Origin of the sequence: Methanobacterium bryantii, assembly GCF_002287175.1 — an archaeon.
GTDB lineage: Archaea > Methanobacteriota > Methanobacteria > Methanobacteriales > Methanobacteriaceae > Methanobacterium_D > Methanobacterium_D bryantii.
Map to the genome: position 1 here is coordinate 1 of NZ_LMVM01000001.1, position 57,671 is coordinate 57,671.

The 57,671-nt window shown below is 33.4% G+C and carries 54 protein-coding genes (1 of these 54 running past the window's edge); 34 read left to right on the forward strand and 20 right to left on the reverse strand.

Annotation, left to right across the window (positions count from 1 at the left end; all coding sequences use genetic code 11):
• Positions 1-1,227: 1,227 nt before the first annotated feature.
• Complete coding sequence (locus tag ASJ80_RS00005) at positions 1,228-2,742, forward strand: Mur ligase family protein (RefSeq protein ID WP_069581966.1); 1,515 nt, start codon at positions 1,228-1,230, stop codon at positions 2,740-2,742.
• 344 nt (positions 2,743-3,086) lie between these two features.
• Here ASJ80_RS00005 and ASJ80_RS00010 read toward each other — a convergent pair whose 3' ends face one another.
• A complete protein-coding gene (locus ASJ80_RS00010; RefSeq protein WP_069581964.1) occupies positions 3,087-3,338 on the reverse strand; it encodes an MTH865 family protein in 252 nt (83 codons plus the stop codon).
• 394 nt (positions 3,339-3,732) lie between these two features.
• On the opposite strand from ASJ80_RS00010, the gene ASJ80_RS00015 reads away from it, so the two are divergent.
• Positions 3,733-6,069, forward strand: coding sequence for a response regulator (locus tag ASJ80_RS00015; RefSeq protein ID WP_176720166.1), 2,337 nt, complete (start codon positions 3,733-3,735; stop codon positions 6,067-6,069).
• A gap of 197 nt (positions 6,070-6,266) precedes the next feature.
• Here the strand turns inward: ASJ80_RS00015 and ASJ80_RS00020 are convergent, their stop codons facing one another.
• Positions 6,267-8,162 carry a helix-hairpin-helix domain-containing protein gene (locus ASJ80_RS00020; RefSeq protein ID WP_069581962.1) on the reverse strand — a complete coding sequence of 632 codons (1,896 nt, stop codon included), beginning with the start codon at positions 8,160-8,162 and terminating at the stop codon, positions 6,267-6,269.
• 469 nt (positions 8,163-8,631) lie between these two features.
• Here ASJ80_RS00020 and ASJ80_RS00025 point away from each other — a divergent pair, with 469 nt between their 5' ends.
• The 7 genes from ASJ80_RS00025 to ASJ80_RS00055 all read left to right on the forward strand — a co-directional run bounded on the left by ASJ80_RS00025 (position 8,632) and on the right by ASJ80_RS00055 (position 16,160).
• A complete protein-coding gene (locus ASJ80_RS00025; RefSeq protein WP_069581960.1) occupies positions 8,632-9,441 on the forward strand; it encodes a sulfite exporter TauE/SafE family protein in 810 nt (269 codons plus the stop codon).
• A gap of 264 nt (positions 9,442-9,705) precedes the next feature.
• Positions 9,706-10,989, forward strand: coding sequence for a sensor histidine kinase (locus ASJ80_RS00030; RefSeq protein ID WP_083240828.1), 1,284 nt, complete (start codon positions 9,706-9,708; stop codon positions 10,987-10,989).
• A 261-nt stretch (positions 10,990-11,250) separates the two neighbouring features.
• Positions 11,251-11,601: a hypothetical protein gene (locus ASJ80_RS00035; protein ID WP_069581959.1), complete on the forward strand. Its 351-nt coding sequence runs from the start codon at positions 11,251-11,253 to the stop codon at positions 11,599-11,601.
• 785 nt (positions 11,602-12,386) lie between these two features.
• Positions 12,387-12,785: a NifB/NifX family molybdenum-iron cluster-binding protein gene (locus tag ASJ80_RS00040; RefSeq protein ID WP_069581954.1), complete on the forward strand. Its 399-nt coding sequence runs from the start codon at positions 12,387-12,389 to the stop codon at positions 12,783-12,785.
• A 68-nt stretch (positions 12,786-12,853) separates the two neighbouring features.
• Positions 12,854-13,045, forward strand: coding sequence for a 4Fe-4S binding protein (locus ASJ80_RS00045; protein ID WP_069581949.1), 192 nt, complete (start codon positions 12,854-12,856; stop codon positions 13,043-13,045).
• 314 nt (positions 13,046-13,359) lie between these two features.
• Positions 13,360-13,695, forward strand: a complete 336-nt coding sequence (locus ASJ80_RS00050) for a protease inhibitor I42 family protein (RefSeq protein ID WP_069581943.1) — start codon at positions 13,360-13,362, stop codon at positions 13,693-13,695.
• Positions 13,696-14,111: 416 nt separating this feature from the next.
• Positions 14,112-16,160 (forward strand): ATP-binding protein, encoded by a 2,049-nt coding sequence (locus tag ASJ80_RS00055; protein WP_338036858.1) that lies wholly within the window; start codon positions 14,112-14,114, stop codon positions 16,158-16,160.
• A gap of 898 nt (positions 16,161-17,058) precedes the next feature.
• On the opposite strand, the gene ASJ80_RS00060 is transcribed toward ASJ80_RS00055, so the two are convergent.
• The gene (locus ASJ80_RS00060; protein WP_069581934.1) at positions 17,059-19,158 is read right to left on the reverse strand and encodes a catalase; all 2,100 of its coding nucleotides are present in this window, start codon (positions 19,156-19,158) and stop codon (positions 17,059-17,061) included.
• Positions 19,159-19,485: 327 nt separating this feature from the next.
• On the reverse strand, positions 19,486-19,887 hold the full coding sequence (locus tag ASJ80_RS00065; RefSeq protein WP_069581931.1) for a hypothetical protein: 402 nt from the start codon (positions 19,885-19,887) through the stop codon (positions 19,486-19,488).
• A gap of 416 nt (positions 19,888-20,303) precedes the next feature.
• On the opposite strand from ASJ80_RS00065, the gene ASJ80_RS00070 reads away from it, so the two are divergent.
• On the forward strand, positions 20,304-20,936 hold the full coding sequence (locus ASJ80_RS00070) for a CARDB domain-containing protein (RefSeq protein WP_069581925.1): 633 nt from the start codon (positions 20,304-20,306) through the stop codon (positions 20,934-20,936).
• A gap of 180 nt (positions 20,937-21,116) precedes the next feature.
• Here the strand turns inward: ASJ80_RS00070 and ASJ80_RS00075 are convergent, their stop codons facing one another.
• Entirely contained in the window at positions 21,117-23,774 is a 2,658-nt protein-coding gene (locus tag ASJ80_RS00075; protein WP_069581922.1) for a DUF3656 domain-containing U32 family peptidase, read from the reverse strand.
• 176 nt (positions 23,775-23,950) lie between these two features.
• On the opposite strand from ASJ80_RS00075, the gene tmk reads away from it, so the two are divergent.
• Complete coding sequence (gene tmk / locus ASJ80_RS00080; RefSeq protein WP_069581920.1) at positions 23,951-24,526, forward strand: dTMP kinase; 576 nt, start codon at positions 23,951-23,953, stop codon at positions 24,524-24,526.
• A 157-nt stretch (positions 24,527-24,683) separates the two neighbouring features.
• Complete coding sequence (locus ASJ80_RS00085; RefSeq protein ID WP_069581913.1) at positions 24,684-25,127, forward strand: hypothetical protein; 444 nt, start codon at positions 24,684-24,686, stop codon at positions 25,125-25,127.
• A gap of 165 nt (positions 25,128-25,292) precedes the next feature.
• On the opposite strand, the gene ASJ80_RS00090 is transcribed toward ASJ80_RS00085, so the two are convergent.
• The 5 genes from ASJ80_RS00090 to mcm all read right to left on the reverse strand — a co-directional run bounded on the left by ASJ80_RS00090 (position 25,293) and on the right by mcm (position 30,504).
• Positions 25,293-25,493 carry a hypothetical protein gene (locus ASJ80_RS00090; protein WP_069581911.1) on the reverse strand — a complete coding sequence of 67 codons (201 nt, stop codon included), beginning with the start codon at positions 25,491-25,493 and terminating at the stop codon, positions 25,293-25,295.
• 8 nt (positions 25,494-25,501) lie between these two features.
• On the reverse strand, positions 25,502-26,458 hold the full coding sequence (locus tag ASJ80_RS00095; protein WP_176720165.1) for a tyrosine--tRNA ligase: 957 nt from the start codon (positions 26,456-26,458) through the stop codon (positions 25,502-25,504).
• 271 nt (positions 26,459-26,729) lie between these two features.
• On the reverse strand, positions 26,730-27,791 hold the full coding sequence (locus tag ASJ80_RS00100; RefSeq protein ID WP_083240827.1) for a 60S ribosomal export protein NMD3: 1,062 nt from the start codon (positions 27,789-27,791) through the stop codon (positions 26,730-26,732).
• Positions 27,792-27,855: 64 nt separating this feature from the next.
• Complete coding sequence (locus ASJ80_RS00105) at positions 27,856-28,263, reverse strand: translation initiation factor IF-2 subunit beta (RefSeq protein WP_048081009.1); 408 nt, start codon at positions 28,261-28,263, stop codon at positions 27,856-27,858.
• A gap of 237 nt (positions 28,264-28,500) precedes the next feature.
• Complete coding sequence (mcm, locus tag ASJ80_RS00110) at positions 28,501-30,504, reverse strand: minichromosome maintenance protein MCM (RefSeq protein WP_069581907.1); 2,004 nt, start codon at positions 30,502-30,504, stop codon at positions 28,501-28,503.
• A gap of 122 nt (positions 30,505-30,626) precedes the next feature.
• Between mcm and ASJ80_RS00115 the strand changes: the two genes are divergently transcribed.
• On the forward strand, positions 30,627-31,064 hold the full coding sequence (locus ASJ80_RS00115) for a hypothetical protein (RefSeq protein ID WP_069581904.1): 438 nt from the start codon (positions 30,627-30,629) through the stop codon (positions 31,062-31,064).
• A gap of 101 nt (positions 31,065-31,165) precedes the next feature.
• On the opposite strand, the gene ASJ80_RS16570 is transcribed toward ASJ80_RS00115, so the two are convergent.
• The 3 genes from ASJ80_RS16570 to ASJ80_RS00125 form a co-directional block, all read right to left on the reverse strand.
• Positions 31,166-31,399 carry a hypothetical protein gene (locus ASJ80_RS16570; RefSeq protein WP_141705138.1) on the reverse strand — a complete coding sequence of 78 codons (234 nt, stop codon included), beginning with the start codon at positions 31,397-31,399 and terminating at the stop codon, positions 31,166-31,168.
• A gap of 412 nt (positions 31,400-31,811) precedes the next feature.
• On the reverse strand, positions 31,812-32,417 hold the full coding sequence (locus tag ASJ80_RS00120; protein WP_069581900.1) for an RlmE family RNA methyltransferase: 606 nt from the start codon (positions 32,415-32,417) through the stop codon (positions 31,812-31,814).
• A gap of 51 nt (positions 32,418-32,468) precedes the next feature.
• Positions 32,469-32,993 carry a metallophosphoesterase gene (locus tag ASJ80_RS00125; RefSeq protein WP_069581898.1) on the reverse strand — a complete coding sequence of 175 codons (525 nt, stop codon included), beginning with the start codon at positions 32,991-32,993 and terminating at the stop codon, positions 32,469-32,471.
• 359 nt (positions 32,994-33,352) lie between these two features.
• On the opposite strand from ASJ80_RS00125, the gene topA reads away from it, so the two are divergent.
• The gene (gene topA / locus ASJ80_RS00130; protein ID WP_069581895.1) at positions 33,353-35,488 is read left to right on the forward strand and encodes a DNA topoisomerase I; all 2,136 of its coding nucleotides are present in this window, start codon (positions 33,353-33,355) and stop codon (positions 35,486-35,488) included.
• Between the two features lie 247 nt (positions 35,489-35,735).
• On the forward strand, positions 35,736-38,108 hold the full coding sequence (locus ASJ80_RS00135; protein ID WP_069581893.1) for an STT3 domain-containing protein: 2,373 nt from the start codon (positions 35,736-35,738) through the stop codon (positions 38,106-38,108).
• Positions 38,109-38,188: 80 nt separating this feature from the next.
• Here ASJ80_RS00135 and ASJ80_RS00140 read toward each other — a convergent pair whose 3' ends face one another.
• Complete coding sequence (locus ASJ80_RS00140) at positions 38,189-38,569, reverse strand: CBS domain-containing protein (RefSeq protein ID WP_069581891.1); 381 nt, start codon at positions 38,567-38,569, stop codon at positions 38,189-38,191.
• Positions 38,570-38,944: 375 nt separating this feature from the next.
• Between ASJ80_RS00140 and ASJ80_RS00145 the strand changes: the two genes are divergently transcribed.
• The 15 genes from ASJ80_RS00145 to ASJ80_RS00215 all read left to right on the forward strand — a co-directional run bounded on the left by ASJ80_RS00145 (position 38,945) and on the right by ASJ80_RS00215 (position 48,068).
• Entirely contained in the window at positions 38,945-40,042 is a 1,098-nt protein-coding gene (locus tag ASJ80_RS00145; protein WP_069581889.1) for an OBG GTPase family GTP-binding protein, read from the forward strand.
• Positions 40,043-40,076: 34 nt separating this feature from the next.
• Positions 40,077-40,856: a sulfide-dependent adenosine diphosphate thiazole synthase gene (locus ASJ80_RS00150; RefSeq protein ID WP_069581884.1), complete on the forward strand. Its 780-nt coding sequence runs from the start codon at positions 40,077-40,079 to the stop codon at positions 40,854-40,856.
• Positions 40,857-41,405: an adenylate kinase family protein gene (locus ASJ80_RS00155; protein WP_245837411.1), complete on the forward strand. Its 549-nt coding sequence runs from the start codon at positions 40,857-40,859 to the stop codon at positions 41,403-41,405.
• Between the two features lie 331 nt (positions 41,406-41,736).
• Entirely contained in the window at positions 41,737-42,111 is a 375-nt protein-coding gene (locus ASJ80_RS00160; RefSeq protein ID WP_083240825.1) for a ribonuclease P protein component 4, read from the forward strand.
• Positions 42,104-42,337, forward strand: coding sequence for a YhbY family RNA-binding protein (locus ASJ80_RS00165; protein WP_048080997.1), 234 nt, complete (start codon positions 42,104-42,106; stop codon positions 42,335-42,337). The genes ASJ80_RS00160 and ASJ80_RS00165 overlap by 8 nt, the downstream gene beginning before the upstream one ends.
• Before the next feature lie 15 nt (positions 42,338-42,352).
• Positions 42,353-42,790, forward strand: coding sequence for a 30S ribosomal protein S19e (locus ASJ80_RS00170; RefSeq protein ID WP_069581881.1), 438 nt, complete (start codon positions 42,353-42,355; stop codon positions 42,788-42,790).
• A gap of 43 nt (positions 42,791-42,833) precedes the next feature.
• Positions 42,834-43,169, forward strand: coding sequence for a DNA-binding protein (locus ASJ80_RS00175; RefSeq protein WP_069581875.1), 336 nt, complete (start codon positions 42,834-42,836; stop codon positions 43,167-43,169).
• Positions 43,166-43,762: a DUF7411 family protein gene (locus tag ASJ80_RS00180; RefSeq protein WP_069581872.1), complete on the forward strand. Its 597-nt coding sequence runs from the start codon at positions 43,166-43,168 to the stop codon at positions 43,760-43,762. The genes ASJ80_RS00175 and ASJ80_RS00180 overlap by 4 nt, the downstream gene beginning before the upstream one ends.
• Positions 43,763-43,790: 28 nt before the next feature.
• The gene (locus ASJ80_RS00185; RefSeq protein ID WP_048080993.1) at positions 43,791-43,949 is read left to right on the forward strand and encodes a 50S ribosomal protein L39e; all 159 of its coding nucleotides are present in this window, start codon (positions 43,791-43,793) and stop codon (positions 43,947-43,949) included.
• A gap of 12 nt (positions 43,950-43,961) precedes the next feature.
• Entirely contained in the window at positions 43,962-44,207 is a 246-nt protein-coding gene (locus tag ASJ80_RS00190; protein WP_069581870.1) for a 50S ribosomal protein L31e, read from the forward strand.
• Between the two features lie 9 nt (positions 44,208-44,216).
• Positions 44,217-44,891 carry a translation initiation factor IF-6 gene (locus ASJ80_RS00195; RefSeq protein WP_069581866.1) on the forward strand — a complete coding sequence of 225 codons (675 nt, stop codon included), beginning with the start codon at positions 44,217-44,219 and terminating at the stop codon, positions 44,889-44,891.
• On the forward strand, positions 44,888-45,112 hold the full coding sequence (gene rpl18a, locus ASJ80_RS00200) for a 50S ribosomal protein L18Ae (protein ID WP_069581863.1): 225 nt from the start codon (positions 44,888-44,890) through the stop codon (positions 45,110-45,112). Before ASJ80_RS00195 ends, rpl18a begins: the two co-directional genes overlap by 4 nt.
• A gap of 4 nt (positions 45,113-45,116) precedes the next feature.
• On the forward strand, positions 45,117-45,551 hold the full coding sequence (gene pfdA / locus ASJ80_RS00205; protein WP_069581860.1) for a prefoldin subunit alpha: 435 nt from the start codon (positions 45,117-45,119) through the stop codon (positions 45,549-45,551).
• 44 nt (positions 45,552-45,595) lie between these two features.
• Positions 45,596-46,804 carry a signal recognition particle-docking protein FtsY gene (gene ftsY, locus ASJ80_RS00210; protein WP_069581856.1) on the forward strand — a complete coding sequence of 403 codons (1,209 nt, stop codon included), beginning with the start codon at positions 45,596-45,598 and terminating at the stop codon, positions 46,802-46,804.
• A 499-nt stretch (positions 46,805-47,303) separates the two neighbouring features.
• Positions 47,304-48,068 (forward strand): hypothetical protein, encoded by a 765-nt coding sequence (locus ASJ80_RS00215; protein ID WP_069581850.1) that lies wholly within the window; start codon positions 47,304-47,306, stop codon positions 48,066-48,068.
• Positions 48,069-48,309: 241 nt separating this feature from the next.
• On the opposite strand, the gene ASJ80_RS00220 is transcribed toward ASJ80_RS00215, so the two are convergent.
• The gene (locus tag ASJ80_RS00220) at positions 48,310-48,594 is read right to left on the reverse strand and encodes a hypothetical protein (protein WP_069581847.1); all 285 of its coding nucleotides are present in this window, start codon (positions 48,592-48,594) and stop codon (positions 48,310-48,312) included.
• A 135-nt stretch (positions 48,595-48,729) separates the two neighbouring features.
• Here ASJ80_RS00220 and ASJ80_RS00225 point away from each other — a divergent pair, with 135 nt between their 5' ends.
• Genes ASJ80_RS00225 through ASJ80_RS00235 form a run of 3 tightly spaced genes read left to right on the forward strand, consistent with a single transcriptional unit; the run spans position 48,730 to position 50,788 of the window.
• The gene (locus tag ASJ80_RS00225; protein WP_069581845.1) at positions 48,730-49,566 is read left to right on the forward strand and encodes a UbiA family prenyltransferase; all 837 of its coding nucleotides are present in this window, start codon (positions 48,730-48,732) and stop codon (positions 49,564-49,566) included.
• A gap of 41 nt (positions 49,567-49,607) precedes the next feature.
• A complete protein-coding gene (gene tsaA / locus ASJ80_RS00230; RefSeq protein WP_069581843.1) occupies positions 49,608-50,009 on the forward strand; it encodes a tRNA (N6-threonylcarbamoyladenosine(37)-N6)-methyltransferase TrmO in 402 nt (133 codons plus the stop codon).
• 59 nt (positions 50,010-50,068) lie between these two features.
• Entirely contained in the window at positions 50,069-50,788 is a 720-nt protein-coding gene (locus ASJ80_RS00235; RefSeq protein WP_069581839.1) for a CDGSH iron-sulfur domain-containing protein, read from the forward strand.
• Between the two features lie 51 nt (positions 50,789-50,839).
• Here the strand turns inward: ASJ80_RS00235 and ASJ80_RS00240 are convergent, their stop codons facing one another.
• The 3 genes from ASJ80_RS00240 to ASJ80_RS00250 all read right to left on the reverse strand — a co-directional run bounded on the left by ASJ80_RS00240 (position 50,840) and on the right by ASJ80_RS00250 (position 54,602).
• The gene (locus ASJ80_RS00240; RefSeq protein ID WP_069581834.1) at positions 50,840-52,528 is read right to left on the reverse strand and encodes a SulP family inorganic anion transporter; all 1,689 of its coding nucleotides are present in this window, start codon (positions 52,526-52,528) and stop codon (positions 50,840-50,842) included.
• Between the two features lie 330 nt (positions 52,529-52,858).
• A complete protein-coding gene (locus ASJ80_RS00245; protein WP_069581830.1) occupies positions 52,859-53,518 on the reverse strand; it encodes an ABC transporter ATP-binding protein in 660 nt (219 codons plus the stop codon).
• On the reverse strand, positions 53,511-54,602 hold the full coding sequence (locus tag ASJ80_RS00250) for an ABC transporter permease (protein WP_069581828.1): 1,092 nt from the start codon (positions 54,600-54,602) through the stop codon (positions 53,511-53,513). Before ASJ80_RS00250 ends, ASJ80_RS00245 begins: the two co-directional genes overlap by 8 nt.
• Positions 54,603-55,045: 443 nt before the next feature.
• On the opposite strand from ASJ80_RS00250, the gene ASJ80_RS00255 reads away from it, so the two are divergent.
• A complete protein-coding gene (locus ASJ80_RS00255) occupies positions 55,046-55,507 on the forward strand; it encodes a MarR family winged helix-turn-helix transcriptional regulator (protein WP_069581826.1) in 462 nt (153 codons plus the stop codon).
• 1,490 nt (positions 55,508-56,997) lie between these two features.
• On the opposite strand, the gene ASJ80_RS00260 is transcribed toward ASJ80_RS00255, so the two are convergent.
• Both ASJ80_RS00260 and ASJ80_RS00265 read right to left on the reverse strand, forming a co-directional pair.
• Complete coding sequence (locus tag ASJ80_RS00260) at positions 56,998-57,657, reverse strand: ABC transporter ATP-binding protein (protein ID WP_069584407.1); 660 nt, start codon at positions 57,655-57,657, stop codon at positions 56,998-57,000.
• On the reverse strand, positions 57,650-57,671 hold the final stretch of the coding sequence (locus tag ASJ80_RS00265; protein ID WP_069584406.1) for an ABC transporter permease. The gene runs 1,070 nt beyond the window's last position; only the last 22 of its 1,092 coding nucleotides appear in the window; its start codon lies off the right edge, out of view; the stop codon is at positions 57,650-57,652. The genes ASJ80_RS00260 and ASJ80_RS00265 overlap by 8 nt, the downstream gene beginning before the upstream one ends.

Consider the following 57,671-nt stretch of genomic DNA (forward strand, 5'->3'; position numbering starts at 1 on the left):
TACTATAATGTCTTTTATGGGAAGCTTGAAACGTTGCCGGCCACTCTCATATTTATAAACTCGTTTTTTTTGTAATTAATTAAAAAATTTTTTAATAATAATTAAGTTCTTTTTAAATTAATTTTATTCAATTTAATAATAATTTTACAAAAATGAACTTTTGTATGGGATGTGAGTCCCAACCAAAAGCTTATCTTAACAAATTACAAATTAGTTAATGTCATATCATTATTTTGACTGGTGCCTACGGTCCTCTTATGAGGTTGGCTAAGCCTTCTATGATTAGGAGAAACCCAGTACTGGACAGACTGCCTGCTTCGAGGGTTGCTCGGGGAGGAAAGGGTGAACTACCTGTGAACCAGTGAGTTAGTATGCAGGCAAAATTACATTTATAATGGGTCAGTATTCTTTTTTGGGAGTTTAATATTGATTTATTTATAATTCTGTTATTGTTTTAGAATAAATCATTTATTTTTAATTTTTAGAAATTTTCTATCAATCTTTTAGCAAATGATAGAGATTTAACGCATTGCATGAAATGTTTTTGGATTAATCCTTTTATTTGATTTTCAGTTTCGATGAATAATGGTGATAATTTTCTTTTAATAGTTTTCTAGATAAATTCGATGGGATTAAGGTTTAGTGAATATAGAAGTAGGGATGCATTTAATATAAAAAATACAGTACAATAAAACCTAATTTTTAAGCTTTGTAAAGATCATTAATTTTGGGGGGAGTTAATCCCTGAATTTTATAAATTTTCTATAAGTTTTCAAAAATCTATCAAATATACATGTTAGAATGTTTTTACCAGTAAATCTTTAAAAAATTGTCAATATTTTTTACTATAATTCATCTTTTTTTGTAGGTTATTTTGGTAACATTTGGTATACTTTTGGGTGTAAATCTGGAATAACTACTTAAATTTAGCTCTACAACAGAAACGTGAAGCACATAAACCTAATTATTAAAAATCGGAACAAAAAGCAGGTTAAAATGATATTCAGGGATATGGAGAGAGTATAAAAAAGTATCCCACCATCTTTGAATCTCTCAACAATAAACGAATAACGCAAGGTCGATACCTAACTTTTTAAAGTATCAATTTAAAGATGCCGATTTTTTTTAACAATTACACATTGATCTTGATAAATTTTAGCAGTAAATTAACATTACATCTGAAAAAAAAAACTTTGAAACAAAAAAAATCAAAAGAGGGCTTTTATTATGAATTGTATAGTTATAGGTGCAGGTAACGCAGGACGTCCTGTTGCAAGAATTCTAAACCACATAGGCAATAAGGTAATGATTACAGACAGCAAAAATTTGAAAGAATTCCCGGAAAAGGTGCAGGAAACCCTCATAAAAATGGAAAAAGAGGGAGTGGAATTACAGCTTGGTCTGAACACCCCAGATTTTAGTGGTGTAGACTCAGTATATGTTTCACCTGTAATACCCAAGAAAGCCCCTGTTATGGAAGAAATAGCCCGTAAAATAGAAAACAAGGAATTAAAGTTAATTAGTCAGGAAGATGTATCAGATATAATCAATGATCTGATTGACATAGACATTATAGGAATAACAGGGACCGTTGGCAAAACCAGCACCACCCATGCAATTTCTGAGATATTTAAAAATGCAGGGTACAATGTTTGGATGTGTTCCTCCAGAATGGGTAATCTTTTAAGTGAAACAATAATTGACGGAATAATCAAAGGTCTTCCCCAGGAAAATGATATTGCAGTGCTTGAAATACCCCACGGAACTTTAGGTATAATGTTTAAGGTTCATCTTAAGGTGGCTGTGCTTACAAATATTTACATTGACCACCTTGATGAATTTGAGAACTCCATGGAAAAATATGCAGCTAGAAAGCGTATGATAAGCTGTTCGAGCGACTTACTGGTTGCTGGTGCACCCTGCAGGAAGTATATTGGGGACTTAAAGGATACAGTGTTCTACTGTTTTAATGAACCTGAATTCGATTCAGAGAGTGAAAATGTTAAAGGATCTTACTCAGGTGATACTTCTAAAAAATCCGAAACTCCTGAACATGAAAATTCCAAATGCCATGTCTCAGGTTACTTTGAAGATGGCATATTAGGATTGAATTATAACCTAGAAGGAGTTCCCCAGGTATCATGCAATGGATCTGGTGAACTTAAAACATCATTTAAACCCTTAGGATATTATCTTGAAAACTCAATAGGTGCAGCTACAGCTGCTCTGTGTTATGGTTTAGATGAAAAATCCATTGAAAATGGTCTAAGCAAGTTTGATGGAGTTCCAGGACGCTTGGAATATGTTGGAGATTATAAAGGAAGAGAGGTTTACCTTGATCCATCCCATGTGATTGAAGGGTTTATAAAAACTCTCAGTCTTTTTCCAGACCGGAATCTCATTGTATTGGTAGAGAATTTTGATACAGCAAACTCCCGAGACAAGCAGAAACTCGGAGAAGTAGTTGCCAGATATGCAAATGTCATGATTTGCAGCGCATACAATGAAACAATGGGCAGATTGGATAGACATGTTATTCAGGAGACTTTTAAAGGAGTTGAAGATCCAAATATACTGAAAATTGGGGTTGATTATCTAAAAACTGCAGGAGAACTTTCAATTAAATATTCAAAACCCGGTGATGTTATAATACATGTGGGTCCCGGTGCCATAACTAGGTATGATAGTACTAAGTTCAAGATGATGTCTGGAATAAAAGAAGGATGTAAAAAGTACGAATAAAACTGTAGAACCCTGAAAAACACGAAAAATAAAACACATCAGGTAAAAGCAAAGAATCGCCGGAAAAATGACCATTTCATGAGAGTACCTGCGGAGTTGTGGTCATCTGTGGAGTGGTTGGAGAGTCATATGCTCTATTTTTCACAGGATTATTCTATTTTGGTATTATCTTTGAGAAACTGGAGAGACGTAATGGGAGTTTTACATATTTTCTATTAGATAAAATATTATTTGGTTATCAATTTAATTTATCAAAAACTAATTAGATTGTAGAAATGTGATGGCAAAATTGCTTAACTTTTATTTTTAAATTAAAAAAAAGTTTTGGATAGTTTTTAAGTTAATTACATTATTCCGCCGCGCCTTATTCTTTTAATTACTACATGTGCTACATCTTCTGCATTGTTAAATGGAAAGTCTTCTTCTACAAGCGAAGTTATAGCATCTTCTACTGTTATTTCAAATCCCGGAGCTCTGCACACTCCTCCTCTACCGTGAGGAAATGATTCCATAAGTTTATTATAGTTATTTATTGGGAAGTCTGCTCCTTTTAATGCATTAACAATTCTATCATGTAATTCTTCATCAATACCCATTATTCAACCTCCGTCATTGTACTAATAATTATGATTTGTAATAAATATAAATTTAATTGTAATAATTTTATTGATGTGATGTAAAAATTTCTTTTAAAATGTAAAATTAAACTTTTTAACGTGTTTACAAGTTAGGTCAATTTTAAGGTCATTTGTAGTTTCTTTTTATAGTTCTAATCAGGGTAATATATCACTTTAAATGCTGTAATTATTACTTTAAATTCATAAAGAATCGCTTATTTTGTATTAAAAACCTGCAGGATACGATAAGTATTAGTACTTGTTTAATTACAGTCTAATTTTCTATCATTTTCATAAAATGAGTGTATATGTATAAACATTTGTGGAGAACTTTTGGTGATATTTATCGTTTTGTTTAATGGGGGCGGGGTATGTGAGTTCTGATATTCTTGTAGTTGAGGATGAACATATCATTGCAATGGATATAAAGTTAAAATTAGAAGATTATGGCTACAGGGTGTTTGGTATAGTTTCAGACGGGGAAGATGCTGTTAAACTTGCTGCAGAACTTAGGCCGGATATTGTTTTAATGGATATTTTTTTAAAAGGAGATATTGATGGTATTGTTGCTGCTAAGAGCATACTGGCATTAGAAATACCGGTTATTTACTTAACTGCTCACTCAGATAAAGTTACTCTCTCTCGAGCCACGGAAAATCCTGCTTCAGGGTATCTTGTAAAGCCTTTTGAACCCCAAAAACTTTACAACACCATAGAGGTTACCCTTGAGAGGCACAGGAAATATCTGGAAGAAATTGACGAAATTGAAAATCCAACTCATGGATCCAGAAACGGTAAAGTAGGGGTATACATGGATGGGGAACGTCCAAGAGCATGTACTTTAATTCCTGAATTACTGGATCCTGCATCCCCTCAACAGGAAAATTTCAAGGGTGAAATTATATATGATGGGGATAAAATTGTTCAAACTCCTGTTGATGCAGTCAGGGATGATCTAAAGCCTGTTGTACTGGTAGTGGAAGATGAAGAGATAACTGCACTTGATATAAAGTTCAGACTTGAGAAACTTGGTTACTGCGTACCTGAAACTGTTAGATCAGGAGAGTTAGCTGTTCAAAAAGCATGTAATGTCCAACCCGACTTGATACTTATGGACATAGTGCTTGATGGGGAAATGGATGGTATTGAAGCTGCTGAAACATTAATGGAACTGGATATTCCGGTTATATATCTTACTGCATATGCAGATGCTGAGACAGTTAAACGGGCCAGGAAAACATCTCCCTATGGATACCTGGTAAAACCTTTTGAAGATGCGGAGCTTTATACAACAGTTGAAATGGCACTTAGTAAGCACAGGAGCGACGTGGAAAACGTTACAAAATTCCAAAATAAAATAAGGGAGAAATCTGATGAGCTTAAAATAGAAAAAACGGGAGTTTTCTTTGTCTCTGCGGTGACTATTTCACTTGCTGCATACGGCATGTTAACCCGGAGTATGACGTGGCTTGAATATCTTCTGTTTATACCTGCAATGTATGGTGTCCTGCTTGCAGTGGTTAGTCTCAAAAAACAGAGCCCTGCAGTAGCTTTTGACGAGATGCCCTTTGTGAGCATAATGATCCCCGCACATAACGAGGAATTTACAATAGCTAGATGTGTTAAAAGCCTTGCACAACTTGATTATTATCTTGAAGATAAGCGGAACTACGAAATAATTGTTATAAATGATGGTTCCACTGATAACACTGCAGATGTACTGAGAGAGCTCAAAAAAGAGTTCAAATTTATGAAGATTGTAACTAGAAAACCACCCCGCTCTGGAAAAGGTAAAGGTTATGTCCTTAATGATGGTTTAGAGTTATGCAATGGTGAAATAATAGCAGTTTTCGATGCAGATGCTCGTATTGGACCTGATTTTTTGAAGACAATAATACCTTACCTGAACGAGGATGGTGTTGAAGGTGTACAGGCAAGGGTTAGGATGTACAATAGTAATGAGAACCTTTTAACAGCTATGCAGGAGGTTGAATTTGCTATATTTGGAAATGTGATACTCCGGGCAAAGGATATAATGGGTAAAAATGCATTTTTAGGGGGCAACGGCCAGATAGCCACAAAGAAAGCTATAAAAGAGATCGGAGGATGGGATGGATTTGCAGTCACAGAAGACCTGAATATGAGTGTTAAACTCATTATGAACGGTTATAAAATTCGCTACTGTGGAGAAGCTGTTGTCTATCAGGAAGCCGTCCCCAAATGGGATCTTTTCTTTAGACAGAGAATAAGGTGGGCGACAGGAAATCTTGAAACGCTGTTTGTTTATCTTACAAAAATAATGAATGCACCTATTCCTTTTTATAAGAAAATAAATGCCATAGAACAGCTTTTCTTCCTCCTGCTTATTGCATTTGTAATGGTAGGTTATGTGGTTGTTATACTTCAGATAGGGAATATTATGCAGTTCCATTTCGGTGCTCCAGTTGTTATAGGTGTCTTATCAACTTTTGCGTTTTTCCCATCGTTGTTCATAGGTCTATATCGGGAAAAAGCACTTCCACATGTTATAATTTATAGATCTATAGAATACTGGGCTTATTGTCTGTACCTTTTACCTTTATTCTTCGCGGCTTTTGCAGGGATGATCACGCGAAAAGAAAGGCACTGGGCAAAAACTCATCACAGTGGCTATGAAGATATGGATGAAGATATAATAAGTGGTTCTCAAACTGATTCAGAAATAGTTTAGTACAAAAAGGAGTAATTTTCTGGTAGGCAAAAAGAATCAATTAGAACTTTTACAAATAATGCATGGCAGTTTTCATAAAATTTTCTATGCATTCAAAACTTTACGTATTCATCGTCTTGTGCCAATTACTCTGCCAGTGAAGGTTCCTGTTGTAATCTGAGAATTATGGCCTGGAAAAGAGATCCATGTACATAAATTTAAAATTTCTCCAGTATCTGACCATAAATATCTTTCATCTTTCCATCAGACTTCTGGTAAATCATTCTAAGGATAAGTTCTGGAGTACTTTTTGCAAGATAGTTCATTCTAGGAGTCCTGTCTACAATTAAATTGTAGTTATCATCAAGGCCTTTTGCCTCAATTCCGTCAACCCTGACTTCAATATATTTCATTATTTCATGTGCCATATGGGTTACAATGACTGCATACGAATTAGAATCTTTTATTAAGTCTATAAAGCTTGCAATTATTTTAACTGCAGCCTCAAGTTCTGTAATTGCTTCCAGTTCGTCAAGTAAAACCAGTTTATGTGTATCTGTAATTACAACGGGCATGAATGTGTTGAGGAATGACTCAAATGCCCCTGCATCAAGAGATCTTTTCTTTGAGAAGAAATATACTTCATCAACAAGTTTAACTGTAGCTTCTTCTGCACAGACTGGGAGCCCCATCTGTGCCATTATGGAAATCTGGGCAAGGGTTTCAAGGAGTGTTGTTTTACCTCCACTGTTTGCCCCGGTTAAAAGTGCGACATTTTCGGGAGTTTTCAGGAAGTAATCAATCTTTTGAATGTTGATTTCATTTTCAAGTGCTAAGTTGAGGTGTATTCCACCTTTAAAGTTGAACTCATCTCCGATCTGCGGTGCATTTAAATTGTAATAGTATGCAAAACATCCCAGTGCAAACTCATAATCGAATTCCAGAATTTCCTGAATTTCTGCTTCAATCCCTTCTTTAAGGGTGGAGAGTCGTGATGCAGCTTTTACTTTTTTATCGAATGTATTGATGTGCTGTCTTGCAATTTCCTGTTTTTTAACTCTTTCAAGTTCTTGTTCATCAATTTCGATGGGGTATTTTTGAATAAATGGGTCAAATGAACATCCAGTTTTATCCTTAATTTCATCTTTGGCTTCTTTTATCACTTCATCAAATATGCTCTGTATTTTGGCAGGCATTCCTTCATTCATAAGGGCTAAAACTTCATCTCCTTTAAGATCAACCTGTTTAATACTTTCAGCGAGCTTTTCATCGGCTTTTTTCTTTGCATCTTCGACGCTTGCATCAAATATGCTTTCATCAACTTTAGCTGATTCGAGAGAGTCAAGAATTTCTATAACTTCTCCAATCGCTGATTTTCGCCCTAAGATATTTTTAATTTCCAAAACATTGCAAAGAAGCTCGTAATTTGTGTGGTAATATGAAAGGATAGTTTCAGGGACAATTTCATAGTCTAAAGAATCACCAGTCACCATGGCAATGTTATAAGCATCATCAAGGTCTACTTGTCCAGTTGAGAATATATACACTACAAATTCATAATCATCAAGAGTTTCTAACTCTTCTGCAGTGATAATTGTTGAATATTTGTGCAGATCTAGATCCATAAGCCTGTTATAATCTTCTTTGGACTCTACAAGTATGGCTCTTGATGGATCATATTTTGGTTTGTTTTTTCCAGATGGATTTACTTTTTTAAGCAGGTTACTGATTTCATTTACTGGAAGTTTGGATACAGTTTCCTTTGCATTCATTACAAAATCTAGATTTTCCTGAATCTTTCCTGTATCATTTGTGGGGCTTATTAAAAGAACCCTGTTTTTTCCATATTTGGTACTCGCGTATTTAAGAATTCTGGCAATAATGTCATCATAGATCTGGATGACCTGTTCTGTCTTTAAAAACTCTTCCCTTGGATTGCCTAAAGCTTCATTTATTATTTCTATAGCTTTAGCCTGACTTACTCCATCGATTTCTGAAAGTTTATCAACTTCGAAGTTACTGATTGCTGTCTGTAGATCTGCCTCGCTGCCGAAGCTGTCAACAATTTTCTTTGCTAGTTTGTCACCGATGCCTTTGATTTTTGTAAGTTCCACCTTTTATCACCATTAGGGCACAATTATTTGATTATTTTGATTTATAAATAATTTTGACGTTAAAATATTCAGTTTGAAACTTTAGATAAATTTCAATTTTTTTTTATTATTAATAATTATTTTCAATATATAAACGTATAGCTTAAATATAGTTGGGTAGCATGTGAAAACTAATAGTTTTCAAGCATTTGGTAACTGATAATTGAATTTAAATTAATAAGTACCTATTTCAAAAATAGTTTAGAAAATTTGAATAAAAAATGAGAAATATTCATGGTTCTACTATTAATTTTAAACTTAATTTAGAAAATTTATACATTTATTTTCATATTGTACTTATATATGTGATTTATTTTAATATAGTTAGTTGTTACATTAAGTACACATGGTATTAAAGTTTTTAAAACGTAAAGTATAATCCTCTTAAAAATAAAGTTAGGATATAGTTTGATTATGAAGGAATAAATTTATGGATCCCACTATTTTTTATATTATAATTCTTGCAATCACAGGAGCAGGGATAGGGTTTGCATCAGGCCTTCTTGGAATTGGGGGAGGTTTTATAATGGTCCCGGTTCAATACTGGCTTTTTATATCTATTGGTGTTGATCCTACGCTTGCTATAAGGATGTCTTTAGGTACAAGCCTCGCGGTTATACTCCCAACAGCTATAAGCGGCGCATATGGGCATTACCGTCGAAATGCGGTTTTAATCAAACCGATGGCACTTTTAGCTGTTACTGGAAGTATTGGTGGTATTTTGGGAGGGACTATTGCTTCTCATGTGCCTGGAGATATTCTTAAACTCCTTTTTGGGGTCACAGCTTTGGTGGTCGCTGTTAGAATGCTTCTTTATAAATCTCCAGAGGTTAAAAAAGAGCCAAAAGCGGATAATATTTATTTTATTGCCGGCGGATTCATTGTTGGAATAATGTCCGGGCTTCTAGGAGTTGGCGGGGGATTTATTATAGTCCCATTCCTTGTAATTGCCATGGGATATGACATACATAAATCAATTGGGACTTCCACAGCGGTTATAATATTTACATCTATAGGAGGAATTATCTCTTATATCTTTAATGGGCTGGGCGTACCTGGATTACCTCAATATTCTTTAGGTTATATTAACCTTCTCCAGTTTATTATCCTGGCAGTTGCAAGTATCCCCATGGCTCAATTGGGAGTTAAGGCAGCACATAAACTTCCTGCAGATAAACTGAATTATATATTCATAGCGCTGCTGATTTATGTAGGTTTGAATATGGTGGGGATTATTTAAGGCCTGCAATTACAATCTTTCTTCAACTATTTGATTAATAACACTGTCCATAGTTGAAATTACAGCCTCAGAGGTACAGCAGTTTGGATTATAAAATATATGTATTAAGTAGGGACTACTTTTTATGTTAAATGATTTATTTTAGTAATTACCATATTACAATATAATTTAAAATTTAAGGAGGGGTACTGTCCTATTATATCAAAAGACATTAAAAGCGTTAAAAGCCAGATTGTAATTGTTTTTTCAGCTTTTTTAGCGGGTATGACTCTATATGAAATTGTAAAACAAGTATTGTTCCCAAGTATAAATATATGGGAATCACATGTCATTACTATTACTTTTACAACAATTTTAGCCACTATTCTTGCTTATTTCGTGTTAAATGATCGGGAAAAGCTGATAAAACAGTTGGAGCAGGCTAATTATGACCTTGAAGATCAGATTGAAGAAAGGATGGCAGAAGTTAAAAGGTTAGCTAACATTGTGGAGTCATCGGATGATGCTATTATTGGAATGGATTTAAATTTTCGAATATCCAGCTGGAATCATGGCGCAGTAGAAATGTACGGGTATTCCCCAGGTGAAATAATTGGAAAGCATATATTTATTTTAATGGAACCTGGGGAACAGGTTAATAATTTGAGATTGATTGAGAGAGCTAAAAATGGGGAGAGTATAGAACATGTTGAATTGGAACGTTTGAAAAAGGACGGATCCCATTTTTACTTGTCTATAACATTTTCTCCAATTAAAAATGATAAAGGTAATATTGTTGGAATATCTTCAATTTCTAAAGATATTACTCGGCGTAAGAATGCAGAAGAGCAGTTAAAGGATACAATAAATGAATTAAAACGTTCAAATGATGAACTACAGCAGTTTGCATTCATTACCAGTCATGATCTCCAGGAACCTTTAAGGACCATTGCCAGCTACGCTCAACTGATCGAAAGGCGCTACAAAGGTAAGCTTGATAATGAAGCTGATGAATTCATTGAATTCATGGTTGATGGTGCAAAAAGAATGAAGCAGATGATCCAGGGTTTGCTTGATTATTCTCGTATTGAAACAAAGGGTGGAAAATTCAGGGATTTTAATGCGGGAAATGCTTTAAATCATGCTTTAAATAATTTAGGGCCTGTAATTAATGAGATTAGTGCGGAAGTTACTTATGATGCTCTTCCCATAATTTTTGCAGATGAAAACCAGATGATACAGGTGTTCCAGAATTTAATTGGAAATGCGCTTAAATTCCATAGTGCTGGGCTTAAACCTAAAATTCATATTTCTGCACGCAAAGAAATTAAAGGATACATTTTTTCTGTTGCAGATAATGGAATAGGGTTAGAAAAGGAGTATTGTGATAAAATATTTGAAGTGTTCAAAAGATTACACTCTATTGGAGAATATGATGGGGCAGGAATTGGTTTGGCAATTGTTAAAAGAATTATAGATCGCCATAATGGTAAAATTTGGGTTGAATCAGAGTATGGTGAAGGTTCTACGTTTTATTTCATGATACCCTTTAAGGATGGATCCCTATAAATTTTAAATTAGTTAAAATTCAGTTTAAAATTAGTTATTGTAAGAGCAAATAAAATTCTCAAAAAAGTTTTAATACAAGTTTTTTAATCATTTAAAACACTAAAAACTTGAATTTAAATAGCAAGGTCGGAAATTATGTTTTTGACTTGCAGGTTAAAAGATAGAACTTCCCTGTTTTAAAGTCAATTTAAGATTTCAGCTAAAAATATAAAATAATTTAACTTAAAAAACATATTCTATGAAAATAACAAATGTGATAAAATGTTGCAGTTTGAGGAAATAAAAGAAGATACAGAAGATGTAAATATTGAAGATATTGGAGATAAAGAGACTCCTATACCTAAAAGCTTTATTTTGGCTTACACTGATGATGAACTAACTGAAGGATATATTCCTGATGTGTGGGGGAAATTAAATGAACATGATTTTGATGGTGATGCTGAAAATATAGACTTTGTAATTTACTTTGATAATTTGAATAAAACATGCAGGATTATAATGGCTTTATATTATTCTGAAGAAGATCCTGATGTTCCAGGGATTAATGAAATTGCTGAGTATTATCGCCCTATATTTGAAGAGTTCTATAATAAGAATAAACCATACTGTTAATTCCATATTCTGAGTTTATTATTTCTTTAAATTTTCTTTTTTATGTATCTTAATGCAGTCTATTTTTCTTTATTGGATCGTTGAGCATTGCATAGATGATAAAACTGATAAAGGCTGCTGCTATAATAATTTTATATATTTCTAAGGTTTCTAACATTTTTTTCATCACTCTAATTGGTGTTGTATTTTTAAGGATAAACGAATATATATTCAAAACTAGGATATAAATATTTTTGATACTTACAGATCTACAGTTATATTTGTGATCGTTTTGTTGAATTTTAGATATTTAAACGTTATCTAAGCATATATTTTGTAAATATGCATTTATAACCAGAAATTTTCTATAATACATGATTTGATATGGAATTTAATTTGTATTTATTAAATGCACCTGTTAATTTAAATTTTTAGTTTTCTTTACTACCTTATTTTGGTGCTTTAAAATGCAATAGTTTATATTGAAGTTATGAATATATATTCAAAACATGTTGGGGTAAGGTTCATACTTGAGAACCCAGATCAGCACTTTAAACCATATTCAAAGGAATAAATATGCAAAATCAAACCAACAGAGAATACATCAGGTAAGATATAAGTTGGTTAAATAGATTGTAAATGTATTAACCAGAAAAAACAGCGAAATAATGGATATTTCTCAGCTAACTTTTCATAGAATTTTAAACTCTGGCAGGAAATAGACGTAATTTCAGTGTATATGGAAGTATTTAGATGGCAAGTTGAAATGTTACAAATTATAGTGGGACATACTGGAGGTGAATTAAATGAAAGTAGCTATTACATCAACTGGACTTAGTTTGGAATCAAATATAAGCAATGTATTTGGAAGAAGCCCTAATTTTATAATTGCAGATCTGGAAAATGGAGAAATTGAAAATGTTTTACCCATTGAAAATCCTGCAAAAAATGAGAGGGGAGCCGGAAACTTAGCGGCACAATTTATGGTAGATCAAGGTGTTGAGGCTCTAATTATAGGAGAATTAGGTAATGTTGCATTTGGCATTTTAAGAAATGCAGGAATTAAAATTTATAAAATTAGCCCCAGAAGTGTAGGAAAAAACCTTAAATACTTCATGGAAGGTAAACTGGGGGAAATAAGTTCAGCATCTTCAGGAATTCCCTCAGCTATAGATAAACGCCCAAGAAGAAGAGATAAAATTTGACCTGATAATAATCATATCTTGAGAATAATTAGATTAAATCAGCTATAGAAAGACAGCAGGTGAGTTAAATGGTTAAAATAACAGTAGATTACGATAAATGCGAAGGTGCAGAATGCGGGGAATGCGCAGATGTATGCCCCATGGAAGTTCTTGTAATTGAGGGAGATACTCTTGTAATCAAGAATAAAGGGGAATGCAGCTTGTGTGAAGTATGTATGGATGTATGTCCAGATGAAGCAATAAAAATTGAGGATGATTGAGCATTAAATAGATTATTTTAATGCATTAAATTCTTTTTTTATTTTGCAAAGACAAGTGATTTTTTTATAGAATCCCTTAGCGGGTCTATGATTCCTTTTTAAAACAGCATATAATCCGTTTAAGCACATTAATTGAATTGATGTCTTAAAACATGGGAGTACTATAGCTCCTTGCAGAATTTTAGAATTAGTCACAGGTGCAGAAAAAGTGCTTTAATGAGGTAAAACCTTCATTTTTTATTTTTTTTAAATGAAACTAAAATTTAAGTATCATAAATTAATTATTATATTTTTAACACAAATGGGGTGATTTTATGAGGACTAAAATGGCAGTGTTGCTTATGGTTTTTTTATGTCTTAGTCTCGTGACATCTTCTTTTGCTGCTGCATCTAACTATAACCGTAAATCTGTAGAAAAAAATATTAAAGTAGTTTCTAACCCGTCAACAGGATATCATTGGGTTGCAGTGTACAATAAAAAACATGTAAAATTGTTAAGCGACGCATTTAAATCAAACAATCCAAGGTTAATGGGTAGCCCTGGCATTGAAACTTTTAAATTTAAAGGCGATAAAGGGCAAAGAATTGTCTTAAAATACGTTAGAAGTGGAGATAACAAACCCGTAAAACAACGCACATACGTATTATAACTAATAAACTAACATTTTACTTTTTAAATCATGATTTAGTGGGAAATATCTTAAAATAACAGTTTTTACTATTTCTTTAGCAGATGCAAACAAGCACTTTTGAATTAAATCAATCATCTAAAATTTTAATAGTGTATAATAAGGGTATAACTCTACTGATTCAAGATATTTATATTTTAAATTCAGTTATATCCATTAAAATACATCTAATTATATTATTAACCAATAGGAGTACTTATTTTGTGGAAATAGTCAAAATTAGGAAACGTTAACTTCATTGAATAATTAAACCAAAAAGTTATACCTTTTAAAAACAAAGTAATAGTAAGAATTTCTTTATAATTTTTAAAAAGATATTAATCAATATTTTCAGGGGAGGTATTGAATTAAATACAAAAAATAGCATATTCAAGGAAATATTTGATAAGTCTCCCACTGGTATTTTTTGTTATAATAAAAAGGGTAATTTAATTGATGCTAACTATACTGCTTTAAAAATAGCAGGTATTAATTCTTTAAATGATTTTAAAAAAATTAATTTATTTGATAGTCCTGATATTGCTTTAAGGAAGGATGAATTGATTAAAACAGGTTTAGTTAAGTTTCAATCTAGTTTAAATTATGAAAATGTCAAAAATGAAGGAAGTTATGCTTCTGTAAATTCTGGAACTGCTTTTATTGATTGGACTATCTCTGAAGCCGATTTTGGCTTTTTAGTTCAAATTCAGGATGTTACTGAATATACAGAAATTGAAAAAGAGTTAAAAGAATCAGCAGAAGAGATTGAAAGGAATAACAAAATACTAACTGGGATAACTAAAATATTTCAAGCTGGTTTAAGAGTTAAAAGTAAAAAAGAATTAGCTCAAATGTCACTAAAAATTATTGAGGAAATTATAGGCAGTTCCTCTGGCTTTATATGTGAGGTAACACCTAAAAAATTATTAAATACTATTGCAACAAGTTTTTCTGGAGCGCGCGAACGTAAAACGCCCCATGGTAAACAGTTAGTTATGGAAACAGATTTACCTATTAAAGGAATTAGGTGGAGTGTTATTAATGAAGCAAGGCCTTTAATTTTTAATGACATTAATAAACATCCAAAATGGATCGAACCGCCAGAAGAGCATGTTAAAATTAAAAGTTTCATGGGGGTGCCTTTAATGCATGCTGGTGAAGTTTTTGGTGAAATTGGATTGATTTATACAGATAAAGATTTTAGTCAAGATGATTTAGAAATAGTTGAATTAATATCTATCGCAGTTATGGAAGCTCTAATGAGTTATAAATCCAGAAATCAATTAACAGAGTATAAAATTAAGTCAGAAGAACTAGTTAGAAAATTTAAAGATAGTGAAGAGTCATTCAGGGCACTTGCAGAAAATTCACCTGATCTTATAACACGGATTGACACTGATTTTAAATACATTTTTATTAATTTTAAAATTTTAGAATTGCAGGGTAATTACCCTGACTTTTATATGGGCAAAACCTTTGAGGAAACAGGCACCCCTTTGAGATATGCTGAAATGTGGAGGTCAAAATATCAAAAATTACTGGATACCGGTGAATTACAGAAGTTTGAATACAGTTCTATAACTAATGATGGCTTTAAATATTTTGAAACTACTGCCGTACCTGAATATAATTCTAAAGGCGAAATTGAAACGATACTGTCTATAAGTCGCGATATCACTGAAAGGAAAAGGAGTGAAAGGCAGTTAAAAGAAATTATAACTGAACTGCAGCGTTCTAATAAAGAATTACAGAGTTTTGCTTACATTACAAGCCATGACCTGCAGGAACCTCTGCGGACCATTGCCAGTTATGCGCAGTTAATCGAAAGACGTTATAAGGGTAAGCTCGATGCTGATGCTGATGAATTCATTGAATTTATGGTTGATGGTGCAAAGAGAATGAAAAGCATGATTCAGGGTTTGCTTGATTACTCACGTGTTGGGACAAAAGGAAACGAATTTAAAGAATTCAACACTCAAGAAGCTTTAGATTATGCTTTAAGTAATTTAGAATCGTCAATTACTGAAAATAATGCCGAAATAACCAGTGATCCAATTCTTCCTGTAATTTTTGCTGATGAAGATCAAATTGCACGTGTATTCCAGAATCTAATTGGAAATGCACTTAAATTCTGTAGGGGCGGGATAAAGCCTGAAATTCATGTTTCAGCCCGAAAAAAAGATAAAGAATATGTTTTTTCAGTTAGTGACAATGGAATTGGAATGGAAGAACAGTACAGTGACCACATTTTTGAAGTGTTCAAGCGGTTACATTCAATTGATGAGTATCAAGGTGCAGGAATAGGTCTAGCTATAGTTAAACGAGTAGTAGATCGTCATGGTGGGCGTGTTTGGGTTGAATCAGAGTTAGGTAAAGGTTCGACATTTTATTTTACCATACCTGTTAGAAATAAAGCCCTTTTAAGGATAATTAATAAGATTAAATAATGATATTTTTTTTAAATGGGTCTAAAAACATTAAGACCATGTTTTCACATTCATAATCTATTTTTTAATTATTTTTTTTATAGCCCTTGGAGGTTATACAAGTATATCATAATTACATGTTTTTAAGATAATTTTTATATCTACAATTTAAAATGAAGTATAATTCATGCAAATGTTATAAACATTGGTATTTTATAAAATTAGGGGGTATCCATGGACACCAAATGAAAAGGTTTAGTGTCCTTGAATTTAAGTACTTTACTTAAAATATTGATTAAAAGGGGATGAGGTCAATACTTACAGGTATTGACCTAAATTACTAATGTGTAGTTTTGTATATAAATTTTATGGTTTAAAGAGATAATAATAATTTATACGTAATTTTACAAATTATAATACGTTTTTATTAAAAAATCAACTTTATTTTATTATTTTCTCTAATTTCAACCTTTTTGAGCAGTTCAATTTTAATACTTTTCTTGTGATATGTCTCAAGTCACGTTTAAAATAATGGTGTTATAAATCTTTTTAATATACGCTCATGTCTATGATCCTGTGCGTGAGTTATACTTTATGCTAAATTGTGGTTTTAATTGATTATATGGGATTTATCTTAAAAAAAATACAATTTACTTAACCAATAATCCCATGAAAATGAAGTGATATTATTTACACAACATTCTGGGCATGAGCGTTAATTCTAATTAGTTTCTCCACCTTGAAAATTCATGTTAGGCTGTGTTTAAAAACGTCTGTTTTTTTGGGATATTGGGCTGCACCATAATCCTATTTTTTACTCCCCTAAAATATGAAATCTATAAAATTTAACGACTGACTTCAATAAAAAAAACTTGCTCTTAAATTAAAAAAAAATGAATTTAATTTAGGCAGGTATATCTTATTTTGTTTCACGGTTCCAGTGACGGTGCATGGCAATTGCATCAATAAAACTTTTAGCAAAATTTTTTATCTGAGTATTGTCAATGGTAGTAACTACGCCTTTATCAGAAGTTATTTCTCCTTTTGAAATTGAAAACCCTGTTATATCTGATTTTGTAAGTAAATCCACACCTTCACTGACAGCTGCAATGGCTTTACAGTGTTTGAATGCCTCATTTACAAAATGAATTACATCGCCGCGTTTTTTCAGTGTGTCTACGCTTTCTTTACCTCCAGGTACGTAGACTGCATCGAACTGAGTAGATGCTGTAGAAATGTAATTCCTGTCAACTTCAATTTCCTGCCCGTTATCTGCTTTGATCATTCCGAGGTACATGGATATGATTTCTGAATTTGCCCCCGCGTCCTTAAGGGCGTCCTTTACATTCACCAATTCATCATAATTGAAACCGTTTTCTGCAAGTATGGCTACTTTTCTGGTTTTTACAGTGTTTTTTACTGTATTTTCCATACTGAATGATGGGAAGTTGTCTGCATTGCTGGAATCTGCACCGTCTGATGGCGGTGAAACACCAACTCCTTTTGCAATTGCTACAGCAAGTCCTTTATCTACATTTGCAAATTGATCCACCATTTTCTGCCGGACTTCTTTTGACTCCACTTTTCCAACCTCAAAGTGGAAAGCACTGATAATATGCTGCTTTTCAGGCTCAGACATGCTGTTATAAAATGATCTAGCTTGACTGTAGAAGTCCTTGAATTTATCGCTTCTATCTCTTATTTTTTTACCTTCCACTTTCTCCATGTAATGGACATAGCCTCCATCTTCTTTAGGAACAGGTTTAGGACAGTTATCTCCCAATGTATTGGGGAAATAACTGGTTTTACCAGTATTAATTGTATGGCGGTGATATCCATCGCGCTGATTATTGTGTACTGGTGCTAATGGTCTATTTATGGGTATTTCGTGGAAATTGGGACCGCCCAACCTGATAAGTTGCGTATCAATGTATGAAAAGAGCCTGCCCTGTAGAAGGGGGTCATTACTGAAATCTATTCCCGGGACTACGTTTCCTGGGCAAAATGCCACCTGTTCCACTTCCGCGAAGAAATTGTCTGGTTTTCTATTTAAAACAAGTTTACCAATCTTTTTAGGAGGTATTAGTTCTTCAGGCCAGTGTTTAGTGGGGTCAAGAATGTCAAAATCAAAGTTGTGTTCGTCCTCTTCTTCAATCATCTGAACATAAAGCTCGTATTCTGGATAATCGCCGTTATCTATGGCATCATAGAGGTCGCGCCTGTGATAATCTGGATCTTCTCCTCCAAGTTTCATGGACTCGTCCCAGACTAATGAATGCACTCCAAGTAGTGGTTTCCATATAAATTTGATAAATCTGCCTTTTCCTTCGCTGTTCACGAATCTGAATGTGTTGACGCTGAAGCCTTCCATCATCCTGTAGCTTCGTGGTATTGCCCTGTCAGACAGTGCCCACATGATCATATGGGTTGTCTCAGGTGCACTTACCACAAAGTCATAAAATGTGTCATGGGCAGTGGATGCCTGTGGTATTTCATTGTCTGGTTCAGGTTTAACTGAATGGATTAAGTCAGGGAATTTAATGGCATCCTGTATGAAAAATATGGGTATATTATTGCCTACAATGTCATAATTACCATCTTCTGTATAAAATTTAGTTGCAAAGCCTCTAACATCTCTCGCAGTGTCTGCTGATCCTCTAAATCCAGCTACAGTTGAAAATCTCACAAATACTGGTGTTTTCTTTCCAGGTTCTTGGAGGAATTTGGCCATTGTATATTCAGACATTGACTCATAACATTCAAAATAACCATGTGCACCGGCACCCCTGGCATGTACTATCCTTTCAGGGATCCTTTCATGGTCAAAATGGGTTATTTTTTCCCTGAAGTGAAAATCTTCCATCAGTGTTGGTCCTCTTTTCCCTGCTTTTAATGAATCATCAGTGTGGTTTACCTTCACGCCCTGGTCTGTAGTAAGTCCTTTTCCTTCAGGATACTCTCTAAATTCTTCTAAATCTTCAATTTTGCTTTTTTTATCAATTTTTTCATCTTTATTCATTATATCCCTCGTTACAAAGGTTAAAATAAATTGTTAGAACTGAAATTTTTTTTTAATTATTATTTATTTATGTAATAATTAATATAAAAAATTTAATACTAGTTGGGTGCAACTAAAAATTTAAAAATAAAATTTAGGGGGATAACTTTAAAATTAAATTGGTGATGTGGCAGTAAACAAGATTTAAATTTATTAATCAAAGATTTTAGCAAATTTTGTAAGTTAACATCTTTTTTAATTAAAATTAAGTTTTAAATTAATTGAAATAGATATTTTAAGCCACAGGATCATTTACTATACTGGATTAATAATCAAAATAAAGAATACTTAAAATATATGGCTTATAGAAACAGTTCCAAATGATTCATTAGTGCTCTGACTTTCAATAACTTTATTTCCTTGAAATATTTGTACCCGTAAAGGCAATGTGCTGTTATCCGTTTTTCTAAAAGTAACTGATACTGTACCTGGATTTGGGCCTAAATTATAATTATTGCTGGAAGTTCCCTGCACCGTTCTATTTCCAGTATTGTCTGAAATAGTACCATTCCATGATCCTTGATAAGCTACAGTTACAATCACATTTGGGGTAAAAGAGCTGTTGTTTGTACTTGGAGATTGATTGGTATTATTTCCTGTAGAATTATTTTGTGTATTAACACAGCCAGATGCAAAAATCACCAGAAGAAAAATAAGTATTATAGATAAATATTTGCTGATTCTGCTCAACTAATCACTCCCTGCATAATCAGTATGTTTAAAAAATTATTAATATTTTTCTGTAAGTTATGAAATCTGGAGTTTAATTATTCCCCACTTACTCAATAAAATTTATTCCAGGTATAAACTGGTGACTTCCTATTATTTGGAGTTAGTAGGGGTTGTTGTAGATTCTAATATTACAAACTACCAAAATGAAGATAATTCACTTGATTAAATATGTTATATAAACTCCCAAATGAGTTATTTGACAAAAACTTGATAGAAAAAGTACTTACATTATAAATCTCTAAATAACTAAGCCAAATTAAGAAGAATTGTAAGATTGCCGCTATGTGTCATGCATCAACCACCACTAACGCCAATGGAATAATAAAGCTTTAAATATCACCTATTAAATATAACAAACTTAAGGGGATATTAAAATGAAACAAAAAATTATAATACTGGCAATTGCGCTGATAACAGCATTTCTTTTAATGGGATCTGCATCAGCAGCGACATTCACACTACTTGGTAGTGATTCAGAAGTAAGTTATTCTAATAGTGCTAATACATTTAATGTTTATCTTAACGCTTACTGTGGGTATGTTTCAACATATGGCTATAAACAAATATCTTCAATAAGAATCACAGATATTTACGGCTTAAAGGCAACGTTAACACGGAACGTAGATTTTACAAGTACTAAAAATAGTTATGGTTACACTACTTCTGTTGATATTAATCAGGATGAACTTGGTTTGTCTCCATTAAAAAGAATAGAAGTGAATTTCATTAAACAATCGGATTTAAGGATAGCTGCAACTAAAAAAAGTGGTAATTATTATTATATCACAGTGAAAAATTATGGTGATGCGACGGCCCGAAGCAGTTACCTGGGTACTTCTATATACTCCCATAAAACTATGAAAACTTATATTCCTTCTCTAAAACCAGGTCAATATAAAACAGTCAAAATATACGTCAAATCTTATTACTCCAAAACATTTAAAGCAGACTGCACCAATTTAGTCAATGAAATATATGAATATAACAACGTTAAATATAGAACCTAAAACTTTAATCTCTTCTTTTTTATCATTTTTAACATAGTCTATATTATGTATTACAATCTATTTATTGGCAATATTCTACTTATATTCAATTTTTGTATTCTTGTGTTTAATTAAAAGATTGATATATGGGTTTTAGCCGGAAAAAACTTAGATCAAGCTTATTTTGTACAGGTGTAAAGTTTATGAATGTACTCCCCTGAGGAAGTTTCCAGTTGTTATTCCACCTAAAGAGATCTTTTTAACTTTATTTTTTAAAGCATTAAGTTCACGTTTTGATTTTTGGTCCTTCTTAGCCCCGATCTCAATGGCTTTTTTATAAATATGGCTCATATCATGGGCATATTTTTGGGTTCTGCCTCTTGCATCGATTATAACTGTATCAATGCCAATTTTAGAAATTTGAGGCATATAGTCTACCAAACACAACTCCACTGAGTTTAAAATATGGGTCCTGCATTCGTTATCTAATCTTATTGGGAATAAATGGTTTTTAGTATCTTCAATTCCCATAAATGATTTTTCAGCATTTTTATTTTTAAGAACTTTATCTCCTGCAATATGGGGAATGCAGTCTTTAGAAACTATAGATTCCAGATTTCCCTGTACTAAAAGTTCTAAATTTGAATCAATTCCTCTAGTTTGAATATTGAAAGCAAGCATTTTAATCTCATCTTTTGAAAGCTCGGGAGATACAGTAAAATTACTAAAAATGTTTTGCAGTTCTTCAACTGATTTATAATTCCATATATTAAGTCCTGCAGATGCAAAAAGATTAATCTGAGAATTGAGATTTAACATAACTTCTGCAGCTCCAATAGAATCGGTCATGACTCCATTAATCCCTGCATTAAAAGCTTTAGCTAAAAAAGAATTTAAAGAGGTTAAATAACGGCTTGAAGTAATTTTAGGCAATTTTAAGATTAATTCGGTATTTGTATTTTTACAGATCGACACAGCTTCATTGATTAAATTTAAGGTTGATGCGGTATTTAAATTAGAGTTGCAGTTCAATACTGCATTTCCTGTAAATGGGTCAAAATAAATTCTATCGCATTTCCCACTGGCGGCACCTTTTAGGATATCTAGATCGTCGGCATATACAGCTAAACTAATTGATTTTTTATCTAATTTAATATTATTTGCTTTTGTGTCCAGTTGAGGGAGCAACTTGTTCAATTTATCATGTGCTTCTTTCATTTTATTTTTACTTGGAAAGGATGCGGAAATTAATTTTTCTTCTATTTTTTCAAATAGTTCCCTGCGGAGCTTGTTTAATTCACTGACTGGTGCAAAAAAGCCCCCGGGATAATGTATATTCATATTTTTTATATCAAAGGGGGTGCCTCCAGTTTTTCTAAACTGCTTTTCAATTATTTCTTCAGTTACGGGTTTTTTAACGGCAGCTTCCATTTTAAAATCAGGAACTAATTTCAGATCAATTAAAGCATTATCTGGACCATTAAATTTACTCTGGAGCGATATAGAGCCATTATTTTCTATAAATATATCTAAATTGATTTTTATCTGATGTTTATCATCACTAATTATTTTTTGAGCTTTATCCAGCAGTGATTTCCTGCGTGTTATATAAACTAAAGTTCCAGGTTTTAACGGACGTTGAACAGTGAACGTAGCTTTATTTTTATAAATAGCTGGAGATTCATGTATTACCATACCATAATCGTTTTTATTTTGATCTTTATTTATAAAAACGATGCCGTCTCCTTTTTCAGGGATAATTTGATTTTTAATTTCAATTACAACTTCTTTATCTTTCTTCTTGTAATCAGTGACAGGCCCGATGTAAACTCCTCTGTTTCCCGGACGGTCCCGGCTCATTACTGAGCTTTCGTCTTTTTCTAAAAGGTACCCTCCTGTAAAATCACGGTTAAATGCTAATTTAAGGTCATCAATATCTCTTTTTCTAGGCTTCCATCTTCCTTTTTTAATAGAATCCAGTGCTTTTCTATAGGTGCTCACAACAACTGCCACATATTCTGGAGACCTCATTCTGCCCTCAATTTTGAGTGAACTTACAGATGATTTTGATATTTTATCAAGATATTCGTAAATAGCTAAATCACGTGTCGATAATAAATATTTCTCTTTAGTTTTCACTTCAAAAATCTTTGATTTTTGATGTTCGATAATGCTTTGCATTATCTCAACTTTAGTTGTATTAATGGGCCTGCCGTATTCATCTTTTTTGCCTAGAATTAGATCATATGGTTTCCTGCACGGCTGTGCGCACATACCCCTGTTTCCACTGCGCCCGCCGATAAATGAAGATAAAAGGCACTGTCCTGAATAGGAGTAACATAGAGCTCCATGTGCAAATATTTCAAGTTCTATTTCTCTGGGTTCAATATTTTTGTTGATTTCATCTATTTCTGCCAGTTTCATTTCCCTTGCAAGCACCACTCGTTTGAATCCAAATTCTGCTGCCCATTTAACTCCTTCAGTGTTGTGAATTGTCATTTGCGTGGATGCATGGAGGTTAAGATCTGGAACAAGCTCTTTTGCAATATGTGCAACGCCAATATCTTGAACTAAAATTGCATCTACTCCACTTTCATATAAAAATAATAAGTATTTAGCTAAATCTGGAAGTTCATGGTCTTTAATGAGAGTATTAACTGTTACATAAACTTTTACGCCCCTTAAATGGGCGTAATGAACAGCTTCTTTTAAATCTGTGTTATCAAAATTAGCTGCATAATGCCGTGCCCCAAACTGTTTCCCTGCAAGGTATACGGCATCTGCCCCTGCATTTACAGCTGCTTTCAGCGATTCCATAGATCCTGCAGGTGCCAGTAGTTCTGGTATTTTTATTTTCATTGTATTTCTCCGGGTAAACGTAAATAACTGGACTATTAATCAGAAATAATTTCAAAAATAAATTTTAGTAGTACAGTAGTTTATCTAGTTTTAGATAATTATACTTTTAATGCCAAATGTGTAAACAGATCCTTGAGCTCAAACTATATTTAGGATTATGGAAATAATTAACCAGTATGTATATATGTTTAGAAGGCATTGACGGGTCGGGAAAATCAACACAGATTCTTCTTCTTGAAGAATGGCTTAATAAATGTGGATTTGAAGTTATGAGAGTTTTTGAACCCACTGATTCTGATATTGGGAGATTAATAAGGAAAATGCTCAGGGATCCTGACGCAACTGGAGAAAATTTCCAGAAAACCCTGGCCCTCTTATTTGCTGCCGACCGCATGGTACTTATGGATGAAATCGAGGCTGCAGAACAATCAGGCAAAATTGTAATAAGTGACAGGTGTTTTTATTCGAGTATTGTTTATCAAAATGACCCTTCATGGCTTTATGAATTAAATAAATTCGTCAAAATACCGGACATGGTAATATTGCTTGATCTGGATGTTGAAACTGCCCTTAAACGGTGTGATGGTAAAGATAGTTTTGAGAATAAGGCTTTTCTTGAGAAAATCAGGGAAAGGTATCTTGAACTTGCTCGGAAGAATGATTTCTTTGTTATAAATGCAAATAATGGGATCAACAAAATCTGTGAGGACATAAAGAAGGTAATTTCTCCTAAAATTGGTAGATGCATCTAGTTAAACATAATAGTGTGGTATATTAATTATAAATCTATTCTACTGGAATTGTAATATGCACAAAAATTAAGTATTATTTAAATCATAAATATCATTTGTACAAAAATCAAGCTCTAATGAAATTCTGAGTTTATTTACTATTTACGGAGAAACAAGCATGGTAAATGAAGATGAACTTACAGATATGATAGTTAATATGGATTTAGAGAAGGTTCAAGGCCCTAAAGATATCTGGGAAAAGAAGATTGATCTTGATGACGGCAGATCTTTAGTTGTGGGCTATGAGGAGGAGTCTAAAGTCTGTCAGGGCTTAACTAAAGATTTAACCAGTGGAATGGATGAGGAAAAATGTGCTATTACTTACAGCTGGTACTGGGAAGTTAGAGACTCTGAAACTTGGGGTATTATTTATGAAAATCATGATACTGATTTAAGTTTTTGTTCTGAAGATTTACAAAGAGCCTGGAGTGATGAGAGCACCTTTGAAGATATTGGTGATGTTCCAGGAACTGAACTCTGCACATGGAGCGATCAAAACGGTATAGATGACATCGTAGAGGATATAATTGATGATATTCGAGATGTTGTAAAAATTCAATAAAAATAAGCGTGTATCTTGATAATTCAAGATTCTAAATTTAAACTAATAAGTTTAAAGGATAATTATTTTTTATCCATTAATTTTTTTATTTGCTGGTTTAAACTCATTTATAAGTGTGTAAGTAGTCCGAATTATTAAATTTTAACTAATAAGTTTAAAGGATAATTATTTTTTATCCTCTAATTCTTTTATTCTCTGGTTTAAACCCCTGATGATAATGTCCTGTGCACCTTCAAGGTCCTGTTTTTCACCGACAATTACAGGTCCTTGTTCAGTCTGTTTAAATTCTAATTTGTCGTATTTTTCCATAACTTCTTCCACCAATTTTGATGGGGTTCCTGGAGGTATTCTCATTTCATATTCCATAAAATCACCTATTCAAAATAGTTCCTTACAGGTTCTAAAATTTCAATTAATTCCTTTGTTACTGTATTTTTGAGGTCAAGAGGGTGTAATTTTCCATCTTTATATGACTCTAAAAGCTCATTGTAACTTAATTCAAGATTTCCTCCAAATTTAGGAGGTCTTTCAATTAACATGGTGTCTTTATGGTCATATATGAAGTGTTTTGCTATTTCAATTATTGGATTTCCTTCCACTTCTCCTGCTGGGCAGAAACTGTTTTTAATCTTCTTTTTTATAGTTTCGGGAGAATCATCGATAGCTATGAAATTTTCTTTACTTGAAGACATTTTTTCCGAGCCGTCAGTTCCATGGAGAAGTGGTGTGTGGATTATAACTGGTACAGAAGATCCTACTTTCGGTAGGTTTTCCCTTGCAAGCATATGTATTTTTCTCTGTTCCATTCCACCAAGTGCAACATCAACATCTAAAAATAGCATGTCTATAACCTGCATAAGAGGATATATTACTTCTGCAACGCGGTGATCAGTTTCATGTCTTGTTATCTGTGCCATACTTCGTTTTGCACGTGCAAGGGTAGTTGAAAGTGCAAGCTGGTACATTTTACAGGTGTATTCTTCTGATGTTTGGAAACTGGAACCCAAAATGAATTCAGTTTCTTCACTTAACCCAAAGGCAAGGAAACATTTCCTCATGTAATCTGCAATTTCCTTAATTTCTTCAAGGCTTCCCTTTTCATTTAAATATGCATGAAGGTCTGCAAGAAGAATTTTAATTTTGAACCCTGCTTTCTGCAGGTCTATCATCTTTTTAACGGTGATAGCATGTCCAAGATGGACTTTTCCCGAGGGTTCATAACCGATATAAGCTACAGGAGAATCTTTTTGAAGTTTTTCTTTAAGTTCATCGTGGGATATTATTTCCAGTGTTCCTCTTTCTATCATGTCTATTGTATTATCTATGTCCATTATATCACCGTAAATTATCTAAAAATGAATTTTATCATTATGATTGAAAATCAGATAATTTATTAATATTTAAATTATCACTTTGCACATTTAAATATTTTTATAGTGAATGACCAAATATTTGACCAATTATTTAATAAAATAATTTTTTATGTGTTTTAATCCTCTAAAAAATATTTTCAATATTTTTTGGGGTTTCGGAAAATTAGAAATTTTCCTCAAATTAAAGATGTAAATTTAATTAATTACCTAAATTTATAAGTTTAAAAAGTTACTCATTCACTATAAAATTCCCTAAAATATAAACATTCCCTTCTATTTCAATCACCGGTACCTGAGACCCAATTTCAACATCAGCAATTTCAGGATTTATATCTATATCTAACGGTTCATATGAAACTGGGTGAAGTATCTGAATTGAATTTGGGGATTTTGCAGTTACAGTTGTTTCCTTAATGTCTTCTTTCTTTGCAGCTGTTTCTATTTTATCGTAATCACGCCACTGGATTGAGGTATGGCTTTGCGAAACTAAATCATGGACTGAAATTCGTTTACCTTCTATGCTTGTAACCTGACCTAAAACGTTTCCATATTTGATAAAGTCATTAACTCTAAAATAAGGTATTCTAAAAGAAATCCATGTCCTGTAGAGATCTTTTCCAGCGGATTTGTCACGGCCCATTAGTCGAGGTGATTCTTTAATAACTCCACCAAAGTGATCCTTCAAGATATTCGATAATCTTTTGGCAACCTTTTGAGAACCAATGTAGTAATCTACTCCTTCTTTAAGCACGACGCGCTCTGCTATATATGCCATTTTGTTCTTTTTTGAAATTTTAGTGATGCTGTCTGCAATGAGCTTGTCAATGGAGTTTATCTCTTCTTCGTCGGGATTTCTGTTATCTACCCTTAGCTGAATTACGGCCTCATAGTATCCTGACATGTATTTACTGCATTCTGGGCAGACATTTCTATTGATTTTAACATTTAACTTATAGTCTTGCTCGATTATTTCCCCTAAAACAGATCCTTTGATATGTACAATAAATTCAAGGGTAGATCCTCGTTCTAAAATCAGTTCAAGATCAATTTCAACGTCTTGAGCATATTTGTTTAAGGTTATATGGTCATTTAATGTGTTTAGTATAACTTCTTCGTCTGATATTTCTAAATCATGCCATTTTCCTTTCTCAAGGCGGGATTCGCAGTGGGCACATATTGTTATTTCTATCTGATCAGGAATCTCAGCTAAAACAACATCTTCTAAAAAACAGGACCTGCAGAGGTTATCAAAAAGTTTCTCTTCAGTTTTTCCACAATTTGGACAGAACATAAAAATCATTGGTTAATTTAATTAAATTTATTTAAAAATAATATGTATAAATGGAAAAACCCATTTATAATGTCTTAAGTGGAGCTTTAGCACCACATGCTTCGCATTTAAGTAAAAATACACGGTCTTCTCGGACTATTTTGGTATCTGGCCGGTTACACTCGTGGCACATGATGAACCTTTTTACATAGTCGTCTATTCTCTCATTTATGAGGTAATGTGTAAATTTACCCTGCATTATAGCTCTGCTTCCTTCTAAATTCCCTGCAGTTCCTAATTCTCTAAGTAAAAATTTGAGAACATGCTGGGGGTCCCTGTTTAATGCTTCTGTAATATCTTTAAAATTCTGTATAATTGTTCTGTTTCCCTGAATTACGGAATATGCTTTAGGGACGCTAAATCTTTTTGTTTCAAAAACCTTTTGGGGCAACTGGTCTATAGCTCTATCTAATAATTTATCGTAATCGCTCATATTATCAACCCTCCAATAAAGTTGAATTGGTTTAGTTATAATCTTAAAAATAACATTTTAAATTATAATGAACATAGTTATACTTTTCATGACTTAAAAAAGTAATGATCATGGCTATGAAATTATAAATTTCTTTGGACTGGAAAAATAGTCAAAATTTTGAAAAATAAAAAAAATTGAGTGTGGATAAATCACACGGCTTTAAACATAATTACTGACTGAATCTAAATATCTATGTTAAATTGCTTTATAATGATTTCTACCTGACTCTATTATCATTCCTTGTTGATGCAGTTTATTTACTATTTGCTCAGCTTTATCTTCACCTATATTATGTTTAGCAGACGCTTCTTCTATAATTATGTCTCTTGGAACTTTACCATCATATTCTTCTCCAAGTTCTTTAATTATATTCATAATCAATTTAATTTTATCACGTTCGGATTTAGGTGTACGTCCTTCTACTTTGTCGATGTCAACTTTACCAGTATCTGGATCAAGACCAACTTGTCTCATACAGTCTTGTTGCAGTTTAATAGCCCTTTTTGCGTCGTCAGAGGTAACTTCTTTTCCTAAGCGTATTTTACAATTTGCCTCAGATAATCGGACTAATGCTTCCAGCTGACGAGCTGTAATTGGAACTGGAGAATCTTCATCTTCTGCACTACCTCTCATTCCAACATAAAACTCTTTAAGTACTTCAATAGCCCCATCAGTAAGTTCTGGGCTGCTTTGTTTTCTTGCATACGCAATATATTTCCTTAAGAGTTCTGGATCAATCTCAAAAGGAATTTCTGCGGTTTGATGTATGTTCAAAATGTGGCCTGCCAGTTTCCTATCTCTTTCAGCGTCAGGTTTATCTTCCACAACAAATATAAGGTCAAACCTTGAAAGTATTGGGGCTGGAAGGTTTATCTGTTCTGCAACAGATTTATAACGGTCAAATCTTCCAAATTTTGGGTTCGCTGCTGCGAGCATGGCACATCTTGAGTTCAATGTTGCCATTATACCTGCTTTTGCAATACTTATTGTCTGCTGTTCTAATGCTTCGTGTATAGCAGACCTGTCTTCGGACCTCATTTTATCCAGTTCGTCTACGCAAGCATTACCTCTATCTGCTAAGACCAATGCACCTGCTTCAAGTGACCATCCTCCGAGATCGTCCTTAACAGCAGCCGCAGTAAGCCCTACACCACTTGTACCTTTACCACTTGTATATATTCCCCTTGGTGCCAGTTTTGATACATATTTAAGTATTTGAGATTTACCAATACCGGGATCACCGACAATAAGTATGTGAATATCTCCCCTGATCCTGGTTTTATCTTCAAGCTCCTTTACACAGCCTCCAAATAATTGGAGAGCTATAGCTTCTTTTACTTCTCTATAACCCTGTATAGAAGGTGCTGTTGAATTGATAATCTTATTATAAACGTCAGGATTGGCTGCAAGTTCTTTTATTTTCTCTTCGTCTTCTTCACTTATTTTAAGTTCTTCAAATTCCTGTTCAAGTGCATCAATGTAGTTACAGTAAATATAATTTTTAAAAAGTTTTGTCTGTTCGTCTCGAACAGTTTTCAGGGTTCCAGTAATTCTTATAATGTCTCCAGGAGTGATGGTGTCTACAAGATCATCTTCCAGAACTACATTAATCTGTCTGGGCTGTTCTCCCCCAGATAAGTTTTCAAGAGGTTCTTGAAGCTTTGTGGTTTGTGTATCAATAAATTCAGATTCATCTTGCATTAATCTAAATGATCTGCCACCGCACTCTTGACATAGTGCAGGTTCGCTTATCATGTTGCTTTTTTGAGGAACTTCATGAAGCCTCATGCAGCTTCGACATTCAAACATTGCATTTACAATTCGCGGACGAATTTCGTTGGCTTTCCTAATAATTCCGTCAACTGCAACGAATTTACCAATATACTTACTTTTTAGGTCCCTTAAAGGAATTACATTACTTAAATTTTCAAACCTCACCTGTAAATCCGCATTTTTCCTGGCTGTATCTATGTTTTTTATTGCCTTTTGTGCTGCCTGTATAACCTCTTCCGGTTTTTCGATCAGCAAATCCGCCAAGTCCGGGTCAAACATCTCGAGCTGTAAATAGTTCACTACTACAGATCTTTCGTCAGGATACTTGGCGAGCGCTTCAGAAACAATCTCTTTGCATTCAGGTGTGCTGAAAAACTCTTCAAATTTTGCTACTGATGTTTTTGATTTTTCGGTTATGGTGTCCATTGTTAAAGTATATCTATGTATAATATAATATCCTTTACTATACAAATGATAAAAATTAATTAATTAATGAAGTTTATTTTCAATCAATTTATAAAACCTAAAACGGTTAATCTGGTGATATAATGAAAAGATCAAGGTTAAACTTATTCAAATTTACATCAATGACAATATCAGTTCTAGGAATAATATTGCTAGTCCTTTTCATAGGTGTTGTTGCGTATATAGTCGTTGCTGATGTATCATCTAAAGTTTCCTCTAATGTAGGTAGTGGTTCTGCTTATGATACTTTGGCGTCGTTAAAATCTGAGTATTCTACGTTGAACAATTCATTTAATACAGTTAAGTCTCAAGCGGGTAAATCTTCAAGTAGTAAAATTAGAAATGATACTATTGATGCTGAACTTCAGCTTGTAAAAGCACAGACTGCAATAACGGATGTGGAAAGTGCATTATCTACAAATCAACCTCAGGATGTAGTTAACACTAGACTTAATGCAGCAATTGCTCAAATGCAGAAAACTCAAAAAAGTGTAAGTACTGTAACTGGTGAAGTTTCTTAACTACTAAAAATAAATATTTTTTAAATAGGTGAACAGCTGGAGCGGGTCTGGCTTGTTTACGTTTATTTTAGTTTAAGCACAAAAAAGGAATAAAAGAAGACTTAGTAAAAAGTCATTTCTAACGTGTCATGGAATCGCTGATTAATTTTGCACTGCAGAGCATGACGTGCTTCTCGTTCACGCAATGCCAAACTTATGGCTCTATGGGCCATATCTTCCAGCTCATCTCGGGGTAATTCTTTGATACGTTCTATTAACGTGTCTCTTGGTAGTTCTTCACTTTCTAACAAGAAATAAAATGAGTTTTTAAAAAGTTCTTCATCTATGTGCTTCATACATTATTATATTATTTTTATTCATTAATATAATTTATGCACTGCTTTTAGATAATACTTATTTCAAATAGAAATATTACTGTTATCCATTTATGATAATAATTTAATTCAATAAAGTAATAATAATAAAAAGGTTAAAATATAATTCCAAGTAGAAAACGAGTACACTCTTTGATCTTTAAAGAAGAATAAAGATATGTTTAGGGCAATGATCATGATCTTTGGGTATAATTTCAATATTTTATTTGAATTATCCTTAAATTCTTGAAATTTAGTTATTTAATCGAATAAATTACATTTTAATATATTTTTTATCAGTTAGTAATGTAACGATAAACATATTATTGTTTGAATGTATTTTCTCATTAGATCATATGTCCCTTTACTGTAAAAATTAATTCTTATCTAAAAACTAATATTTTTTCAAGGCTATTAAATACATTTCAACACTTTTCTTCCTTGAAGACGGAGGTTTCGTTGTTTTAACTATTTTAAATTTCTTTTTGACCTCCTTAAGAAGTGATTGAAAGCCTTCTCCCTGAAAAACTTTTATAATCATACTTCCATCAATTTTAAGGACTTCATCTGCAATTTTTAAGGCATTTTCCACGATGTCAATAGATTTGAGTTGATCAATATCCTTTATTCCAGTTAGTTTAGGTGCAGCATCAGATAAAATCACATCTGCATTCCATTCAAGCGCATCTTTTATTTTTTCTACAGTTTCACTTTTTGTGAAATCTCCTGTAATCTGGATAAAATTTTCATGCTCAAAGGGCCTAATTCTTTGAAGATCCACAGCAACAACTTTTCCGTTATCTCCAACTATATCTAGCGCTACTTGAGACCAGCCTCCAGGTGCAGCACCTAAATCTACCACGTAATCTCGAGGTTTAATAATCCTGAATTTTTTATTGAGCTGTATTAATTTGTATGATGCTCTGGATCGGTATTTTTCCTTTTTTGCCATTTTATAGTAATGTTCACATTTACTTTCAATTTTCCATTTTTCACTCATTTTAAACTCCTTTAATATTATTTTATATTGTTAGATCTAATAAAACTGATTTTATTCTGGTTTCTGGAAATTAAGGGCCTTACATACAGGTTTTCCAATTTTAATTATTTCTACATCAACTTTTTTATTTTCAATTTTTAGAAGCATAACTGATGGGTCTGATAACCTCGGAACAGTAGGACTGCCTGGATTTAAAAGAAGCACATCTTCTAATTCAGTTATAAATGACCAGTGAGTATGGCCTGTAATAAGAATTTCAACTCCAAGTTCCATTGCAATATATTTTAACTGTTGGGTATCTCCTCTTGGATAGACTTGACCATGGTTGAGCCCAATTTTTATGCCTTCAACCTCAAAAACAACACTTTTTGGAAGTTTAATACCGCAAGCCCGGTCCATATTCCCTTGAGAACATTTAGTTGGAGCTATTTTTTCAAGTTCTTCCATTACATCGTAAGATACCATATCTCCTGCATGCAGGATCATATCCACATCTTTAAATATATCAAAAACTTTTTCAGGTATCTTTGAAGCTCTCTCTGGAATGTGAGTATCGGATATAACGCCAATTAACATTTTAATCTCCTTTGTATCTAATAATATCAATATGTAGTAGAAAAAGATTGTGAGTACACTGCTTGAAACTCAGGGGTTAATTATTTCATGAATTTAAATATAATTTACTTGATGTATATCATTTAAATCTTGAATAAGAAGTATTTAACTATTTTACATGACTTGAAATATAAAAATTTCATAATTGAATAAATTGTATATGTCTTTAAATATACGAAGGTTACTATATTAATAGATCATAGACTTAAATAAGATGATTATTACATATATTTATCTTAGTATTAATAATAATTAAATCAATATGATATAATAATACATATAATATAAAATGTTATTTGAGTACTATTTTGAGTGATATCATGCATGAAGTCATAATTTGTGAAAAGCCAAAATCATCTGAGAAAATAGCTAATGCGCTTTCTAGAAATACAATTAAAAATAGCTATAAGAAGGTTCCGTACTATGAATTTGAAGAAAATGGGAAAAAAACAACCGTATTATCTGCGGTAGGACATTTATACTCTCTTTCACCTACAAATTCAAGACAGGACAAAATTTTTGATATAGATTGGGTTCCACTTTATGATAAAGATAAACAGAAAAAATATGTTAAAAATTATGTGGATGCCATAAAAAAGCTTGCAAAAGGCGCTGATAAATTTGTTCATGCTTGCGATTACGATATAGAAGGAACTGTAATCGGATATAATGCATTGAAGTATGCATGTGGTGAAGACAGCATAGATAAAGCTACAAGGATGAAATTTTCAACCCTTACCAAAGAAGACATAGTTAAAGCTTATGAAAACCCAATCCCTATCGATTTTCATCAGGTTGATAGTGGTATTGCAAGGCACGTACTTGATTTTTTATTTGGGGTTAATATATCCAAATATCTCACTGATTCTGTAAGGGAAGCTACATCCAGGTATGTTCAGCTTTCTGCAGGTAGAGTCCAAACTCCAACACTTTCTATACTGGTTGCACGTGAAAAAGAGATTAAAAACTTCAAACCAATTCCTTACTGGCTTATAAAAGCTGCTCTTGAAGATGATATAATTGCTGATCATAAAGCAGGGAAAATATTTGAAAGGAAAGAAGCAGACGGCATCTTAGCTGACTGTGGGAATGCAGATGCACTTGTAACAGATGTTACTTTAAGGGAAAACAAAAGAACACCTCCAGTTCCTTTCGATCTGGGAAGTCTCCAGTCAGAAGCTTATGGTGTATTCGGATTCAGCCCTAAAAGGACCCAGCAAATTGCTCAAAACCTTTATACCGAAGGTTACACTTCTTATCCTCGTACTTCTTCACAGAAACTCCCAAAAAGTATAGGATACGACAAGATACTTAAACAATTGAGTAAAAATGCAGAGTTCAAAAAGCATGTAGATGCACTCAAAAAACCTTTAAAACCAAATGAAGGTAAAAAAACAGATGAAGCACACCCTGCTATTCACCCAACAGGTACGTTACCTACTGGGCTGGATACAAATGAGCAGAAGCTCTATGAACTTATAGTTTACCGGTTTATATCAGTATTTGGAGAAGATGCACTTCAAGAATCCATGAAAACGAAATTAAATATTAATTCGCAGGAATTTTCATTCAGCAGGAAAAGAATGGCAAAAATGGGATGGCTTGAACATTATCCCTTCAGGAAAATTGAAGATGAAAAATTCCCTGACATTAAGAAAGGGGATACATTAAAGGTTAATGAAATTTTATGTGAAGAAAAGGAAACAAAACCACCTGCAAGATACAATCAAGCTTCTTTAATACGTGAACTCGAGAAAAGAGGCCTAGGTACTAAATCAACCAGGGCAAATATAATATCTATTCTCTATGATAGAAAATACATTGAAGGTCAGAAGATACAGGTTAATGAACTTGGTGAACACCTTATAGATACATTGAAAGAGTATTCTGAAGATATAACAAGTGAGGAGCTTACAAGAAAGTTCGAAACAGAACTTGAAGAGATAATGGCCGATAAAATTACCAAAGACAGAGTTATAGACGAAGCCAAAGTCGAACTTTCATCTATTCTCGACGATATTGATAAAAATAAATCTAAGATTGGTGAGAAACTGTATGAGGCTTACCAGGAAAGCAGAATTGTAGGTCAATGTAAATGCGGCGGTAACCTTGTTATGAAATATTCTTACAGGACCAAAGGTACATTTGTAGGGTGTTCTGCTTATCCAAAATGTAAGGTAACTTACCCTATACCTAGAGGTACTAATGTACTTAAAACCAAATGTGAAAAATGCGGGCTTCCAATGATATCATTTGGAAAACCGCGCCAAAGAGCATGTTTGGACCCAAAATGCGGTAGAAATGGTAAAGAATCAACAAATGAAGTTGTCGGTGTTTGTCCACAGTGTGGTGAACAGCTGATTAAGCGAATGGGTCGTTATGGTGAATTTATAGGCTGCAGTGGGTTCCCAAAATGCAGATTTACAAAATCTGTAGAAGAACAGGAAGCTAAATAATTAAATTATTTAGTTTATTTTCCATTTTTTACATTGATTTTTTCAAATAGATTTTATAGATCTTTATTTTATTATAAACTATTTTTAATAACCTTTTTTGTTATATTTTATTCTTTTAATCCTTTGATGCCTTTATAAATAGGAATAAGTTTTAGAAAGTACAAAAGCCGTAGTATCTATACCTTTTTAAACACCTCTAACTAAACTGAGTATAATAAAATTCACTCATAGTAATTAGAGGATTCATATGAATATAAAAGAAACTTTATTCAAGCTTAAACCATTACTAATTATACTTCTATTATTTTCAATTGTATTTCTACTTAGAATGGAAACAGTATCTATATCTGGAGTACCTCATGATTATAAATCATATTTTGAAGATCAAAACGGTTTTCCATACTTCAGTGAAATGGATTCTTACTACAACTACCGATTGACTCAGGATTATCTTAACCATGGCTATCTTGGAGATACAATAATAAACGGCACTTCATGGGATTTACATTCTTATTATCCGTCAGGTAGATCCGCAGAGTACCCCCCGCTTATTATTTATATCACTGCGTTTGCATATAAGCTGGTAAATTCCTTTTCAAATGTGCCCTTAAATGGAATTGCCGTATGGTTGGCTCCGTTTGTAGCTTCACTGGCTGTTATTCCTGCGTATTTATTTGTGAAGAGGCTTACCAATGATTATGGAGGGATAACTGCAGGAATTTTAGCTGGTCTAGCGCCATGGTATTTCTCCCACACATTTGCAGGATTTTTTGACACTGACATGTTTGCCGTACTATTCCCGATTCTGATTGTCGGATTTTTTATTGTAGGCGCGTTTACAAAGAATATCAGGACCAGATCGATTTATATAATGTTATCTGCTATTTCAGTACTTGTTTACTCAATGGCATGGCAAGAATGGTGGTATATGTTTTACCTTGTGATAAGTACTGGAATTATATATCTTTTAATTTCAAATTATGTTCTCAAAATGGAGACAGTTAAACCATCTAAAGGGTATCCTAATAAGTTCAAATGGTTTCTGGATCAGCCAGTACTCTTTTCACTTGTAGTATTTGCGGTTACCGGATTTCTTTTAGTAGGTATCATCATGGGATTCTCGGAGTTTACAGGTATTATTTCCAGTATTTCTCAAGCTACTCAATTACAGAGTTCAGTTCAAGGAACATCGTATCCCAATGTATATTTATCAGTTAGAGAAATGTTAACTCCGGGATTCTGGAATGTTGTAGATGGGGTAGGTGGAATATTACCATTTATGCTGGGCATTATGCTTATTCCTTTCCTTTTATTGAAACTAAGTCAGAATACTCATACAAAAGAATTAAAAGCACCAAAAAGGAAGAGTAAACCTAGAAGAAAGTCTAAAAAGAGAGCAAAAGTTGCTGAAGAAAAAAGGAATACTGTAGAGGATCCTCATATAACAGAAGATAAAAAAAATTACCTTTTATACGTAATTTTATTTACAATATGGCTTTTGGGATTAGGTTACCTCCTAACCAAAGGTCAAAGATTTATTGAAAACTTTTCAGTCCCAGTAGTATTAGGTGCAGGAATTTTAATAGGTTTACTTGTACCTTACTTCAAAAAATACATAAAAGATGCCAGATACTCTGCACTGGCCATTTTATTTGTAATTGCAGTGGTGGCATATTCACCTGCAGCAACAGCATATACATTTTCAAATCAAATAGTTCCAAGTGCAGATGATTCAATGTATGAATTATTGACATGGATTAAAGATAACACGCCCCCAAATACGGTTTTAACTTCATGGTGGGATTTTGGCCATTTTTTCACTGCAGTAGGGGACAGGCCTGTCACATTTGACGGCGGGTCTCAAAATACACCTCGTGCCTACTGGGTTGGAAGGTCTCTGTTAACAAGCAACGAAAACCTATCTGCCGGAATACTTAGGATGCTGACTTCAAGCGGTGAGGAGGGTATTTCAACCCTTGAAAATTATACGCATGATACTGGTAAAAGTGTTGAAATATTGAACAAAATTTTACCAGTTGATAGGCAGGCAGCCCAAACTATACTCACAAAAGGTTACAATTTAACTCCTGTTCAGGCTCAAGATGTGTTACAGTATACACATCCTATCAATCCTGCTCCATACAAACTTATATTAAGTGCAGATATGATTATTAAGGCAGGTGTGTGGTCAGAATTTGGAAATTGGAATTTCCAAAATGGAACTGGACAGGGTTATGGTTATTCTGCACAGCAGGCATCTGTCAGTTCATTAGATGGTACTGTAGCGATTCATGCGCAAAATGGTATTGTTGCGCAGATAAATGGAACTCAGATAACTGCGGGATTGGCCTACACTCAGAATAATCAAACTCAAATAATGGCACCTCATAAGCTGATTGTAATTAAAAATAATCAAATAGTAATGAATCAAATTGTTTCTAATCAGAGCCAAATAAGTATACTTTTAGCGATGGACAATAACAGTTGCCTGGCTGTGGCTATGAACAGGGAACTTGAAAGTTCCATGTTTACACGGTTGTACTTTGAAAATGGCGCAGGTTTAAGTAGATTCAAATTTGCACATTCTGTAGGGGGATATGTAGTTTGGAACGTGAATTAGATCATGTGGATCTAATTCCTTTTATTAATTTATATTAGGAAATTTGAACTTTTATAGATAGTTATTGGTTAAATTAGGATTTACATGATTTTTCGTATTCTATTTACAAGAATATCAGTTGCGCTAACAATACCTACGATTTGACCAGCTTCTTCTACTGGTAATCTCCAGATACCATGGTCTACCATTTCTTTGGCAGCATGCTCTATTGTATCATCGGTATGAATTGTTACGAGGTGTGTTTCCATTGCATCTTGAACTTTAATATCCTTTAAATTGCGGTCATTACCAATTTCTTCCAAAACATCCCATGTTGTAATTATTCCCACTACTTCACCATCATGTTCTACTATAAGGCTTCCACCTTCGCCTTCCTCTGTAGATTTTTTTAAAGCAATTTCTAGATTTTCATCTTCATCTATGGTCTCTACTCCCTCTATCATAATTTCTTTAACATCCATCATATCACCTAATTAACTCATATAAAAATATTTTACCCAAACTGACACTTGATATTAAGTTTCAACTAATTATTATTACTTTCTATGGTGATAATATGATCTGGAACTGAAAACATTTTTAAGTATGAAAGAGCTAATAGTAACTATATTTAATTAAATGATGTTTAAGGAACTGTAATTTTAAATGAAATGATTAAAAACATTTTTAAGAATGAAAACGCTAACAGTAATTATTAATAGTAATTCTATTTAATAGTTAACGTTTAATGAACTGTCATTTTATGAAATGTGTCATATTTGCAGTATTATATGTAAATAAGTATTTTATGTATTTATAATGATTTTTATAACTTGAACTAATTTTATGTGAGAATTATGGCTCTTGAAGATAGAATTAAACAGATTGAGGATGAAATTAAGAAAACGCCGTATAATAAGGCGACTTCACATCATATAGGTAAGCTTAAAGCTAAATTATCTCAGCTTAAGGAGGAATCTATAAAGAGAAGCAGTAAAGGAACCAAAGGGTCAGGTTTCCATGTGAAAAAAAGTGGAGACGCGACAGTGGTACTGGTAGGATTCCCATCGGTTGGAAAATCAACCATTTTAAACGATATTACAAATGCTGAATCTAAAATTGGAGCATATGAATTTACAACATTAGAAATAGTTCCAGGCGTTATGGAGTATGAAGGCGCTAAAATTCAGATATTTGATATTCCTGGAATAATAACAGGTGCTTCTAAAGGAAAAGGGCGTGGAAGGGAAATTCTTTCAGTTGCAAGAAACGCTGATCTGATACTTATAATACTCGATGTTTTTAACCCCCAGCATATAGCTGTTATATCCGATGAACTTAGAAATATAGGGATAAGGCCTAATGAAACCCGATCGGATGTCACTGTAAAACCAAAGAAAATGGGAGGGCTGACAGTTTCTTCTACTGTTAAACTTACACACATAGATGAAAAAACCATAAGATCGGTGCTGAATGAGTATGGAATTCACAGTGCGGATGTCCTTATAAGGGATGATGTAACTGTAGACCAGTTTATCGATAGTATGGATGTAAGCTGCCGTTATATCCCAATGTTAGAAGTTGTAAATAAGATAGATTTAATTGATGAAGATTATTTTAATGAAGTTAAGTCGCAGATGCCGGATGCAATATTTATATCTGCAAACAAGCAAATTAATGTTGAAGAACTTAAAAGAGAAATTTTTAATAAGTTAGCTCTTATCCGTATTTATTTAAAACCTCAAGGCAGAAAAGCAGATTATGAAGAACCACTTATTGTGAGGAAAGGTTCTACAGTGAAAGACGTGGCAGGTAAACTTCACCGTGAATTTGTCAGGAATTTCAGGCATGCAAAAGTCTGGGGATCATCAGTAAAATTTGAAGGTCAAAAAGTTGGACTGGATCATGTGATGAATGATGGTGATGTTTTAAGGATAATTGTTAAAAAGAAATAAAGCTCAAATAATTAGATAACAGTGGTGAAAAAAAATGGAATTAGATGACGTAAAAATATCCCGGGCGATAATTGAAAGTTTCATGGAAGATTTCATAGATTACACAGATATTGACGTTGCAATAGTTGGTGGAGGCCCATCAGGACTTGTAGCTGGATATTACCTTGCAAAAGCAGACTTTAAAGTTGCATTATTTGAGAGAAAACTAAGCATCGGCGGCGGAATGTGGGGCGGCGGTATGATGTTCAATAAGATAGTTGTCCAGGAAGAAAGTAAAAGAATTCTGGATGAATTTGGCATCGGCTCCCAAAAATATGATGATGATTATTATGTTGCTGATTCAGTGGAATGTGTGTCAACATTGTGTTCTAAAGCAACACAAGCAGGTCTTAAAATCTTTAATTTAATAAGCATTGAAGATGTAATGATGAAAGAAAGTAAAGACGTTGCGGGTCTTGTCTTGAACTGGAGTGCAGTTGAAATGGGAAGATTACACGTTGATCCGCTTACCATAAGAACTAAAGCAGTAATCGATGCAACTGGACACGACTGTGAAGTTGTAAAAGTTGTAGAGAAAAAAGTAGGACCAAAACTCAACACTGAAACAGGTACCATCATGGGTGAAAAACCAATGTGGGCAGAAGTTGGAGAAAAAGCTCTTATGGATAACACCAAAGAGGCATATCCGGGTTTGTATGTCACAGGAATGGCAGCAAATGCCGTCTACGGATCTCCAAGAATGGGCCCAATATTTGGTGGAATGCTCCTTTCAGGAGAAAGAATAGCTGAAATATTAATTGAAAAATTAAAATAAATGAAAAAAATGATAATCCTTATTACAGGAACGCCTGGTGTTGGAAAAACTACTGTGTCATCGATACTTGTAGAAAAAATAGATGCATGCATTGTTAACATCAATGAACTCGTTGATGAAAAACATCTTTATACTGGAATTGATGAAGAGAGGGGATACAAAATAGTAGACCTGGATGCTCTATTTAATGAGATGGCCAAGATAATTAAGAATATAGATGATCATGACAAGCATGTGATTGTTGAAGGGCATCTTTCACATCTTTTTGAAAACTCCGATATTGTAATTGTCTTAAGGGCGAATCCTGATGTTTTGCGTGACCGTATGAAGATTAAAGGATGGAAAGAAGCTAAAATACGTGAAAATATTGAAGCTGAAGCTATCGATATATGTTCCTACGAAGCATTCGAAATTCACGGCGATAAAGTCCATGAAATAGATACAAGTGATATTCGTCCTGACCAGGTCGCAGATTTGATAATCGATGTTATAAGTGGCGATAAAAGTTTTCCTGTAGGAAATGTGGATTTTCTGGAATATTTAAAATAATTTCAATTTGATGGGTGTATCAAATAGTTAATTTCAATCCTATGATTTTAATCAATCATTTTTGATATTCCATATTTTGATTCACCTTTTTGCAAATTTCATTTAGGTTTGAAAGTTTTGTAGTAGAGGGAAAAGCTTTTTAAATAGAATACCAGATAAATTATAATATTATTCTTAAGTAGATTATATGTTGTATTAGGATTACGGATAATGCAGATTCAATTGTAAATCACTATGTTAATTATTGATTCAGCAATTCAACCCCTACACAAGAACTTAAGATCCATTTCTATATTCTAACATTAACTAATGACTCATTAGAGGCTAGACTTTGAGAAGGGGAAGAAGACCAAGATGGATGCTGAAAATAGCAGAAGAAAGAATAGATATCCTGTTTAAACTTGCAGAAGAATCGTACAGTACTCATCCACACCGGTCAGATCGCTATGTAGAAATGGCAAGAAACATTGCAACAAAATATAATATAAGAATGCCACGAATCTGGAAGAGAAGATTCTGTAAAAAATGTTATAAATTCCTGAAACCTGGAGAAAATTGTCAAATCCGGTTGAAGAATTCATGTGTTATTATAAAATGCCTTGAATGTGGAAATGTAGTAACCCTTCCATATATAAGAGAGCAGAAAGATAAAAGGAGGAGGAGAAGAGTTGAGTCCCACATTATCAAAGAAGGAATTAATGAATAGATCACTTTCAACATTCACACTAAATATTGGAAAATCTGGAATAAATGAAAATGTTATAGATGAAATAAAAAGACAGCTTAAAGCTCACGAAGTAATTAAAGTGAAATTTTCAAAAAGTATATCCTCAGAAAAACAAAATTATATAACTGAGATAACCGAAAAATCAAAGTCTAAACTTGTTGATTTAAGAGGTAACGTTGCTGTAATTTATAAAAAAAACAGGTAAATTAGGAGGCTAAATATGACTACAGTTTATGATGTTCCTGCAGATTTGCTTATAAGTGCAATTGCAAAGGATTTAAATGAAAATAAAAGTATAAACGCGCCAGAATGGGCGAAATTTGTTAAAACCGGAGTTCACAAAGAAAGGAGGCCTGAAGATGCAGACTGGTGGTACACAAGATGTGCATCAATCTTAAGAAAGGTGTACATTGATGGCCCTGTTGGACTGAACAGTTTAAGATCCTATTATGGTGGAAAAAAAGATAGAGGATGCGAACCAGAAAAATTCAGGAAAGGCAGCGGTTCCATAATAAGAACAGCTTTACATCAACTTGAAGATGCTGGATTCATTGCCAAAATAAAAGAAGGAAGAATCATAACTCCTGAAGGAAAATCCTTCATTGACAAAGCATCAAACATCGTTAAAAAAGATATTCCTGAACTTGCTAAATATTAAGTAAGGTTGTCATTAAATTTAAGATAATATTGGAGGTCGAATTTTGAGCGATATTGAAGAACTACGACGTAAAAGGATGCAAGAGTTACAGCAGCAAGCTGCATCGCAGCAAGCATCATCCCAACAACAAGAACAAGCCCGCCAAGAGATGGAAGCTCAAAAAAAGCAGGCTATGATGCAGATATTAACTCCTGAAGCCAGGGGCAGACTTGCGAATTTGAGACTCACTAAACCGGAACTCGTTGAACAAATAGAACTTCAACTTATTCAGCTTGCTCAAATGGGGCGAGTCAAATCTAAAATAACTGATGATCAGCTCAAACATCTCCTGACCAATCTTGTTGGTCAAAAAAGAGAGATTAACATAACAAGAAAATGAAAGCGTGTGTTCTCTACAGCGGAGGAAAAGATAGTTCGCTTATTGCTGTAATCCTTACAAAATTGGGATATGAGGTTGAACTTGTAACCATAAATTTTGGAATATTCGATTCCTTTAAACCTGCAGCAAAATCAGCATCTGCGCTTGGTTTTAAACACCGTGTTTTTAAAGCCGATAAAAAGATACTGGAAAATGCAACTGATATTATCATTAATGATGGATTTCCAAATAATGGAATAAATTATATTCATAAAGAAGCATTAGACCTTGTTTCACGTGATTATAACGTGGTTGCAGATGGTACAAGAAGGGATGACAGAATCCCTAAACTTAAAGGAAACGAGATCAACAGTCTTGAAGGCAGACAGAACGTTGAATATATAACCCTCCGTGGATTTGGTCACAAGACCATCAATAATCTCTCAGATGTGCTTTTTGAAGTCAAAAAGGAACAGACCAGTATGGAAAACAATTCCGATTATGAGATTGAAATTAGATACCTCATAAATGAAATTGAAGGCGAAAACGCATCTAGCAAGATATTTCCAAGTCATATCCAATCTCGAGTTGTGGGCTGGAAAAATAAAATTTAACACAAATCAATATTAATGTGGTGAAAAAATGAGTAGAAATAGGCCATTAGCTAAAAAATTAAGGCTTGCTAAAGCTAACAAGCAGAGCCGAACTGTCCCAGTATGGGTACGGATTAAAACCAATAGAAAAGTAATGTCTCATCCAAAAATGAGAAGACATTGGAGAAGAAGTAGCTTAAAAGTTTAAGGGGATTTTCACATGGAAAGAGTCTATGTTATACCATTAAGAAAAGTAAAAAATGTTCCAAGGACTATCAGGTCCCCAAGAGCAGTACGTTACGTGAAAGAATTCATAGGAAAACATATGAAGACAGACGACATCAAAATAGATGCATCTGTTAATGAAAAAATATGGGAAAGAGGAATTCAAAAAATACCTCCTAAAATCAAAGTAAAAGCTGTACAGGAAGAAGATGGTTCAGTTGCAGTCACCTTAGTTGAATAGGTGAACGTGATGATAAGAAGAGCTAATTTGAATGGGAACCCCAATCTTGGTGTTGCGATTTCTACAACCGATAAAATTGCAATAGTTCCCTCTAATTTATCAGAAGCACTGGAAACTCTTGTAGAGGATACTTTAGGAGTTCCTGTAGTTAAAACTCCAATTGGTGGAAGTAACCTTGCCGGAGCACTGGCTGTTGGGAATTCAAATGGATTCATAGTAACACCATATGCTCTTGACAGCGAGATAAAAGCCATTAAAGAATCTGGAGTGGAAGTAGAGCGAATTGCTGATAAGTTCACTGCAGTAGGTAATATCATACTTGCAAATGATTTTGGAGCTATTGCTAATCCACTGCTTTCTGATGAATCATTAAAAATAATTAGTGACGTTTTAGACGTTGAAGTCGAACGAGGAAGTATAGCTAACTATAAAATTACAGGATCTGTTGCTACTGCGACAAATAAAGGAATACTGGCACATCCCTCTGCAACTGAAGAAGAACTTGCCTTTGCAGAAGGTATAATGAAGGTTCCTGCAGATGTTGGAACAGTGAATAAGGGTGTAATGCTTGTTGGAGCATGTGCAGTTGCAAATTCTAACGGTGTGATTGTAGGATTGAACACTACAGGTCCTGAACTTGCAAGAATTGAAGAAGCATTAGGTTTTCTTGAGGGATATGAATGAGAACAAAAATATTTAGAATTCAAGGTAAATTTATGATGGGAAACGCCTTTCAACCTTTTACAAAGGAATTGAAAGCTATAAGTGAAGAAGATATACACGAAAAAATTTATTCAGAGTTTGGAAGCAAACACGGAATAAACAGAAACAAAATAGTCATAGAAGACATCAAAGAAATCTCAAAAGATGACGTCCAGGATCCAATGATTAAAGCCTTAGGGTGATCTCATGGAAGACAGACAAAGGCTCGAACAGATGGTAAATGAAATTAACATGTACCAGAGCCAACTGGACGTTTTAAAACAGCAAATTGAATCAGTCAATGCTTCTATAGCTGAATTAATATCAGCTGAAGAAACTTTAGAAGCTGTTAAAGGAAAAGAAGGTACAGAAACATTTGTACCAGTAGGTGCAGGTTCTTTTCTTATTGCAGAAATTAAAAATACTGATCAGGTTATAATGGGACTTGGAGCAGGCGCTGCTGCAAAGAAAAATATAGATGAAGCCAAAGAAAGTATATCTTCCCAGCGGAAAGAGCTGGAACAGTTAGTGGACAAAATGTCTGGAGATATACAGAAGTTAACTGAGTTCATTATGAGAAAAAGTCCTGAAGCTGAAGCACTACTTCAAAAAGTTGAAAGTGAAGAAGCCCAAAGGCAATAACTTTTCTTTTTTTAATTACTGGTAATTTAAAGGACGTGAACATTTTGTTTGAATCACTTAAAAAGAAGTTTAGCGGCACAATAGGAAAACTAAGTGATAAACTCTCGAGTGAGGAGGAAGCAGGAGAAAATCGCCAGGAAGAAGTTCCAGGGGAAACCAAAGAAACTACTGAAACCTTCGAGAAACTGGAAAAAATTGAAGAACCTTCAGCTGAAAAAAAAGAGCTTGAGACTGAAGAGCCTCTAGTTGAAGAAAAAGAGTCTGAAACTGGAGTTAAAGGAAGATTATCCGGAATTTTTTCTAGAGAAAAGAAGGAAGAAAAGGTAGAAGAAAAACCTGCGGAAACTCATGATGAGCCCGAAGAAGTAGCGGAAGAAAAATCAGGAATGTTCTCGTTTGTTACCAAAAAAACAATATCTGAAAAAGATATTGATGATATACTCTTTGAACTTGAAATGTCACTCATGGAAAGTGATGTTGCAATGGAAGTCGCTGAAAAAATAATTAATTCTGTAAAAGAAGATTTAGTGGGTAGAAAAATCAGAAGAAGAAGCGACGTTGCAGAATTTACAAGAGATGCCCTTAAAAAAGCTATTTCTGAAATATTAGGGGTTGAAACTAAAGACCTCAAAGAAATGGCTGATAAAGCACGAAAATCTGGCGAACCCCTCAAAATCATGTTTGTGGGGATAAATGGTACTGGTAAAACAACCACTATAGCTAAAGTGGCTACCTATTTCATAAATGATGGATACACTCCAGTTATTGCAGCTGCAGATACTTTCAGGGCAGGTGCAATTGAACAAATAAGCCATCATGCTGAAAATATTGGTGTAAAGATTATAAAGCACAAAAAAGGTGCAGATCCCGCAGCAGTTGCATATGATGCAGTTGAACATGCAAAAGCTAAAGGAAAAGAGATAGTTTTAATTGACACAGCAGGTAGAATGCAGACAAATGTGAATCTCATGGATGAGATGAAGAAAATCAAGCGTGTTGTAAAACCAGATCTTATTATTTACGTTGGTGATTCCTTAACTGGAAATGATGCGGTAGAGCAAGCTTCAAAATTTGACGAAGCGGTTGGTGTGGATGGAATTGTCCTCACCAAAGCAGATGCAGACGCAAAAGGTGGAGCAGCACTTTCCATTGGTTATGTGATTAATAAACCGATCCTGTTTTTAGGTGTCGGCCAGTCATATGAAGATATAATGGAATTTAAACCCGAATGGATGGTTGACCAGCTGGTTTAGGTAGAAATTTCTTTTTTTCTATTATTTTATTGAGTTTTTTTAAGTTATGTTAATCCTATTTTAATCAAGTCCAGAATTCATAAAAATAACTTTTTTTATCGTCTGTTTCATAATATAAAATGAAGAATCAGCCAAATATTTATTTATATTGCTTACGTTGGTATTGTAAATATATATTCAGACAAAAAGCTTCTAAAAAATATAGAATATATTCTCAACTCTTATTTTATAAATTTTAATGGCATTTAGCATATTGAAGTCTATATTTTAATAGTTAATATGCAACTTATATTAAGTTCAACTTATTTATGTTCAAATACAATATTTTTCTGGTATAACAATAATGTAAAATAAAAATTAATTATTAGATTAATTAGAAGATTAATATTCCTTTTTAGACTTAAAATCCAGATATGATATTGGGAATCAAATAAAATGTTTAAAAAGTCTTATCAATATTAAAAGATAATGTTTATTAACTCATGTTGAGGGAGCCAAAATGGAAAACAAAGTTATAATGTCTATTGGAGGAGCATCGTTAGTATTTATATTACTGCTCATTTTGAGTTTTTTATTTAGCAGTGAAAAAACGCTTGGAGTTTATATATTGATTTTTTTATTGACTGCAGTGTTCTTTTTATTTTTATGGATGATTTTAATTATTTTAAGGAGTTCAGTCATTACTAATTTCATTGGAAAGATTACTCAGGCGATTTTTGGGGCTGTATTTGTTTGCATTCTTATTTTAACCACTTTGCTGGGGATGCAGTGGATTTCAGGTGTTTTTGCTTCTATCTATATACTGCTTGGTTCAATAATTGTGGCCATTATTGGTCTTTATTTAAATCATAAAATAGGGCTGGAGAAAGAACAAAGACAAATAAAAAGGATAGTTATAGCATTAAAACTGACGGTAGAAGACAATAAAAAAAGTGCTGAAAGCATTTTAAATGACATTAAAGAAAATTCTCCTGTAAATCTTAAGGTTCTTAAAATGGGAGTTTGGGATACTTTTGCTTATAACATCATCACTGCAGATTTTGATCCTGTGATGCTGGAAGAGTTAATATCAATAAGAGCATTAACATCCAAATTGAATGAAGAATTATCTGAAAGGAACAGGCTTATTAATCGAGAAGGTATCTTTGATATACATAATCCTCATTTTCAACAATTATGTCGGTTAGATAATAAATTAAAAGAAGAATTAGAATCATTTATCCAGTATTCTGGTGAATATTTAAAGAAAGTTGATAAAATATAATCTTATTCAGGCATGACTTATGTTAGTCTTTCTCAACCCTATTTTTGAGTTTAGGTACTATTTTATCTCGAAAGATTTCAATTTTTTTAGCAATTTTTCAGTGCTACTTTTTATTTTTGTTTGTAATGTGCCATCAAGCTTGAAAGTTTCACTTTTATGCATTTATCAAATCTTTCAATATAAAATATTCAAATTAGAAGCGTTAAATAATTTAGAAAAATTACAAAATGGAATTATTTGTTTATAACTGGATATTCTTAATATCTAATGGCACCACCTCTTTTACCTCAGCGTCCATTGACCGAAACAGACTCTTTACATTGAACATGCTGTCTGCATGGAATATAAAAACACAGGAATGTGTGGAATGTTTTTCTAGGGGGCAGCTGATATAAGCATCTAATAAATCAACATTACGTTTTTTCAGGTTTTTTTCTGAAAAAATTTCCTTAAGCATTTTCACGCCTTCACCGGTTTTAAGGGGGCATTGTTTAGAGTCATGTTTGCTAACTGCAGCAAATAACATTAAATCACCTTATATTATTACTAAGTTTTTTGGATTATTTAATTTTATAGAACTGAATTACATTAACTTAAATAACCAGATTTGACAGATTAGTTTTAGATTACCTGATAACAGGATTAGTTTTAAAGTGATTTCATGAATGCATATTTGGAGATAATAAGGCCGGGAAATGCGGCAATGGCAGTAATAGCAGTAATTTTAGTCATGCTTATCAGTGGAAACTTTACATTAAGCGCATTTTTAGCTTGCATTGTGGTTTTTATGGTGATAGGGGGCGGAAATGCAATAAATGATTATTTTGACCATAAAATAGATGCTATCAATAAACCAAACCGTCCAATTCCATCTGGGAGAATTTCTTTAAAGGCAGCCAGGATTTATTCTATAGTCCTTTTTGTAACTGGAACAATCATTGCTTTTATAATAGGGCTTTTACCTGGAATTCTGGCCCTTTCAACATCGATTTTGCTGGTGCTGTATGCTTATAACCTTAAAAAAATGGCCCTTATTGGGAATATTGTGGTTTCATTCTTTACAGGGCTCACATTTGTTTTTGGGGGTGTAGTAGTTGGTGCTATGGAGACTTCGATTTATTTGGGGTTCTTTGCTTTTTTAATGACAATGGCCCGTGAGATAGTTAAAGATATGGAAGATGTAGAAGGTGACAGAAAAGAGGGAGCAGCCACACTACCAATAATCTACGGGATGAAATTGTCATCAATCCTTGCAGCATTCTTCATGATAATTGCAAGTGTTGCAAGTCCTGTGCTTTATTTTATAGGTATATTTAATATACTTTATTTAGCACCACTTTTTGCTGCAATTGTGGTATTCCTGATATCTGCAGCGTCTATATTAAAGGATCAATCTATCCAAAATACTGCAAAGGTTTCAAAAAGGATTAAAATGGGTATGGGTATAACATTTCTGGCATTTGCTGTGGGATCTCCATTCTTAGCTTCCTTAATTTAAAACCACAATTTTTAACTATTTTTAAGCACATATATTTGTACATGAAAATTGAACCAATAGGTATCATAAATTCTCCCTACCAGGTAAAAGGAGATTCGCCTCGCCAGGGCCGTTTTTCAGAAAAATTAAGCCAAATAACTGTTTTTGATGAATATGCTCAGGGTTTGCAGGATATAGAAAAACGCGAACATTTGATTATTTTATATGGATTAGATCGAGCTGAAGATTATAAACTGATGGTAATTCCCCCTGGAAAAACAAAAGAACAGGGTTTATTTTCTACAAGGGCTCCTGTAAGGCCGAATCCGATTGCTTTATGTATGGTCAAACTGGTAAAAGTAGAAGGAAATATTCTTACAGTGAAATGGCTGGATGCCCTTGACAGCTCTCCTTTACTTGATATTAAACCATTTTTACCTGAAGTGGACTGTATGGAAAAGTAAATTTAAATTCATAAATTTAGCCTTAAGTTGTGTAATATGGACAAAGTGGAGGATATAATATGGCAGATAAAGATCCAATGAAAATAAAAATACTTAAAAATGGACCATATATGGTTTCAGGAAATGTTCCTTTATTTGAACAAATAATGGTGACAAATGAAGAGGGACATGTGTGTGAATGGAGCGAAGGCAAGGAATATCCCCTTAAAGAAAGATATACCATTTGCCGCTGTGGTGCATCCAAAAGGAAACCTTTCTGTGATGGATCACATATAAAAATTAATTTTGATGGAACGGAAGTGGCAAGTAAAGAAAATTACATGGAAAAGGCTCGAAAACTCGAAACAAAAGATTTTATACTGAACGATGTATGGGACCTATGCGACCACTCCCGCTTCTGCCTGCGTGGAGGCGGTATAAGAGAACTGTTAAAGTCTGAAGATCCAGAAGACATTAAACTTGCAATTGAAGAAGCTAAAAGCTGCCCCTCAGGGCGTCTTGTGTTGTGGGGTAAAGAGACAGGAAAACCTGTTGAACCTGAATTTGAACCATCCATAGTTCTGGTTAATGATCCGCAGAAAAAATGTGATGGTCCTGTTTGGGTGAGGGGAGGAATTCCAATTGAATCTGCTGATGGAAGCACCTATGAAGTCAGAAATAGAGTTACACTTTGCAGGTGCGGAAAATCTGAAAATAAGCCATTTTGTGATGGAAGACACTGGATGAGTGCTGAGGAAAAACAGGCATTCCGGGATAAATGGATCTCTCCTGAAGAATGAAACTAAAATAATTTATTCATTATCTTTTATTCTTGTTTTTATATTTTAAATCTAATATTTTCCACTCTCATAAGCACTAAGCGCTTCATGTATATTTTCATAAATATTTTCCTCGCCTATAAGATTGGTTAGCCCTAAATGATCGAATTGATCTTTAAGATCAGGTAACATGGAGGTTAATGCAAATTTAACATTTCTTGATTTTAATTCCCGGTACAAATCTTTAAACATTTCTGCAGATGTATAATCAACTCTGGAAAATCCGGCGGTGTTTAATACAAATAATTTTAGGGGAGGATCAGCTGCACCTACCAGTTTAAGTACTTCTTCTTTCAACCTGTCTGAATTAGCAAAATAGAGGTCTCGGTTAAATCTATATATGAGTAATCCTTTTTCAGTTGATTTACCAACTTTAACAGGTTCAAATGCCCATTCTCCTCTTTTATCCTTTGCAAAAATACTGTTAGTGGGTCTGTAACTGTGACTTAAGTGTAGAATGATAGAAAGTATAATTGAAAGTAGTATGCCCCATAAAACACCCATAACAACTACCGTAGCAGCAGTTATAATGGCTAAAAAATATTCTGACTTTACTTTACGGCGGATATCCTTCAGATGAGCTATATCAATCATGTTGATACCTATTATAAAAACAATAACGGCAAGAGTTGCACTTGGTAAAAAAGACATGGATTTTGTCAGGAATAAAAGAACTATAAAAACTGCAGCTGCAGTTACGAGTGAAGACATCTGGGTACGGCTTCCTGCATCATCAACTATTTCTGTCTTAGTAGGGCTTCCATTTACTACAAATGTGCCTGTTAGTCCTGCAATTCCGTTAGCAAGACCAAGAGCAAATATGTCTTTATCTTCATCGGTACTCTCTGAGTAACGAATTGTAAATATCCTGGCTGTAGCGGTACTTTGGGATAATATAACTATAAAACAGGTAACTACAGCTATCATTAAATTGGGCAAAATACTTATATCTACAGGAGGTATTCCGAAAGTGGGAAGCCCACTAGGTATATGTCCCAAAATTGAAATTCCAGTTCCTTGAAGATCAAATAAAAAACTTGCCATGGTGGTACCTACAACCGCTATTAATGCACCGGGGATTTTATGTGAAATACGGCGAGTTCCTACAATTATAGCTACAACAATTATTGATAATATAAGTGTGGGTATGTTAATATGGAATAAATGAGTAAAAACGTTGATTAACTGTGGAATTGTGTTTAATCCGCCTTCTCCAGATATTCCGAGCATGTTTGAAAGCTGGCTTACAGCTACCTGGATTCCAACGCCTGATAAAAATCCAATTAAGACAGTTCGAGACATAAAATCTGCTATAAATCCGAGTCGAAATACACGTGCTAAAATTAGAAAAACTGCACACAGCAGTGCAACTGTAGATGCCAGTGCGACATAATTAGGGCTCCCTATAGCTGCTATAGAAACGAGCGTACCTGATAAAATTGCCGCAGTTGCAGAATCGGCTCCGACTATTAAATGACGTGAAGAACAGAAAATGGCGAAAACTGCAATTGGAAGTAAAATAGTATAAAGCCCTGTAATAACAGGCATGCCTGCTATTTTAGCATATCCCATAACTTCGGGAATCCCTACTGCAGCTAATATTAGGCCAGCTATAATTTCAGAAGTTAAGGGGGCTTTAAGAGGTAATACTCCATTTAAAAGGAATTTATTTTTTAAATTTAGTTTGTTTAGTTTTTTCATATTCTCTTTTTTGATGGTATATAACAGGATAATGATTTTAAGTTACTAAAAATAAATTTTAGCTATATCCAGTTAAAACTGCTAAATTTAATGGAATTACTTTATTATACAGGTTAATGGCAGACTAATTGCATTATGCATTATTATTGATTTTTTATGAGATAATTATTACCATTGGGTGAAAATTATCAATAAACTGTATTTTTACAGTATATTTTCTCTAATAAAACAACGTTTTTAATAAATAATTCTTGAAAAAGAGACTTGTGTTCTGTTTATGATGATTATAATAAAACTAAAAGAAATAAATAATAGGTTTAAACCTATTTTTCAGCTGATTATATTTCCGTCCTGCATTGTGATTACTTCATCGGCATATTTTGCAGATAGCGGGTTGTGTGTAACTCCTACAATTGTTAACCCGTCATTTTGGTTTAATTCTTGAAGTAATTCCATTATTATCATTGCATTTTCTGTATCCAGTTCTCCTGTTGGTTCATCGGCAAGTAAAAGTGATGGATCATTTGCAAGGGCACGTGCAATGGAAACCCTCTGTTGTTCCCCACCTGAAAGCTGTGTATGATAACGGTTGTACTTGTCTGATAATCCTACTTTGTCAAGGAGTTTTTTTGCTTTTCCTGAGTCCTGTGAGATCATAGGCAGCATAACATTTTCTAATGCTGTAAGCTGTGGCATTAAATTGAACCGCTGGAATACAAATCCTATGTTAGCCCTTCGAAGGTTTGCCTGTTCATCTTGGCTATACTCTTTGATATTTTTCCCATTCAGCAAGACAGTTCCCTTTGTGGGTGTATCGAGTATTCCTGCAAGGTGGAGCAGTGTTGATTTTCCGGATCCGGAAGGCCCCATTATGGCAATAAATGAACTGCTGTTTACTGTTAAACTAACCCCTCTAAGTGCTTGTATGTCCTCTGATCCCATTCTGTATGTTTTCCAGACTTCATTAAATTCGAGTACATCGTTATTCATATCGCAGTGCCTCCACAACGTTTAGTTTAGATGCCCTCCATGCGGGATATAATCCTGCTAAAACACTTAAAATTGTAGCACCTCCAATTACTGCAGCTACTAACCATAAAGGCAACATTTGTGTGAGTTTAATGCCGCTAATACCGTATTGCGGTGCAAAGAACATAATTCCAAGTTCGAGTATGACCGCAGCTACAACTACTCCCACTATGGCAGATAATAAACCTAAAAGGCCGGCCTCTGTAAGTATGCTGCTTAATATTTCTCTATTTTTAAACCCGATTGCTTTTAATACTCCAATTTCTCTTGTTCTTTCTGAAACATTGACTAACATGATGTTTACAATGCTTATAACTCCCACCAGTAACGCAACACCTGCAATAGCACCTACAAAGAGGGTTACTGTTTGCATTATATTATCGATCTGTTTGGTGTAGTCTGACTTTGTTAAAGCACTTGTACCGTTTACAGCACGTTCAATCTGGTTTTTTACAGTATCAGGGTCCGCTTTAGTATTTGCAGTTATACTTGATACCTTGTTGCTGTTTAAAGGAAGGGCTTTATCAACATTCATGAACACGTATGCCCCACTATCTCCTCCCTCATTAGTTATCCCTGTAACTGCCATTTTTTGATTTTTAACGGTTATATTACTTCCAATTTTATAATTTAATTCATTTGCAAGTGATTTGCTGATAACAACGCCGGGGGTCCCGTTAAATTTCAACTGGTTCCAGTCACTCATTCCTATGACCATTATCTGCATGTTATTCATTTGTGTAGTGAACTGTGTTTCTTTTTTAATGTTGTAAAGCTCTGACATATTTTCTATTTGGGAAACTGCGGCAGAATTTAAAAATGAATCACCGGTAGATCCTGTAATTCCTGACCCTCCAGAGCTATTTGTTATGGTAACGTCGCCCATAAGGGAAGCTGTTTGATCTTTCATATAAGACGACATTCCTGTACCAATACCTATAAGACTAATTAGGGCAGTTACTCCTATTACTATTCCTAACATGGTTAGGGCGCTTCTAAGTTTTCTTCTTTTAAAATTTTTAAAGGATAGTTTATAAATGCTCATTTGATTCCTCCGAATGTAGATACTTGCCTGAAATAATGTTGCATTTTTTGGATGCAACTCTTTATCTTACTTTAATACTATTAACGTATTAACTATTAAATTTTTTTAATTTTGTATGAATTGAATTTTTAGCATTTAATACACAATTAGTCATTTCATTAAAAAATTAATAGTCTAAATTTCAGTCTAATTTTTATTTAAATAGCTTAATAATGCTTTTATTTAAAAATATCATATTTATGTATTTAACTAGACTTAATAAATAAATAATATACAAAAATACTTTGATTAAGCTTTAGATTTTCAAGAATGAAAATATGAATATGTGCTTAACTGCTGAAGTTTCTATTAACATCTTACGTTGGACATTATGGGATGTGTAATACATTATCACATTAATATTTATATAGAACATCATAATATGAATAGAGGAGGCATTATTAATGGATGAGGAAAAATTAGGAGAAATGTTGGATAATTTATTTTTGTTATACCAGCTTTTTCAAAAAAACGTTTTGAAGTATAAAACCAGCAGTGGGCGTATAAAAATGTCATTTGCCCATTATTTAACATTGATAATATTGAAAGAAAGGGGAGAACTATCCATATCTGAAATTGGAAATTTAATTGGAATGAAAAAACAAAATATGACATATTTGACCAATAAGCTTGTTGAAGATGGGTTGATCCAGAGATTGCATGATATGAGCGATCGGAGGGTAATTAAAATTGCCCTTACAGGTAAAGGTGATGAATATCTGGATAAATGGCGTAAAAATAAAATTGAAGAAACGAAAGAAGATTTTTCGTTTTACAATGATAAAGATATGAATGAAATTTGCAGATCAATTGAAAATATCAAGCAGGTATTCTTAAGAATAGATAATGGAAGAAAAAATTTTTAAGTGTCTGCAAGCAGTAAGTCAAGCCTAAAATTTTTAATTTTACTGCAGAAGTTTAGTTAAGATAGTAAATCATTCTTTAAATATCATGAAGTATGTTTTACTACCTAACTGGACTGATATACTTTTAGCTAACATGTGATAGAGCTTTCTATTTCATGTTTTAAATCAACTTTATTTTTTAATAGGAAATTTTGCCTTTTTGACGTGATATTTTATTTTTAGATTTTTTATAATTTAAGGGATCCTTATTGAAAAGTTGCAAATTTTAAAATAGTACTGGTGTAGTCATAATGAACAATAGAACGTATATTCATTTGTATGCCCTCTCATAGGTATGAATTTGAAATTATATAAATAAAAACGAGTTAATAACTCTATTTAACCTTTTATAAATCCTAATAATTCCATGATTTGACTCATTGTAATTTTGAATAGTCAAATATTAATACTTAAACAATGTTTATTAGGAATGTGTTAAATAAAATCAAATACGGATTTATAGGAGGTGAAAAATATGTTGGAAGCTTTATTGGCTTTATTAAGCCCTGTTATATCATTAGTAGGCGGGCTAGTAAGTCCTTTATTAGGACTTATATTATAGTATTTGAGGCGTAATGGAGTCTTTATGGGGTGGAAAGTGTGATAAAACATTTTATCAGACTTGTTACACCCTTTATGTTTAATAAAGATTTATTACAGGCACTGCTAGTTATTTTAATACTGTGAAGTATTAAAACTAGTTTAAAGGAGGTGAAAAGCATGATAGAAACCTGTGGCTTTTTATACCAGCTATTAGATTTATTAGGAGGTTTGTTAGGTTCCCTTTTAGGTATTTTATTTTAGTGCCATCAGCGTAATATAAAATTAATTTAAAGGAGGTGAGAAATATGGTAGACTGCTGTGGCTTTTTATACCAGCTATTAGATTTATTAGGAGGTTTATTACAGTCCTTAGTGTGTTTGTTATTTTAATACTGTAATCGTGTTATAGTCCTTTTAACGGGGTTAAAAATATGTTAATGAGTTTGCTGGATTTATTAGGGCCAGTCATATCTTCAGTAAGTATTTAGTAACTTCAATATAGGATTGGTGCTATAACATGTTTTAATGTATAATAATAGGCCTATCCCATACAAATTTCCACTCATCATAACACATTTTCTTTAAAGGAATATCTGGCAATGGGATAGGCCTATATTCCTTTAATTACTTTTTTAAATAATAATTTTTAATATAATTATAAATTAATTAAAATCGCTCATGTTGGGAGTATTTTGCATACTATTATGTAATTTGATTAAATAAATGGAATTTTTAAAACAAGTTCAAATTTAAATTAACCCAAACATGTTAATGAAGTATAACATGCACATTAGAAAAATTCATATGGGCGATTAATTAAGTAAAAGATACTGATCTTAAATTCAATACGTTTTTTAACTGGTTAAAAATAAAATTTAAATGAAAATTTATTAGTCAAAAAGAAATTAATTAACGGAGTATGTTGCCGTCCTGCATTTTGATTACCCTGTCTGCATATTCTGCACATAGTGGATCATGTGTTACCTCTACAATTGTTAACCCGTCATTTTGATTTAATTCTTGAAGTAATTCCATTATTATCATTGTATTTTGAGTATCCAGTTCTCCTGTTGGTTCATCGGCAAGTAAAAGTGATGGATCATTTGCAAGGGCACGTGCAATGGAAACCCTCTGTTGTTCCCCACCTGAAAGCTGTGTATGATAACGGTCATATTTGTCGGATAATCCTACTTTGTCAAGGAGTTTTTTTGCTTTTTCGGAATCTGGTGAAATCATGGGCAGCATAACATTTTCTAATGCTGTAAGCTGCTGCATTAAATTGAACCGCTGGAATACAAATCCTATGTTAGCTCTCCGGATTTTTGCCTGTTCTTTTAATGAATACTCTTTGATATTTTTCCCGTTCATTAAAACAGCTCCCTTTGTGGGTGTATCGAGTATTCCTGCAAGGTGGAGCAGTGTTGATTTTCCAGATCCAGAAGGCCCCATTAACGCTGTAAAAGTTCCTTCATTTATAATTAAATTAACACCTTTAAGCGCCATTACTTCTTCTGTTCCCATTTGATACGTTTTCCAGACATGATTAAATACCAGTACATCGTTATTCATATCGCAGTGCCTCC

Bases quoted from the DNA above. Each gene is read 5' to 3' on its own strand.
- ASJ80_RS00040 (WP_069581954.1), top strand. From the start codon at position 12,387: ATGAAAGTAGCTATTACATCAACTGGACTTAGTTTGGAATCAAATATA.
- ASJ80_RS00005 (WP_069581966.1), top strand. From the start codon at position 1,228: ATGAATTGTATAGTTATAGGTGCAGGTAACGCAGGACGTCCTGTTGCA.
- ASJ80_RS00135 (WP_069581893.1), top strand. From the start codon at position 35,736: ATGAATATAAAAGAAACTTTATTCAAGCTTAAACCATTACTAATTATA.
- topA (WP_069581895.1), top strand. From the start codon at position 33,353: ATGCATGAAGTCATAATTTGTGAAAAGCCAAAATCATCTGAGAAAATA.
- ASJ80_RS00190 (WP_069581870.1), top strand. From the start codon at position 43,962: ATGGAAAGAGTCTATGTTATACCATTAAGAAAAGTAAAAAATGTTCCA.
- ASJ80_RS00220 (WP_069581847.1), bottom strand. From the start codon at position 48,594: ATGTTATTTGCTGCAGTTAGCAAACATGACTCTAAACAATGCCCCCTT.
- ASJ80_RS00185 (WP_048080993.1), top strand. From the start codon at position 43,791: ATGAGTAGAAATAGGCCATTAGCTAAAAAATTAAGGCTTGCTAAAGCT.
- ASJ80_RS00155 (WP_245837411.1), top strand. From the start codon at position 40,857: ATGAAAAAAATGATAATCCTTATTACAGGAACGCCTGGTGTTGGAAAA.
- ASJ80_RS00060 (WP_069581934.1), bottom strand. From the start codon at position 19,158: ATGAATAAAGATGAAAAAATTGATAAAAAAAGCAAAATTGAAGATTTA.
- ASJ80_RS00215 (WP_069581850.1), top strand. From the start codon at position 47,304: ATGGAAAACAAAGTTATAATGTCTATTGGAGGAGCATCGTTAGTATTT.
- ASJ80_RS00115 (WP_069581904.1), top strand. From the start codon at position 30,627: ATGAAAAGATCAAGGTTAAACTTATTCAAATTTACATCAATGACAATA.
- ASJ80_RS00235 (WP_069581839.1), top strand. From the start codon at position 50,069: ATGGCAGATAAAGATCCAATGAAAATAAAAATACTTAAAAATGGACCA.
- ASJ80_RS00250 (WP_069581828.1), bottom strand. From the start codon at position 54,602: ATGAGCATTTATAAACTATCCTTTAAAAATTTTAAAAGAAGAAAACTT.
- ASJ80_RS00170 (WP_069581881.1), top strand. From the start codon at position 42,353: ATGACTACAGTTTATGATGTTCCTGCAGATTTGCTTATAAGTGCAATT.
- pfdA (WP_069581860.1), top strand. From the start codon at position 45,117: ATGGAAGACAGACAAAGGCTCGAACAGATGGTAAATGAAATTAACATG.
- ASJ80_RS00090 (WP_069581911.1), bottom strand. From the start codon at position 25,493: ATGGAATATGAAATGAGAATACCTCCAGGAACCCCATCAAAATTGGTG.
- ASJ80_RS00105 (WP_048081009.1), bottom strand. From the start codon at position 28,263: ATGAGCGATTACGATAAATTATTAGATAGAGCTATAGACCAGTTGCCC.
- ASJ80_RS00100 (WP_083240827.1), bottom strand. From the start codon at position 27,791: ATGTTCTGTCCAAATTGTGGAAAAACTGAAGAGAAACTTTTTGATAAC.
- ASJ80_RS00035 (WP_069581959.1), top strand. From the start codon at position 11,251: ATGTTGCAGTTTGAGGAAATAAAAGAAGATACAGAAGATGTAAATATT.
- ASJ80_RS00165 (WP_048080997.1), top strand. From the start codon at position 42,104: ATGAATAGATCACTTTCAACATTCACACTAAATATTGGAAAATCTGGA.
- ASJ80_RS00085 (WP_069581913.1), top strand. From the start codon at position 24,684: ATGGTAAATGAAGATGAACTTACAGATATGATAGTTAATATGGATTTA.
- ASJ80_RS00240 (WP_069581834.1), bottom strand. From the start codon at position 52,528: ATGAAAAAACTAAACAAACTAAATTTAAAAAATAAATTCCTTTTAAAT.
- ASJ80_RS00095 (WP_176720165.1), bottom strand. From the start codon at position 26,458: ATGGACATAGATAATACAATAGACATGATAGAAAGAGGAACACTGGAA.
- ASJ80_RS00245 (WP_069581830.1), bottom strand. From the start codon at position 53,518: ATGAATAACGATGTACTCGAATTTAATGAAGTCTGGAAAACATACAGA.
- ASJ80_RS00045 (WP_069581949.1), top strand. From the start codon at position 12,854: ATGGTTAAAATAACAGTAGATTACGATAAATGCGAAGGTGCAGAATGC.
- ASJ80_RS00050 (WP_069581943.1), top strand. From the start codon at position 13,360: ATGAGGACTAAAATGGCAGTGTTGCTTATGGTTTTTTTATGTCTTAGT.
- ASJ80_RS00150 (WP_069581884.1), top strand. From the start codon at position 40,077: ATGGAATTAGATGACGTAAAAATATCCCGGGCGATAATTGAAAGTTTC.
- ASJ80_RS00255 (WP_069581826.1), top strand. From the start codon at position 55,046: ATGGATGAGGAAAAATTAGGAGAAATGTTGGATAATTTATTTTTGTTA.
- ASJ80_RS00140 (WP_069581891.1), bottom strand. From the start codon at position 38,569: ATGGATGTTAAAGAAATTATGATAGAGGGAGTAGAGACCATAGATGAA.
- ASJ80_RS00010 (WP_069581964.1), bottom strand. From the start codon at position 3,338: ATGGGTATTGATGAAGAATTACATGATAGAATTGTTAATGCATTAAAA.
- ASJ80_RS00180 (WP_069581872.1), top strand. From the start codon at position 43,166: ATGAAAGCGTGTGTTCTCTACAGCGGAGGAAAAGATAGTTCGCTTATT.
- ASJ80_RS00260 (WP_069584407.1), bottom strand. From the start codon at position 57,657: ATGAATAACGATGTACTGGTATTTAATCATGTCTGGAAAACGTATCAA.
- ASJ80_RS00120 (WP_069581900.1), bottom strand. From the start codon at position 32,417: ATGAGTGAAAAATGGAAAATTGAAAGTAAATGTGAACATTACTATAAA.
- rpl18a (WP_069581863.1), top strand. From the start codon at position 44,888: ATGAGAACAAAAATATTTAGAATTCAAGGTAAATTTATGATGGGAAAC.
- mcm (WP_069581907.1), bottom strand. From the start codon at position 30,504: ATGGACACCATAACCGAAAAATCAAAAACATCAGTAGCAAAATTTGAA.
- ASJ80_RS00145 (WP_069581889.1), top strand. From the start codon at position 38,945: ATGGCTCTTGAAGATAGAATTAAACAGATTGAGGATGAAATTAAGAAA.
- ASJ80_RS00125 (WP_069581898.1), bottom strand. From the start codon at position 32,993: ATGTTAATTGGCGTTATATCCGATACTCACATTCCAGAGAGAGCTTCA.
- ASJ80_RS00075 (WP_069581922.1), bottom strand. From the start codon at position 23,774: ATGAAAATAAAAATACCAGAACTACTGGCACCTGCAGGATCTATGGAA.
- ASJ80_RS16570 (WP_141705138.1), bottom strand. From the start codon at position 31,399: ATGAAGCACATAGATGAAGAACTTTTTAAAAACTCATTTTATTTCTTG.
- ASJ80_RS00225 (WP_069581845.1), top strand. From the start codon at position 48,730: ATGAATGCATATTTGGAGATAATAAGGCCGGGAAATGCGGCAATGGCA.
- ASJ80_RS00070 (WP_069581925.1), top strand. From the start codon at position 20,304: ATGAAACAAAAAATTATAATACTGGCAATTGCGCTGATAACAGCATTT.
- ASJ80_RS00030 (WP_083240828.1), top strand. From the start codon at position 9,706: ATGACTCTATATGAAATTGTAAAACAAGTATTGTTCCCAAGTATAAAT.
- tmk (WP_069581920.1), top strand. From the start codon at position 23,951: ATGTATATATGTTTAGAAGGCATTGACGGGTCGGGAAAATCAACACAG.
- ASJ80_RS00025 (WP_069581960.1), top strand. From the start codon at position 8,632: ATGGATCCCACTATTTTTTATATTATAATTCTTGCAATCACAGGAGCA.
- ASJ80_RS00195 (WP_069581866.1), top strand. From the start codon at position 44,217: ATGATAAGAAGAGCTAATTTGAATGGGAACCCCAATCTTGGTGTTGCG.
- tsaA (WP_069581843.1), top strand. From the start codon at position 49,608: ATGAAAATTGAACCAATAGGTATCATAAATTCTCCCTACCAGGTAAAA.